This window comes from Thermosyntropha tengcongensis (assembly GCF_055381335.1).
This window is the reverse complement of the sequence record NZ_AP042437.1, coordinates 1,817,917-1,874,767: the sequence shown is the minus strand read 5'-3', so window position 1 is coordinate 1,874,767 and position 56,851 is coordinate 1,817,917. Positions and strand designations below refer to the sequence as shown.

Sequence of the window (56,851 nt, the reverse complement as noted above, 5' to 3'; positions counted from 1 at the left end):
AAGTAGCAATTTTAAAGGAAGAATTTTTGCGCAACAAAGAAAAATTGTATTTTTTAGATTTAGTTTTAAAAGATGAACAAGGAAATTTATATAGCATTAGTGGGACAGATTTGCTTCATGCCTATGAGGTTAACTTAAAAAAAATGCCTGCAGACAGTAATTATATTTCCAGCAGCTTGGTTAGTAAGAGGGGAGATGTGGTATTTGTTTATTCAGTTCCCATTTATGCCAAAGAGAACGGTCAAAAAATAGGCGCACTTATGGGGCTTGTTGATGGCAAAAAACTTTCTGAAATGATAAGTTCAATTTCTTATGGCCAAACAGGGTATGCTTTTGCTGTTGATGAGAAAGGCAAGACTATTGCACACCAAAAATTAGAAAAGGTTATAGATGAAGAGAATATACCGGAAATGGCCAAACAAAATGCGGATTTAAGTGAAATTGCGGAACTGATAAAAGAAATGGTTTCCGGAAGGTCAAAAGTAGCTGTTTATAGTTATCGTGGAGAAAAAAAATTGATGGCTTTTGAAAAAGTACCAGGCACTAATTGGAGTTTGGCTTTGACAACTCCTGTGAAAGAGGTCTTACAGCCTGTCAGTATGCTTAAACAGAAGATGCTTATCATTTCATTTTTGATACTGTTTTTTATGCTGATTATACTATACTTAGTGATTGGTCATATGACAGGCATGATAAGAAATGTTGCAGAATATGCCTTTAACATGGCGGAAGGAGATTTTAAAGGAGATAGTTGGGAAAAATATAGCGGTAGAAGTGATGAAATAGGGATTTTAGCCAGGGCTTTTAGGGATATAAAAAATCACCTGGGAGGAGTTTTAAAACAGGTTACAGATGCTGTGAACAATAATAGGCATACGGCAGAAGTTTTGACAGGTTCTGTACGTGACATGACGCAAAGGGGAAAAGAAATAGGGGATGCTCTTGGTTATATTGCTGCTGGAATGGAAGAAGCCAGTGCTTCTATAATGGAGATAAATGCGGTAATGGGCAATATAAATACAAAAGCTCAATTTTTAAAAGAAGAAGCTCTGTCGGGTTTTGAAAAGGTTAAAGAATTGGAGAAAAGTGCAGAGAACATGCGCTTGAATGCTGTTGAAGCTCAGGAAAGAGCATGCCGTATTTATAAGGAAAAACAGGATTTAATAAGTCAGGCAGTGGCTTCAGCACAGGTAGTTGAGGAAATATCAACGATGGCGAACAGTATAACTGATATTGCCGCGCAAACTAATTTATTGGCCTTAAATGCTGCTATTGAGGCAGCCCGAGCTGGGGAACATGGTAAGGGATTTGCAGTAGTGGCAGCAGAAGTGCGTAAGCTGGCCGAACATGCTGCCAACACTGCTGAATCTATTCAGCATGTAGTTTCTGATGTAAATATAGCGGTCAAAAATCTTACAGAAAATATAGGAGAAGTTTTAGATTTTGTGGAGAATAATGTAATCAATGATTATTCAGGAATGGTAGAAGCAGGGGAAAAGTATGCAGAAAATATGAAAGTTGTTGAAAATATAACCTCACGTTTTGTTGCTTCTATGCAGGAAGTTGCCAGTATGCTGGAAATTGCTAATAAGAATATCGAAGGCATAACAGCGGCTGTACAGGAAACTACCGCTTCTACAACTACGGTAAACCAGCATATTGATGAAGTTATAAGAATATTGAATAACATAGAGGAAATGTCAGAAAAACAGCTGTATGTGGCTGATGAAATGGTAAAAAGTACTCAGTTTTTCAAGTTGTAGATTAGATTTTGATAATATGCTTGCTAGGATCAGCTGGTCAGTAGGAATCCTAGCAAGCTTTTGTTTTATTCCGGCAAGGTGCTTTTCCAGGCTTTAAATACCATTTCCCGGCTTTTTTCTCTTATAACCGGGTCGTTTAAGGCGATTTGATAAGCTTCTTCTTCTGTTTCAGTGTGATAGATAATAAGTCCGCCGCTGTGGTCCATAAAGGGACCTTTGGCAAATATCTTGCCTTCTTTTATATACTTGTCAAGATATGCTTTGTGTTCAGCAAGGACAGCGGCATCTTTTTCCGGGTCGACTGTGGTGAGAAAAGCGACGAAATAAGGCATAACTGTTCCCCCTTCTTTTGTTTTGGCATGTATATATTAGCATAACAAAAGGCGAATGCCAAAGGCTATTTATAGAAAAAGAGAATGATCCTAACCGGACCTGGTTTTAAATTTAACGGTTGATTAAATGGAAGATATATATTATTATAAAAACATCAAAGGGGACTAATTTAATCCACAATAAAGGGGTAGCAAAATTGCAGATAACGCGGCAGAGTGAATATGCTATTCGTACTATGCTGGAACTGGCCAAGGCTCCGCCGGGGGAACTGGTATCTACCCGGGTTATTTCGGAAAGGCAGGATATACCGGAAGATTTTTTAAAAAAGACGGTAAAGCTTCTGGTGCTGGCTGATCTGGTAGTAACCCAGCGGGGAAACAGCGGAGGCATAAGGCTGGCCAGGCCGGCAGACAGGATAACTATTGCAGATATAATAACAGCAGTGGAAGGGCCTATTGCTCTTAATGTATGCCTGCTTCCCGGCTATAAGTGCCCAAATCAGCCGGAATGTGTAGTTTCAAGGGAACTTAAGCGGGCCCAGGAAGCTATGCTTAAAGAACTAAGCCGGCATACTCTGGCAGACTTGCTTAAGTAAATTTTTTTAGCCCCAAAATAGACTAAAAAGGTAAAAATAATCAAAAAAGTCCCCTGCCTTAAAATATTAGAAATAAACGGGAGGATGATGGAATGTACTGCAATCAGTGTGAACAGACCTCAAAAGGAGCAGCCTGTACTTCAGTAGGGGTGTGCGGCAAGAAGGAAGAGGTGGCTTTGCTTCAGGACCTGCTGACATATGCTCTGTCAGGAATGGCAGAAGTTGCCCTGGAAGCGAGGCAAAAGGGAATAAAAGATGTAAAAGCAGATGCTCTTTTTCTGGAGGCTATGTTTTCTACCCTTACCAATGTCAATTTTGACCCGGAGAGGATAAAGGATTATATAATAAAGGTTGCTGCGGCAAGGGATGAACTTAAGCTTAAAATAAGTGATTTTATAAGTGATGAAATAGCAGATGGTTTTAAACCTGTTGATGACATGGATGTTCTTTTGGCGGAAGCATCTAAAATAGGACTTATAACCGACCATCCTGATACAAACATAAAATCCCTCAAGGAAACCTTGCTTTACAGCCTGCGCGGAATTGCTGCCTATGCTTATCATGCCAGGGTGTTAGGCGAAGAGGATGAAAAGGTTTTTTCTTTTCTCTATGAAGCTTTATCTGCTATCCGCAGGGAGGAAATGAGCATCGATGAATGGCTGGGGCTGCTTTTAAAATCAGGAGAGATAAACCTGCTTGTTATGGAACTTTTGGATAAAGGCCATACGGAAACTTTTGGCCATCCAGTACCGACTGCAGTGCCTCTGGGACATAAAAAAGGCAAATGTATACTGGTCTCCGGGCATGACCTGTATGATTTGAAAATGCTTCTGGAAGCTACTCGGGATAAAGGGATATATGTTTATACCCATGGAGAAATGCTGCCAGCTCACGGCTCTCCTGAGCTTAAGAAATACCCCCATTTATATGGCCATTATGGAACTGCCTGGCAGAACCAGAGAAAAGAGTTTGAGGGTTTCCCGGGCCCTATATTGATGACCACCAACTGCCTGCAGGAGCCAAAAGAAGCATATAAAGCCAGCATATTTACTTCAGGGCCGGTAGGCTGGCCGGGGGTAAAACATATCGAAAACCACGATTATGATGAACTTATTGCTAAAGCTCTGGAAATGCCGGGGTTTGAGGAAGACCTGGATGCAGGAGAGGTTATGACCGGGTTTGCCCGGCAGGCGGTTTTAAGTGTGGCAGATAAAGTGATAGAAGGGGTAAAAACCGGTGCCATCAAGCATTTCCTGCTGGTAGGCGGCTGTGATGGAGCCAAGCCGGGAAGAAGCTACTATACTGAAATAGTAGAAAAGGCCCCCCAGGATACAGTTATTTTGACTTTGGGATGCGGAAAATTCCGCTTCTTTGACAGGAAACTGGGGGCGATCGGTGAGATACCGAGGCTTCTGGATGTAGGACAGTGCAATGATGCTTATTCAGCGGTTAGGATTGCACTGGCTTTGGCAGATGCGTTTGACTGCAGTGTAAATGAACTTCCGCTATCCCTGGTGCTCTCCTGGTTTGAACAGAAGGCGGTATCTATCCTGCTTACCCTGCTGTATCTGGGAATTCGGGATATAAGGATAGGGCCAAGCCTGCCAGCTTTTATATCTCCTGATGTATTGTCTGTGCTGGCAGATAAGTTCGGCCTTAAGCCTATAAGCACTCCCGAAGAAGACTTAAGGGCTATATTAGGATAAAGCATATTTTTCTATAAAGCCGGCATGGGGATATATTCTCCGGGTGCCGGCTTTATGTTTCTGGTGTTTACAGTATATAATGTAAAAAATGGGATGCAGGTATTTGGGGGATAGTTTAAGGAAAGGAGGATTTTATGTCCTATCCTCGTCCGCAAGAAAAGAAAAAATTCTCTTATCGCGATTATCTGCGCTGGGATACAGAGGAAAGATATGAGCTTATAGATGGAACTCCTTATCTTTTAGCTCCCGGGCCAGGCAGGGAACACCAGCGTATATCCGGGCTGCTTTTTGCCGAATTTTTTAATTATCTAAAAGACAAACCGTGTGAAGTTTATGCAGCTCCTCTGGATGTACGTTTGCCGGAAAAAGGACAGGATCCTGATGAGGCTGTCAATGTACTGCAGCCTGACATAATGGTGGTATGTGATATGTCTAAGCTGGATGACAGGGGGGTTATTGGAGCTCCTGACCTGGTGGTGGAGGTGATTTCTCCCGCTACGGCCAAGCGGGATTTGCACGAAAAGTTTCTTCTGTATGAAAAACATGGGGTAAAAGAGTACTGGGTGGTATTCCCCATGGAAAAGGTTATAGATGTTTATAAACCGAATGAGGAAGGGAAATATGAAAAAAGCGGCACTTATTATAAAGGTGACAAGCTTATGGTAGGCATTTTTCCGGATTTGGTGATTGACCTGGGGGAGGTTTTTGGCAGGTAAATTTAACTTTATTAAGCTGCTTTAGTTTTTGTTGGCTAAAGCAGTTTTTTTTATTTAGAAGAATTATTGATAAATTTTATAAATAATGATATATATAACAATGGATTAACCAAAAAATAATTTATTATTATAGGGAAGGAGAAAGATAATGTCAAAAAGCTGGAAGTTAAGCGAAATTGTAGTTGGGGCTATGATCGCAGCTGTTATGGGAGTAGTTTTTGTATTTTGGAGCAACCTTTATATTCCCCTGCAATCTCTTTTGGGTCCTATAGGGGTAGAAATAATGTATGGAATGTATTTTGTCCCCGGCATACTTATTATGTATATAATGCGCAAACCGGGAGCAGCTGTAGTAGGCTCTACCCTGGCTGCTTTTATATCGACCTTGGCAGGAGATCCTTTTGGATTTGTAAATGTAATGGTTGCTGGTTTTATACAGGGCTTAGCCCCGGAGCTTGTATTCTTTCTTACAGGATATAAACGATTTTCAGCAGGTACCCTGATTATTGCAGGGGTAGTTACAGCTTGTGCCATATTTGTAAGGGATTATTTTGTGTTTGGTTATGCAGCCATTCCGGGTAAGGTTTTATTCGGTATGATTATAGTGCGTATGATAAGCGGGGCTTTGATAGGTGGGCTTTTAAGCAAGCTGGTTGCAGATGGCTTGGCGAAAACCGGTGTTTTGTCTAATTATGCCATTGCCCGGCAGGGATAGGGAGGTAAATCCTTGCAAGATTTGCTGGAGATCAAAGATTTATCAGTAAAATATGAAGATGCAGATGAACCCATTTTGTATGGTTTGAATTTAAAAATAAAGAAAAATACTATAACTCTGGTTTCCGGGCCAAGTGGGGGCGGAAAAAGCAGCCTGGCTTATGTTTTAACAGGGCTTATTCCTTTTTCTATAAGGGCAGACGTAAATGGTCAGGTAATATATAAGAATACAAATATTTTAGGCAAAAAGCCGGAACATCTTTGTCATGAATTAGGGCTGGTTATGCAGGATCCAGAAATGAGTTTTTGTACTACTACGGTAGAAGATGAAATTGCTTTTGGACTGGAAAACCTGGCAGTAGCTCCAGCGAAAATCGATAATATAATTGATGAAACACTGGGCTTGCTGAATATAAAAGATTTACGTTATCGGCAGCTGCATCAACTTTCGGGAGGAGAAAAACAAAAAGTAGCTCTGGCATGTATTTTGGCCATGCAGCCGGAGATTTTGATTTTAGATGAACCCAGTGCCAATCTAGATCCTGCATCTGCCCGGGAACTTAGAGATTTGCTTGTATCTTTGAGGGATAAACATAATAAAACCATAATTTTAATAGAGCACAGGCTTAACTTTTTTTTGGCCATAGCTGATGAGTGGGTAACAATCGATAAAGGTAGAGCCTGGGCAAAAGACTTAAAGCCAGTTAGGCAAGCAGCCAAGATAACTGGCTTACGAGGTTTAAAAAATAATTTAGACCTTTTAAAATCAGAACCAAACCAGGGAGCAGAGTTTCCTCTTATTGAGATTAGAAATCTCTTTTTTGCTTATACAGGTGGCAGAGAAGTTTTAAGGAATATAAATCTAAAAATTAATAGAGGCGAGTTTGTTGGATTGGTTGGACGGAATGGTTCCGGGAAATCTACTCTGGCCAAACTGGTTTTGGGTCTTTTTAATAACTACAAGGGAGATATAGTTGTTAAAGGGAAAAACTTGCGCAGGATGAAGAGAAGGGAAATTATGCAGGCTTTAGGGATGGTTTTCCAGAATCCTGAACATCAGTTTGTTTCTTTCCGCACTTATGACGAACTTTTTTATACTTTAAAAGTGCTAGGCTGTGAGGCTAAACAGGCAGAACTGAAAGTGAAATCTTGTCTGGAAAAGTTCAGGTTATTGGAAAAGGCAGAACTAAGTCCTTATAAACTGAGCCAGGGTGAAAAACGGAGACTTAGTGTGGCATCTATGCTTATTGCTGGCCAGGAAGTGCTTATTTTGGATGAACCTACTTATGGGCAGGACAGGCATAATACCATGGAATTGATGCAGTATATGAAAATGCTCAATGAAGAAGGTATGACTATAATTATGATTACGCACGATATGGAAATTTTAAATGCTTACTGCCAAAGAGCGGTTGTTTTAAACCAGGGAGAGATAATTTTTGATGGTACTCCTTATGAACTTTTTCAAAGAGAGGAGATATTGCAAACAGCGGGATTGGAAAAACCAGGGCTTTTAGAAGAAAGTTGTGAAGTTATCAGCAGTTAAAAAATGAGTTCATTAAATTTATATATAAATGGAGAGAAGCAGATTGTTTAATCAGGCGATAGCTGGAGAGATGGTGGAACAAAATTTTTTAAACAGCATAAATCCCTTGATAAAAATTATTGCCTTAATTGTGGTCACAGTTTTAATAACTTTTGACTATAAGCCTTATTTACCGGCTATGATTATTGTGACCTGTTTTATTGCGGTATGGATTTTGGCTTCGAATATATGCTTACAGTTTTTGAAAGCGGTATATCCATTTTTATTTCTTGCTTGCGGATTTATATTGTTTACCATGATTACCCGCGGGATTAAAGGGGAGATGGGGGAATATACTTTTTGGCTTTTTAGCTGGACAGAGTATGATTTGACTTTGGCCTTGGCTTTAGGTTTGCGCATATTAGCGATAATTGTTTCTTCCATATGCTTTATTATGACTACCAATCCTGTAGACTTAACTGTAGCCTTGATTAAATATTTTAGATTGCCACCTGCCCTGGCCTATTCAGCCTTGGCGGCCTACCGATTTTTGCCTACTATTAGGGAAGAGATTGAAAGTATAAGGTTTGCCCATGAAATAAGAGGGGTAAATAGCTCCGGCAGTATGCTGGAAAAGATAAGGTTTTTAAAGGTTTATCCTATTCCACTGCTGGCAGCTGCTGTGAGGAGGGGAGAAAGGGTGGCTTTGGCTATGGAGGCGCGTGCCTTTAGCTCGCGGCGGGAGAGAACTTATTACCGAAGCTTGCAGTTTACCAAAAAAGATATAGGGTTTTTGGTAGTGTTTTTGGTTTATATTATTACGGTTGTGGTATTATTTCATAAGTTGGGCATAAGCTATTTCAGTCTGGGGTTTGATATTTAAATATTTTTACAAGGAAGTGATAGGAATGCCTTATAAACATCCTAAAATAACTTATGGCCTGCCTGGTGACCCTCTAGATAGGGAACTTATTAGTGAATATGTGGAAGATTTAACCATGGCTTTAGGGTTGGAAAGGGTGCCCGTGGGAGTAAAGCTGGTTTTTTCGGAAGAAGAATACAAAAGTTTTGATGTTGAAGAGATTAGGGGAAAAATGAGCTATTGCTGCATGGTGGAGAGGGCTACCCGCGGTTATGGAAATAAATCGCTCCTTGTCCATCATAATTGTGATGGGGGAACAACTGCCCTGGCATTGGAGGAAAGTACAGAGCACATAGAATCAGGACAGGAATATTTTTCATATAATCTATATGCTACTCCAGCTGCAGCCAGGCGCACCCGTGAGGGAGTGCCAGGTTTGTATCGCCTGGGGGTTAAGACGTACGGGGTTATAGTACAGCCTCTAGTTGATTTTACAGTAATGCCAGATGTAATTATATTTATTGTAAATCCTTATCAGGCCATGCGTTTGCAGCAGGGGTATATTTATCATAAAGGGGGAAGGCTTACTATAACAGGGGCTTCCATGCAGGCTATCTGTGCAGAGGTCACGGTGGAGCCTTATCTATCTGGAAGATTAAATTTGAGTCCTTTATGTCCTTCTACAAGGCTTCTAGCTCGCTGGAAAGATGAGGAGATGGCGGTAGGCATACCGGCAGAAAATTTTGTTTCCCTTGCTGAGGGAGTGATTGCCACTATAAATACTACAGATATAGTGAAACGCAAAAAAGAAATTGTGGAAAGATTCAGGGCTAAAGGCAAAGAACTGCCTTTGGACTTGAAAGAAAAGGAAATATAAAATTAAAGCAGGGTGTAAAACCCTTGCTTTTTATTTTGGCGTAAATTAATATTTTTGATATAAAATGCTTTTGTAGAAAAATAGAAAATAAAGAAGAAGGAGGGAAATGGTCCTATAGCAATAAACAATTCGGTTTTGTATATAAGATTAAATGAAAATTAAATAAATATTAGAAGGTAAGGGGAGAGGAGTTTTGAAAAGCATAAGGGCAAAAATAATTGCTGGAATTCTGGCTCTGGTGGTGCTGGCTTCTTTAACTACCGGTTTGCTGGCTACCGGAGGAGCTAAAAAGGCGGTTCTGGAGCAAGCCCAGATTGGGCTTAAGACAGCAGCCAAAGAAGATGCCAAGACGGTTGCCAGCCGCATTCAGGGGAATTTAAGGCAGATGCAGGTACTGGCTGACTATGATGAAATAAGGAGTATGGATTTAAAACGGCAGCTTCCCGTGTTAAAAGAGGCTAAAGAGGAGTATGGTTTTTTGGCGATAGCGGTGGTTTATCCTGACGGCAGGGCTTATTATGATGACGGAACGACTGCTGATCTGGAGGACCGGGATTATGTAAAGAAAGCGTTTGAAGGTACCCCTAATGTGTCAGATGTTATTATCAGCAAGGTCACCGGACAGCCGGTAGTCATGTTTGCTGCTCCGATAAAGGTGGACGGGAAGGTGGCTGGAGTCCTGGTAGGCAGGCGTGATGGCAATGCCTTGAGCGAAATGGTTGATGACATGGGGTTTGGAGAGACTGGATATGCATACATAATTAATGAAAAAGGGACAGTTATTGCCCATCATGATCGGCAGAAGGTTATCGATCAGCTTAATCCAATAGAAAAGGCTAAACAGGATAAAAGCATGGAATCGGTAGCCAGGGCTTTTGAAAAAATGCTGAGGGAGAAACAGGGGATTTCTCGTTATTTCTTCAATAATAGATGGATATATAATGCATTTATGCCGATAGAGGGGACTACATGGATATTGGCGGTTACTGCTCCTGAGAATGAGTTTTTGCGGGAAGTCAGCAAGGTGCAGAAGCAAAATATACTGGTTACATTACTGGTGATTGTTATCGGGTTTTTTGTAAGCTATATTCTGGGGCGGATGCTGGCCGAACCTATTATTCAGGTCGTAAAAAATACCGAGCGCATAGCCGAGCTTGACCTTACCGGCGATATGGATGAGAAGCTTATGAAGCGCAAGGATGAAATCGGGCATCTATCAAGGATATTCAAGCATATGCAGGATTCCCTGCGCATGGTTATGGGTGATATAAAGGCCAAAGCTGATGAAGTGGCAGGAAATGCGGAATCACTGGCTGCGGTATCGGAAGAGATGGCAGCATCTTCCCAGGAGGTAGCTACCACCATGCAGCAGGTAGCGGAAGGGGCTACCAACCAGGCTCAGGATCTCATGGATATATCAGAAGCCATGCAGGGAGTTATAGACAGTATAGAATGTGTTTATAATGCTTTGCAGGAGCTTAAGGATGAGACAGACAATACAGCACGTAAAGCCGATGCCGGTAAAGTGGAACTTGGCAAGCTTACCCGCTCGATTGAAGATGTCAGCAGAGCTTTTGAACTGGTGGTGGCTAAAGTAGAAAACCTTACTTCATCAGTACAGGAGATAAGCAGTATCACTGATATAATATCCGGCATATCGGAGCAGACTAATCTTCTGGCTCTTAATGCAGCTATTGAGGCAGCCAGGGCAGGAGAGGCAGGGCGAGGCTTTGCTGTAGTTGCCGATGAGGTAAGAAAGCTGGCGGAAGAATCCCGGCTTTCCACGCAAAAGATAGCGGAGCTGGTGGCTTCTATTACCGGGGATGCGGGAGAAGTTACCAGAACAGCCAGAGAAGTGGGAGAGCTGGTGGAAAAACAGGTGGAAGTTTTGACCAACAGTGTAAAGGCTTTTGATGAAATAATAGGTTCTGTTGAAAAGGTGCCGGTGTATCTTGATGAAACTTATAGACAGATGCAGGGCATAGTAAATTCCAAGGATGTAGTAGTTGAGAAGGTGGCCAGTGCCAGTGCGGTAGCTGAGGAAAATTCAGCAGCTACTGAAGAAGTGGCTGCTTCTTCAGAAGAGATGACTGCTTCTTCCGAAGAAGTAGCAGCTACTGCGCAGAACCTTAACCAGATTGTAATGGGGCTTAAGGAAAGTATAGACAGGTTTAAAATATAAAAAGCCTGAGCAAGCTAGCGAGGGACTCCGGCAGGAGTCCCTTTTGTTGTGCCATGATGAGGAGAGGTTAACCTTTTTACCTTATCGTGCTTTATTTGAGTTATAAGTATGTTTTATAGCTTCCCTGGTTTGGCATATTGCATTTTTAAAAGGGCATATTAATATATAAGTATATACTAATATATTTAAAAAGTTCCGGAACAGATAAAGATAGATTAAGGGGGAAGGCCAAGGTGTATGAAGAGGTTTTTAAGGCCCTGGGGGAACCTACCCGGCTCAGGATAGTAAGATTGCTTGCAGAAAAAGAACTTTGTGTATGCGATCTGGAGGAGATAATGGATATCAGCCAGCCCCGGATTTCCCAGCATTTAAAGGTGCTAAAACAGGCCGGCCTGGTAAATGAAAGAAGAGAGGGGCCAAAAAGGATATGTTCCTTTAACCGGGAATTTTTCGATAGGTTTATGCAGGAATTTTCGCTTTTTATGAATCGCCCTTTACAGGAAATAGAGGGATTTGAAAAGGAAGTAAAGCGTATGGAAGGATTAGATTATGATACCTGCGCGATAAGGAGAAAAAATACAGCTAAAACCAGGAAAAAGATGATGCTTTAGGAGGAGAGTAAAATGGATTTTTTGCTTGCTATGCTTAAAGGCGGTTTTAATGAACTGTTAAACTACCTGTCTTTTCATGTTATAACCTGTCTGGTGCCGGCCTTCTTTATTGCCGGGGCCATGGCGGTGCTGGTAACCAAAGGCGCGGTCATAAAATATTTTGGAGCCGAAGCTAAAAGATGGGTAGCCTACGGGGTAGCTTCTGTATCCGGCCTTTTGCTGGCGGTATGCTCATGTACGGTGCTTCCCCTTTTTGCTGGTATATACAGCCTGGGGGCAGGAATAGGTCCGGCTACTACCTTTCTCTATTCGGGACCGGCTATTAATATTCTGGCTATTGCCCTTACCGGGGCTGCTATCGGCTGGCATATGGGAGCAGCCAGAGGGGCAGGGGCTATACTGTTTTCCATAATCATCGGGGTTATAATGTCTTTGCTTTTTAGAAAATCAGAAAGGGAGAGATTGGGGGAAATTGAAAGCCTGCCCGGGGAAACCAGTGAAAAATCAGGCAAGTTTCTGGTTGTATTTTTTGGAGTGCTGGTAGCCATACTTATCGTAAGTACCAGCAAGCTGGGGACCTGGATAAAAATTGCCGTAGATATTGGCCTTATAAACTCTATTGCTATCATGGTACATCACTATTTTGCAGAAGGCGAATTTAATTCCTGGATGGAAGAAACCTGGAGCCTGGTTAAGATGGTAGTTCCCACCCTTCTGGTAGGGGTTTTCCTGGTAGGCATGGTTACAGCAGTGCTCCCTCCACAGTGGATAGCAAGGTATGTGGGGGAAAATACTCTGGGAGCCAATTTTGCAGCTTCCCTGGTAGGGGCTCTGTTCTATTTCTCAACTTTGACCGAAGTTCCGATTGTGAAGGGACTTATCAATCTGGGCATGAACCAGGGGCCAGCCCTGGCACTGCTTCTGGCAGGACCAGCAGTAAGCATCCCCAACCTTTTGGTAGTAAATAGGATTATGGGCTTTAAACGTACTCTGTCTTATTTTGTGCTGGTAGTAGTTATGGCGACCTTGACTGGATGGCTTTATGGGCATTTCTTTGGCTAAAAATTTTTTAATACCAAAAAGGAGGATGATAGGATGAAAATTGAAGTTCTGGGAACCGGGTGTGCGAAATGCAAGAAGCTGGAGGAAGAGGTGCGCAATGTTCTGGCGGAAATGGATGTAGCGGCTGATATTGAAAAAGTAGGGGATATAAAAAAAATCATGAGCTATAAGGTTATGATGACTCCGGCTCTGGTGGTTAACGGCAAAGTTAAGTCATCAGGCAAGGTTTTAAAGAGGGAAGAGATAAAGAAGTTTATCCAGGAAGAAATGCAGTAATTACGGAATAAAAAAGTTTTATTTTGCCGGCAGGCTATTAAAAATGAGGCTGCCGGCTGCCTGAACATTTATAGGGATAAGGAAAGGAGAAGGTATGGATAAAAATAGAAAAATTATTTTATTGATACTGTTGCTAATCGCAGCGGGTGTCTTTTATTTTGGCAGCCGTTATCAAGAAAAAAAAGATATTTCCCCTTCCGGGAAAAGCCCAGCTTCCCAAATAGAAGAAGCTAAACAGAAGGGGAAGCCGATGTGGATTCTTTTTAGTTCTACTTCCTGTCCAGCCTGTGTGGAGATGAAAAAGGTTTTTGACAGGATAGAACCGGAATATGAAGGAAAGGTTCGCTTCATAACTGTAGATGTTGATGCAGAGAGCAATTATGACCTTTTACGTGAATATGAGATAAAGTATATACCTGCTACCTATATCATTGATGATAAAGGGGAGATAAGCTACCATAATATAGGGCTTGTACCGGAAGATACCCTGCGGGAGGAACTTGACAAGGTGGTGAAGTAAAGCTGGAACAGTGGCTAAACCAGGTACTTCCTCAAATTCTGGAGAGTTTTTCTCTTTATGGTTATTTGCTGGTTTTCCTGGCCGGGATTATAACCAGTATCGGCCCCTGCAACCTCAGCATGGTTCCTGTAATTGTAGGATATATAGGAGGGCAGGATGCGAGCCGCAGGAAGGGTTTTGTTATTTCCCTCCTTTTTACGCTGGGTACAGCTACTACTTTTATGCTGTTAGGGCTTTTTATAGCGGTAGCGGGAGGCATTTTCGGCGTAAAAAAGATGGTTATTTATTATCTGGTAGCTGGCGTATGTATTATTTTAGGCCTGAATCTTATGGGGATATTAAAGTTTAATATCAATTATGGAAGTAGTCTTTTACGCTATGCCGATAATGCTAAAGGGCTTTCAGGCAGTTATTTTCTAGGGCTTGTCATGGGGCTGGTTGGTTCGCAGTGTGGAACCCCGGTGCTCCTTGTTATACTTTCGCTGGCTCTGGCCAGCGGCAGGTGGTTTTATGGTGCCACCCTCCTTTTTGTGTATGCTTTGGGACGGGGAGTGCCGATTATAGCGGCAGGAACTTTTACCGGGCTTTTGACCCGCATGGATGCATTTGCCAGGTGGAATAATATTTTAGAAAAAGCAGCTGGGCTTATAATAGTAATTATGGGAGGATATTTTGCATGGCTGGCTTAGATGAAATAATGATTATAGACCTTGAAGGAAAAAAGTGTCCCTGGTGCAGCAATACTGGAAAGAAGGTTCCCAGGAAAACGGTGGCAAGTTTGTGCCCTTATGTTGAATTAAATAATGAAAACTATTATCTTTGCACTTCTCCGCAGTGTGAAGCTGGCTATTATACCCCTTCCGGAGAAGTTATTCCTAAAGATAAACTTGCTGTTCCAATATGGTTTAAAGAGGAATCGCCGGTTCCTGTATGCTACTGTGCTGATGTAACTGATGAAGAGATATGGCGGCATGTTGCAGTGGATAAATGCTGCAGCACTCTGGAAGATATACAGAATCATACAGGAGCCAATACTGGATGCCGCTGTGTGGAAGCCAATCCAGCGGGTACATGATGCCGAACGGTAGTGCAATCGGTGATTGCTGAAGCATTAAAAGCCAGAAAAAACTGATAGAAAGGAGAATTATGCATGGAAAATTCAGTAAGCTCTAGGCTTTCTTTTTTGGATCGCTACCTTACTTTGTGGATATTTTTAGCCATGTTTGTAGGAGTAGGCCTGGGTTTTATTTTTCCCGGTTTTGCTGACTGGCTTAACAGCCTTTCCGTAGGTACTACTTCCATACCTATCGCTATTGGGCTTATTGTTATGATGTATCCTCCGCTGGCCAGGGTACGTTATGAAGAGATGGGAAATGTATTCAAAAACCGCAGGGTGTTGGGCTTATCCCTTTTACAGAACTGGATAATAGGACCTGTATTGATGTTTGTTTTGGCTGTCCTTATTTTGCCTGCTTATCCTGAATATATGGTGGGAGTAATCCTTATTGGACTTGCCAGGTGTATAGCCATGGTTATAGTATGGAACAGCCTGGCAGACGGCGACAATGAATACGCAGCAGCTTTAGTGGCATTTAATTCTATTTTCCAGGTAATATTCTATTCGGTATATGCTTATGTTTTCATAACTGTACTCCCTGCCTGGATAGGATTGGAAAGCATGGAAGTAAAGGTGTCCATGGGAGAAGTGGCCAGGAGTGTCCTTATCTATCTTGGCATACCTTTTGCCGGCGGCTTTTTGACCCGCTATTTCCTGCGTCCGGCTAAAGGGGCTGAATGGTATGACAGGGTTTTTGTGCCCCAAATTAGTCCGATAGCTCTTTATGCCCTTCTTTTCACCATAGTGGTCATGTTTTCGCTTAAGGGAGAATATATAGTTACCCTTCCCCTGGATGTTTTGCGTATTGCAATCCCTCTTTTGCTCTATTTTGTTTTGATGTTTACGATTTCTTTTTTCATTTCTCGCAAACTGGGGATAAATTATGGACAGACAGCCTCGCTTTCTTTTACTGCAGCCAGCAATAATTTTGAACTGGCCATTGCCGTAGCTGTAGCGGTATTTGGCATCAATTCCGGACAGGCTTTTGCAGCGGTAGTAGGGCCGTTAATTGAAGTTCCGGTTATGATCTGGCTGGTTAATGTGGCATTAAGGTGGAGAAAAAAATATTTTGGCGAGGAAAAAGGGGTTGCCTTATAAAGGGGAGCCCCTTTAGCTTAAGTATGATTTTTACAAAAGTGCTGCTTTATGTTTACAAACTAAAGCTATAATTTAAATAATTTTAAATAAAGGGGGAAAATAGATGGTAGCCGAAAAAAAGAGGATAATTTTTGTATGTACCCAGAATTCAGCCCGTTCCCAGATGGCGGAAGGGCTTATGCGGGCGATGTACGGGGATAAATTTGAAGTTTTCAGTGCCGGGACCAGACCGTTTCGGGTTAATCCGTATGCCATAAGAGCTATGCAGGAAATAGGGATTGACATCAGCAGCCATCGTTCCAAGAGTATAGATGAGTTTGCCGGTATGGAATTTGATTATGTAGTTACCGTTTGTGACAATGCTAAAGAGGAATGCCCTTATATTACAGGAGGAAAGGAATACCTGCACCATAGCTTCCCTGATCCTGCTAAAGCTAACGGAAGTGATGAGGAAATAATTTCTGTTTTTGCCCATGTCAGGGATGAAATAAGGGATTGGCTCAAGGCGCAGTTTGGTGAGTAGAGATTTTTTATAACTGGATTGTTTTTTCGGGGCTGTTTGCTTAATATATGAGGTGAACAGCCTTTTTTGTTTTTTATATATGTCAAGATATAAGGCCGGTATATGCTGTATTGATGGAGGTGAAATTCATGCTGCCATTCCTGTTAGTTGCTGCTGGAGGAATATTGGGGGCACTGGCCAGATATATGACGGTTACCGCCGCCAGTTCACGCTGGGGGACTTTTTTTCCTTATGGGACCCTTATTGTGAATGTAGCAGGATGTTTTATGGTAGGTTATCTTATAATTAAAAGCATAGAAGGCGGTTTATCGCCTAATCTGCGGCTTTTTCTGGTGGTAGGCTTTGGCGGGGCTTTTACCACTTTTTCTTCTTTTTCGGCGGAAACTCTGCTTCTTCTGCGGGATGGCCTTTATATTTCCGCTCTTTTAAATGTGGGACTTAACCTTTTCTTATGCCTGGCTGCCACTTTTATGGGTTTCATGATGGCCAGAGCTTTATAATGGAGGTGAAACTTTTTGAGCACTTTTAAGTTTTCCGGGCCGGCCAAGAGACTGCGGATATTTGTGGGTGAGGGGCACCGCTATAAGAATATGCCTCTTTATCATGCTCTGGTTTTAAAGGCCAAACAGCTTGATATGGCAGGAGCCACCGTGACTAAAGGGATAGAAGGCTTTGGAGCCCACAGCCGCATTGTGACCAGCCGTATTGTAGATATATCTTCCGATTTGCCTGTCGTGGTAGAAATTGTAGACAGCGTGGAGTATATAGAAAAATATCTGCAGGAGATTGACGGCATGATTAAAGAAGGGCTTATTACCCTGGATGATGTGGAAATAATAAAGTATTCCAGCCTGGAAGGAGAAAGGCTTATAAGGATCAAAAAAGATAAGGAAGCAGAAGAAAAGTAAAGTGACTGAAGAATGTTGTATACTCTAATTGAGGGCTGGACGAAGAAAGATATTCATTATATGCTTAAATTAGAGGAGAACTTCTCATAAGGTTTAAGCTTTAGAGCTTAAACTGGAAAGAGAGGGGATGGCCATGAGATATGAGGATCTTTAAAGCGGGCAGATATCTTTTAAAGATATTGCCCGCTTTTGGTTTAAGGCGGTATCTTGGGTTTTGGGGCAAAGGAAGGTGAAGGCAGATGATGTTCCGGAATATGCTTAAACAGTTTATGGCATTCTGGCAGGGGTATTTTGATGATAATGTTTGGAATCAGACGAACTATAAAGAATTTGTGGACTGGATGTACTGTCATGGCGTGGATGTAGAACATTATCTCCCTTACTGGAAATAAATCAAATAAGTTAAAAAGGCGGGCTGCCCGCCTTTTTATGGTTTTATAGCAGGGTTTGCAGTATGGCGAAGAGGAATTCCAGGGCAATAAGGGCAATTATAATCCATTCCAGAAAGTTGGAATGCTGTACATTAACTTCATTGCTTAAGAGAGAGTAGTTTTGGTAGATAACATTGGTCATGCGGCTCAGGCTTTCTGACCACTGGTAGGTTCTGAGAACGCGCAGGGTAGTTTCATAAACCCGGGCATAATAGATGTCTTCCGTTATTTTTATAAAGTTTTTTATTTTTTCGGTTACTTCTGTTATGTCAGCTATTATTTCCATAAGTTCTGCCATTATCTGGCGATAAAGCTTTAAACGGGCATAACGCGAAAGGTTTTCAGCTTCTTCTATGTCATCATACATTTTTTCCATATGTTTGTTTAAAATGGCGTCATAGTAGCGCAGCTCTAAAAGCTGCACATTGGCAAACTCGATTAAATCCCGCAGATCTTCCGGATCTTCCGGATCGCAGAGCAGGGCGGTATCCCAGCTTATTATGGCAAAATCGTCTTTGCTGTAAGACAGGGTGTTGTTCATTATCTGCTGGCGCATTGCCGTGCTGAAGTCAGTTTTTTCCCCCATTAAAACAGGCATGGGGTCAGGTGCTTCTTCTGGTTTGGTAATGCGGTAGATAGTGTAATCTTCATAAAAATCGGGGTCGATTTTTGTTTCTCCCAGATAAGGGGATAAAGTATGGCTGAGTATGTCTATGTAAAGGGAAAAAGCCTCTTCCAGGCCTTTCTGGCCGGCAAAGGAGAGGGCGAAATCTGTCAAACCTGATGGTGAGTTGGCATTATTTTCATAAATAAGGCAGATACTTACCGCTCCTATGTCATATATGCGGGCTTTAGCCTGCAGAAATATTTTATGCTGCTGATAGGTAATGGCGGAACTTCCAAGATTTATAAGGAGAGGGGGGACATCAAGCTGTATAGAGCTGGGTTTAACCCTTGAGAAACGGCGGCGGCTTATATTATGGTCATCGGCCATTTCCTTTTCCAGTTTATCAAGGTTAATCTCTTTGCCTGTTTCGTATATGCGGTAAAAATAAGCGGCAAACATCAAAAAATCCTCCTGTTTTGCTGGCTTCAATTTATTTTAATATTTTTTCGATTTCTTATCAAATTAGATACTTTTTTAATTTGTATTTATTTTCCGAATATATTATTTTAAATTGAAATACTTTACCTTGCCAATATTAAGTAATAAAATAAAGCTAGACTTAAAAACGGGGGGTATAATAATGGCAGCGACTAATTTTTTGTATGACCTGAGGGATGCCAAATTTATTCTGAAAGAATGGCTGGATTTAGAGAAGCTTTTAAGCTATCCTGCGTTTAAGGATTATTATTCGGTGGATGATGTGGATTCTTTCCTGGATGTTGCCTACAAGATAGCCCGCGATGTAGTAGCGCCTGCCAATGAAGATGCTGACAAGATAGGGGCCCAGTTTATTGATGGCAAGGTAGTCACTCCCGATTCTTTTAAGGAAGTTTACAAAACCTGCATGGAAGCCGAATTGGGTCCGCAGATTGCCGACCGTGAAGTGGAAGGGCATCTTCCCTGGACTATATATGCACCTATGGGAGAGATGATTATTGCCGCTTCAGCAGCTATTCCCACTTACTGGGGACTTACTGCCGGCGCAGCTGGCGTCATCCAGAAATATGCCTCTGAAGAACTTAAAAAACGTTTTCTCCCCAAGATGTTTTCCGGGGAATGGGGCGGAACCATGAACCTTACCGAACCAGGAGCCGGCTCTGATGTGGGAGCTGTTACTACCAAGGCTTATCCTACCGATACCCCGGGCCTTTATAAGATTAAAGGCACCAAGATGTTTATAACCGCCGGTGATCATGATATAGCTGAAAACTTTATCCATCTGGTGCTGGCCAGGATAGAGGGAGCCCGGGAAGGCACCGCCGGTTTGTCGCTTTTTATCGTTCCCAAGATATGGGTGAATGAAGATGGAAGCCTGGGCGAGTGGAATGATGTAACTACTGTCGGAATAGAGCACAAGATGGGGCTTAAAGGCTCAGCTACCTGTACCCTGGCTTACGGGGAAAATGACCGCTGCTACGGATGGCTTATCGGGGATCCTCCGGGAGAAGACGGCAAAGGGCAGGGCATGAAGCAGATGTTTACCATGATGAATGAAGAACGCTTGAATACTGGCCTTTTGGCTCAGGGGGTTATGGCAGCTGCCTGCTATAATGCTATTGCCTACAGTAAAGAAAGGGTGCAGGGTACCAAGCTTACTAATCCCAAGGGCCCCAGGGTTAGAATTATCGAGCATGAAGATGTAAGGAGAATGCTGCTTTTACAGAAATCGGTAGTTGAAGCCTGCCGGGCGCTTCTTTTCAAAACCTATTACTATGTTGACCTGGCCCATGAAAGTCCGGATCCGGAAGAAAGGGAATATGCCTACAATATGTTTATGCTGAATAATCCTCTGTGCAAGGCTTATACTTCTGACATGGCCTGGCTGATGTGTGGAGAAGCTATCCAAACCTATGGAGGATATGGTTTTATCGAAGAATATCCCGTAGCCCAGCTGGCAAGGGATGTCAAGATATTCTCCATCTGGGAAGGGACTAACTATATTCAGGCTCTGGACCTGGTAGCCCGCAAATTTACCATGGGCGGCGGCAAGTACCTGATGGCCTGGATGAAGGAAATAAGCAGCTTTATTGAAGAAAACAAGGGTACCCCCGGATTTGAAAAAGAATTCCAGATGCTGGCTGACTGTTATGCGGACTATCAGGCTATCCTGGGACAGCTTAACAAATTCTTCAGTGAAGGTAAAATAGCTATGATGCCTCTGTATGCTACCCGCATTTTACATGCCACAGCCATGATCTATTGCGGAAAGCTGATGCTGGAACAGGGGCTTCTGGCCAACAGGAAGCTTAAAGAGTTAGGCGAAGACCATTATGATGCCAGTTTCTACAAAGGGAAAATTGCCACTTCTAAATTCTATGTCATGAATGTAGTTCCGCAGATTTTCGCTATAAGAAGGATAATTGAAGCAGGAGATGCCACGGCCATTGAAATTCCGGAAGAGGCGCTGGGCAATTTCTAAAAATCAAAACTGGCATAAAAACGCTCCCTGGAAAAAGCAGGGGGCGTTTTTTATTAGCATTTTTTTTGGTAAAACAGGCATAGATTTTTATAGATGATTATAACTTATTTTTATTTTTAATATAATATGGTTTGTGTTATATTGATTTTAGTAAAAAAGGGGAGGAGATTTTAAATGACGGATATTGATATTAAAGATTTTGCAAGCATCAGAGAAGTCAACCTCATGCGCATAAAGGAAGCCAGGGAAAAAGGCACGAAAGTCGTGGGGATTTACTGCACCTACTGCCCCCAGGAGCTTATCCTGGCTGCAGGAGCTATTCCGGTAGGGCTTTGCGGAACTAAAGAAGATCCGATTGCAGCGGCTGAGGAAGTTTTGCCCCGCAATCTCTGCCCGCTTATAAAATCTTCCTATGGTTTTGCGGCAACTGATACCTGTCCTTTTTTCCATTTTTCCGATGTGATTATCGGGGAGACTACCTGTGACGGCAAAAAGAAGATGTTTGAAATCATGAATGAAATTAAGCCGGTACATGTCATGCAGCTTCCCCATCTTAAAGACAGCTCAGCCGGCTTTGCCTTATGGGTGGAGGAATTAAGGAGGCTTAAAGCCTTTCTGGAAGAAATGCTGGAGGTTGAGATAAAAGACGAAGCTATATGGCAGGCTATAGACAGGATAAATGAAGAAACAAAAGCGGCCAAATCCTTATGCGACCTTAACCAGATGGATATTCCCCCTTTAAGCGGGCTTGAACTTTTGACGGTTACCTGGTCGCGCAGTTTTGTAGCTGACAAGGGAGAGGTAACCGAAATGATGGAAAGTTTTAAGAACCGGCTTTTGCAGGATGAGGAGAGAGTGAAAAAAGGAAAACCCCGGGCGCGGGTGCTTCTTACCGGATGTCCGGTAGGTTTGGGAACAGAAAAGGTTATTCGAATTGCGGAAGAGCTGGGAGCAGCAGTGGTGGCTATGGAAAACTGTACGGGGTATAAAACCCTGGAACTGCTTGCTGACCGGGAATATGATGACCCCATAGTAGCTCTGGCGCATAAATATATAAAAATCCCGTGTTCCTGCATGAGTCCCAACCGGTACCGCATGGAATTAATATCCCGCATGATAGATGATTTCAGGGCCGATGCGGTTATTGACCTTACCTGGCAGGCCTGTCATACTTATAATATTGAGGCTTATGAAGTAGAAAAACTGGTAAAAGGAAAAGGGCTGCCTTACCTGCACCTGGAAAGCGATTATTCTAATTCGGATTTGGAAACCATAAAGGTAAGAGTGGAAGCCATGCTGGAGATGATAGGGAAATGATAAGCATAGGACTTGATATAGGTTCGGTAGCAGCTAAAGGTGTAATGCTGGCGGGAAACCAAAAATTTCAGGTGGTAGTGCCTACTGGATGGAGCCCCCGGGAAGCGGGGAAAAATATCGTGAAAAATTTGCTTGAGATTTCCGGTTTCAGCCAGAGCGATATTGACCGCATAGTTGTTACCGGCTATGGGCGTATCGCGCTTAATGAAGCGCATAAGGCAGTGACGGAGATAACCTGCCATGCCCGGGGGATAGCAGAGCTTTATCCGGAAGTAAGGACTATTATTGATATTGGCGGGCAGGACAGCAAAGTAATAAGGATAAATGAAAAAGGGCGGGTAATCGATTTTGCCATGAATGACAAATGTGCTGCCGGAACGGGAAGGTTTTTGCAGGTAATGGCCAACACCCTGGGATTAGAAGTGGGCGAACTGGCTGAGCATGAAAATGTTGAAGAGATAGTGCCTATAAACAGCATGTGTACCGTTTTTGCGGAATCGGAAATTGTAAGCCTCATGGCGCGGGGCGTTCCCAAGGGAGGGATAATTGCTGGCATTCACCAGTCGGTGGCCAGAAGGGTAGCTGGCATGGCCAAAAGAGTGGGTTTGAAGGAAAAGGTGGCTTTTACCGGCGGAGTTGCCCTTAATGCAGGAATAAAAAATGCGCTTATGCGTGAACTTGGAGTTGATATAATAGTGCCTGAAATATGCCAGTTTACAGGAGCTCTGGGAGCAGCACTCTTAGCCAGAGAAGCATCATAAGTCAAAAAAGGAGGTTTTTTTGTGCTTGATAAAGAAATGCTGGTTGTAGATATCGTGGAAAAATTTCCCGCTGCGGAAAAGGTATTTAAACAGTATGAGGAGAAAACAGGCAGCTGTATAATGTGCTCCCATCTTTTTAATACCCTGGAGGCAGTAAGTAAAGATTATAATCTAAACCTGGATGAATTGTTAAATGAATTAAAAAAGGCTGTGGAAAACAGCGAAAACTAGATTTTACAGGAGGTTTTGCAGGTGGAAAGGATAGTTGATGCCCGCAATCTTAACTGTCCCCAGCCGGTTATCCTGACCAAGAAGGTTATGGATGAAGATGATGGGAATTTAGAGATAATAACTATAGTGAACCAGCAGGCGGCGCTGGAGAATGTAAGCAAACTGGCAGCCCGGCAGGGTTATCAGTATAAAGTGGAAGAAAAGGATGGCGATTTTTATATATATATGAAAAAGATGGCCCAGGATGATGAAAAAGCAGAGGAAAAGAAGGATATTGCTGTTCTTATAAAAAGCCGTCTGTTTGGAGAAGGGGATGAACAGCTGGGGGAAGTGCTCATGAAGAGCTTCCTTTATACCCTGACGGAACTGAAGGGAGAAATAAAACATATAATTTTTATGAACAGTGGGGTGTTTTTAACCTGTGAAGGTTCCCCGGTGCTTGAGCATCTCAAGGCTCTGGAAGCTGATGGGGTAGAAATACTTTCCTGCGGCACCTGCCTTGATTTTTATAACTTGAAAGATAAACTGCAGGCAGGCGGTATCACCAACATGTACTCAGCAGTGGAGATTTTAACTTCAGCAGGCAAGAGCCTTGTCATATAGGTATAAATATAAGGGAGAGATGCTTACCTTGGATATAATTTATATGGATAATGCGGCTACCACTTATCCCAAGCCGGAAAGTGTGTACCAGGCAATAGATTATTTCAACCGTTTCCTGGGGGCTAACCCTGGAAGGGGAAGTAATCAAAAGGCCCTGAAAGCAGGTTCTGTTCTTCTGGAGGCCAGGGAAAAGCTGGCTTCCCTTTTTAATATAGAAGATAGTTCAAGGATAGCTTTTACCCTCAACATAACCGATGCCTTAAATATGGGGCTTAAAGGGATTTTAAAACCTGGGGACCATGTAATAACTACCAGTATGGAACATAATGCCGTAGCCAGGCCTGTTTTCAGCCTTACCAGACAGGGTGTAGAATGGACGGCCGTCAGCTGCGATTCTGATGGGAGCCTGGATCCTGACAGTATAAGGAAGGCTATAAAGCCCAATACCCGTATTATATGTATCCTGCATGCTTCCAATTTGACAGGGACTATTATGCCGGTTGCGGAAGTAGGCAGGATTGCCCGTGAGAATGGAATTATATTTATGGTAGATACCGCACAGACGGCGGGAGTTTTGCCGGTAGATGCAAAAGGGCAGCATATAGATATTCTTACATTTACCGGACACAAGGGGCTTTTGGGGCCGCAGGGAGCAGGTGGCATATATGTAAGGCCAGGTATAGAAATAAAGCCTATGCGTGAAGGGGGAACCGGTTCACTTTCGGAATATCTGGAGCAGCCTGATATAATGCCGGATCTTCTGGAAAGCGGTACCCCTAATACCCCGGGGATAGCCGGGCTTTTAGCCGGAGTTCAGTTTATAATGGATACCGGGCTTGATAATATAAGGAAACATGAACAGAAGCTTATGGACATTCTTATAGCTGGATTTAAAGAAATACCTGGAATTGAGATGTATGGCCCCCTTGATGTGCAAAGGCAGACAGCGGTTTTGGCTTTTAATATCAAGGATATGGACTGTGGGGATATAGCCTTAAGCCTTGATTATGAATATGGCATCATAACCAGGGCAGGTCTCCACTGTGCCCCTCTGGCTCATAAGACTATTGGCACTTTTGAAAGGGGAGCCTGCCGTTTAAGCCCGGGATATTTTACTACCGAAGAAGAGATAGAAAAAGTGATAAAGGCAGTATATGAGATAGCAAAGCGCTAGATAAATGCTGGCGCTTTTTTATTTTTAAAGAAAGGCCTAAAAATTTTTTATTACGTTAATATTCCTCCTTGCCCTATACCCCCATAAGGTATATAATGAAATTGAAAATAGATAATTAAATAATGAACAGGAGGAGTTTGCAATGCGGGATAAAGGGAGCATAATAAAAGAATTTTCCCCGGCCTGGTTTGCAGCTGTAATGGGGACCGGAGGGTTGGCCAATGTAGTTTTCCTGTGGGGCCATAAATGGCCGATAGCTTATAAGATAGGTTTGCTTCTGGCCTATTTTAACCTGGCCTTTTTTGTGGTGCTTTTTATCCCCTGGCTTGTGCGCTGGTTTGTTTACCGGGAAGAAGTGCAGAAAGATTTAAACCATCCGGTTTTGCGCAATTTTTTTATGACTTTTCCTATTGCGGTAATGGTTATTGGCATTAATATAAATATTATGTCTTTAAAAGGGTATTTTTCTCCCGGTTTTACTTTTAACACTTTGTTGCTGACCTGGCTGATTGGCATCATAGGAGCGGTAATTTTTGGAGTGTGGGCAACTTTTATCATGATGAGAGAAGAGAATATTTCTCCCCAGATGATGAATTTTGTCTGGTTTATTCCTCCCGTGGGAAGTGTTCTGGTACCTCTGGTAGGAAATCCCCTGGTAGCTATCCTGCATGAAAAAGGGTCTATATGGGTGCAGGATGTATTTTTGCTGAATGTTACATTTTTAGGAATAGGCCTTTTTCTTTTCTTTTTCATAGGGGCAGTTATTTTTAACCGTATGGTTCAGCATCCCCTTCCTCCTGCTGGAATGGCACCAAGCTTCTGGATTCTTATAGGGCCTATTGGTGCAGGAGCGGTGGCCCTTATATCTACAGCAGAGACAGCTGTTAGGTTAGGAATTATAAGCAATACTGGCACGGTATGCGTACTGGGAATTGTTTTGTGGGGATTGGGATTTTGGGCTCTGCTGCAGAATATTGTAATAACAAGGCATTACCTGAGACAGGGACCTATACCTTTCAGCCTTTCCTGGTGGGCTTTTGTGTTTCCGGTAGCTATATATACCATGGCTACTATCCGCATAAGCCATTATGTAAATTCGGTATTAATCCATTATTATGCAGGATTACTGACTTTACTGCTTATCTTCTTCTGGCTTATTTCTTTTGTTCGCACGATAAAGGGAGTTATGGACAGGAGCATATTTACTGCCCATGCCCCTTCTCCTCCTGAGAATACTTAAAATGCTGCTGTTTTATTTTCATAAATTAAAAAATTAAAGGGTCAAATAGGGTGGATAGGAATATAAGACAATAAAATAAAGTTTTCAGGTTTGATTTTTATATAAAATTTTGACGGGGTTTAAATATTGTTTTTTATTTTCTGTTTTGTTTTTGCAAAATTATGGTTTCGCTTTGATTATCTGTTGTTATAATTAAAACTGCCTGTTCTATTTTTTTGAATCTTAATATTCCTTGCGAAGAATTGGTTTCAATAGTTATTGTTTTTTCTGGTTCACGAAATCCGCTTCCCCCTATTTCGCCTATGCGGTAACTATATTTTAACAACTTTGTGGAAGTTAAAGAGGGGTATGGTTTTATATTATCAATTTTTATTTTTATATTGTAAGGAGTATAATAATAATTGCGGTCGTTTTTGTGAGTTATTTTTACTTTGCCATTAATATCTATTCGGGCCTGCCAATGTTTGCTTTTGCCAGTGTAAACGAATTGTAGCTCCTGGTTTGTGTTTTTAAAGTTATGGATTATAAAAAGAAATACAGCCAGAATTATTATGATTATGGTATATAAGGTGATTTTAATTTTTTTATTATACATAAATTATTCCTTCCCAAGGTGTTTTTATACAGATTTGATAAAATTGTTATATCCAATCTCCATATGATGTACCCAGTTTCCATTCTGCATAATTATAATCGGTATATCCTGAGCCGTTTCTTTTAATATAAATATAGGTTCTTGCTGATATACCGCTAAAACCGTCTTCTGTTACATAGTAGTAATTATTGGGAAAGCCAGAGGTAGAATAGGTAGTTCCAACTGCAGGGTTTTGTTTTATATATTTTTGTAGGTTTTTTGTTACTTTATTTCCTTTAGGAGGTTGTGCGTTAGGATAGTATTCTCCATGGCCTTCACAGCCTAATGTTAATTTGGTTACTATTATTTGTGGATCAGTTTTTCTAATTATTCCTCCCTTTACTCCAGTAATTTTATAACAGTATCTTATATGAGGGTCTGGGCATGATTGTTTATCATATACTGCTGTTACAAAAAAAGTGACATCACAAAAAATTTCTTGGTGGGTGTCTTCGAGAGTTGTGCGGATTTCTTGCGTTTCAATAATTGTTGCTTTATATGTGGTAGAAGATATTTTTCTTATATCTACTATTACTGATTTTGGTTTTAAGGAATTGGTGTTTTGCTTACATATTATATCAGTAATTTTTAAGTCTGGATCTTCCAGTTGGGGCATAACTTTCCCGGTAAATATGTCCATGGCAAATTGTGATTCTTTGTCTAGTTTCGGAATATCTGAATTCTGGGCTGTAACGGGTTCTATTTGCGTTAGAATAAGGGGTAGAGTTAAAAAAGCTATTAAAAATAAATTTAATTTTTTCATAAAAGATTTTTTCATAACATGCCTCCTAATTAAATTAAAAACGTATTATTTCTTTATTGATATTTTTAAAATCATTATACAAAAAATAACATATGTATCAAAAAAAAGCAAGATGAAACAGGGGGACGGTTCTCTGTTTCAGTTTATACGGAGGAGAGCTGTTTGGACAGGTATTTTGATTTGACGGGAAAAATTGCATTAATTACCGGAAGCAGCCGGGGAATTGGTGCCGGCATAGCAGAAGAACTGGCCAAAGCAGGGGCCAGGGTAGCCATAAATTATAATGCTTCCCGGGAGAGAGCGTTTGAACTGGCAGATAGGATAGAAAAAGCAGGTGGAAAAGCGCTGGTTGTCAAGGCTGATGTAGGAGATGCAGAAGAAGTAGATTTTATGTTTGGCGAAGTAGAAAGATTATGGGGAGAAGTTGATATACTGGTGAATAATGCCGGGATTTCCCTGCGCAGGCTAGTTACTGATACCAGTGAAGAAGAGTGGGACAAGGTTATTAATACCAACCTTAAAGGGGTTTTCCTCTGCTGCCGGAGAGCCTTGCCGGCCATGATAAGAAAGAGGTATGGGCGCATAATTAATATTTCTTCTATCTGGGGGATTGCTGGCGCTTCTATGGAGGCAGCTTATGCTGCTTCCAAAGGAGGGGTTATAGCTTTTACAAAATCTCTGGCTAAAGAAGCAGGATATTCAGGTATTACCGTTAATGCCATAGCACCCGGGGTTATAAAGACAGATATGCTGGAAGAAGAATTAACAGCAGAGGAAATAGAAGATTTAAAAGGAGAAATACCTTCCTTAAGGCTGGGAACTCCTGAGGATATTGCCTGTCTTTGCCTTTTTCTGGCATCTGACAGGGCTTCTTATATAAATGGCCAGGTTATTACCGTAGATGGAGGATTTTTAACTGTATAACCCTTAATTAAGGAAGGATTTTGTATACGGGAAGCGAATAGTGAAGGTAAGAATTTGTGCCGGGGGGCTTTTTATGCGCAGGGTACTGGTTATTAATGATTCCCGGCTGGAAAGGTATATCTTGAAAGACCAGCTGGCCAGGCTTGATTTTCAGGTAGAGGCGGTAGACGAGTATTATTGCCTGCAAAATATAAAAAATTTTTCTCCCGAAGCGGTTATTGTAAACCTGACTATGCGCAATATAAGCGGAGATGAGCTTATAAAACTGATAAAAGAAGAATGGCCGGGTATAAAGTGTTATCTTTCCTCCTGCAATCACCTGAATCTGGATGACTATCGAGCTAAAGGAGTAGATGGGGTATTGAAAACCCCAGCCACCCTGGAACAGTTGAAGATGCTTCTTGCCGAAGAAAAGATAAGTTTTCGCTTTTGCCCCTATTGCGGACAGGATTTGACCAGGGAAGGAAAGAGTTATTTCTTCTGTCCTTTTTGTGGGGCCAGGTTGTAACAAAATTTTGTTTGCTGATAATTTATTTTAAAGAAGGAATTTTTAAATAGGAAATAGAATACCTCCTTAAGAATAAAAATAGGAGGTATTTTTTTATGAAAATAGCTGCTGTTTATGGTTCGCCGCGCAGGGGAAAAATATCCAAGACTTACTGGCTTTTAGATGCTTTTCTTAATGGCTGCCGGGAAGAAGGAGCGGAGGTTGAACTTATTAACCTTAATGAATATGATATAAAATTCTGCACCGGCTGCTATACCTGCTGGACAAAAACCCCTGGGAAATGTGCGCTTAAGGATGACATGCCCAAGATTATCGAAATCCTTAAAGAAGCGGATCTGGAAGTATGGGCTTTTCCCATGTACTTTTTTGGGCCTACCGCTTTATTTAAGAATTTTTTAGACCGGACCATGATTTTTGCCGAACCCTTCTTTGAACTTAAAGATGGCATATGTACCCATCCTTTGCGTTATGGGGAAAAAAGCAAAGACAAGATTATAATATCGGTATGCGGATTCCCGGAAATGGAGCATTTCAAACCTATTCATGAATGGCTGAAATTTATGGAAGGCCGGGGATTTATGAATATAAAAGCGGAAATATACAGGCCAGCAGCTGAGTTTCTGGTAGCTCCTCCTTTTAAGGCGAAAAAAGAAGAGATACTGGCAGCTATGCGGGAGGCAGGAGCGCAGTATGTAAGAGAGGGAGCTATAAAAGAAGAAACTATGAAGGTTATCCAGCAGGATTTTATAGACCAGGAAACTTTTATAAGAGAAGGCAATAAATACTGGCAGTGGGAAATTGACCGGTGGAAGGAAAAGAGAGAAGTAGAGTAAAACCAAATAAATATGGTATATTAGCTGTATAGAAGGGATACCTTCTATACTTTTTTATTGCCTTGAAAATGGAGGACCAGTATATGCCAAGATATGAAAATATATTATTTGACCTGGATGGCACTTTAACTGACCCCAGGCTGGGAATAACCAGATCGGTACAGTATGCCCTAAATAAAATGGGGATAAAGGAGAATGATTTGGACAAACTAACCAGATTCATAGGGCCTCCTTTAGCCTATTCTTTTCAGGATTTTTACGGTTTTGACGAAAAAGAGGCCTGGCAGGCGGTAGAGTTTTACCGGGAGTATTTTGCGGTAAAAGGTATTTTTGAAAACAGGGTTTATGAAGGGATACCTGAGCTTTTACAGGAGTTGTATGACTGCGGTTTGACTCTGGCAGTGGCCACTTCCAAACCGACTGTTTTTGCGGAAAAAATACTGAGGCACTTTGCAATAGATAAATATTTTGCAGCAGTGGTAGGCAGCCACCTGGATGGCAGCCGGGTGGATAAAGGGGAAGTGATAGAGGAAACCTTGAAGGTCCTGGGAATAGACGATGCAGGCAAAGCGGTCATGGTAGGGGACCGCAAACATGATATTATAGGGGCTCACCGCAATAATGTAAAAGCAGTAGCAGTAGGCTACGGCTACGGATGTGAAGAGGAGTTCAGGCAGGCAGGTGCTGATTATGTGGTATGGACGGTAGAAGAACTCAAAATATTTTTACTGGGAAATGAAATAAAGGCAGGGTTTTAGCCTGCCTTTGTGCAAGATAAGGGCAGCTCTTTATATGCAATTTTCGCCTGGCTTATTAGCTGCTGCTTAAAACTATCCCCGTTCTTTTCTTGGGTAGCCGCATCAAGCTGTTTCTCCATTTTTCCTGTTCTTTTTCCCCTGACTGATGCAGGTTAGCCAGAGCCAATCCTTTTAATCATATTGATATTTTACTTCCTTTGCAGCTCAAAATTTTCTTCCTTTCCCTTCCACTCGATTCTAAGGTTTATATGGTCTTCAAAATTGCTGGGCATAAATCCTCCCTGGCTTGACGTATATGAAGTGATACTTTTAGTCGCTCTGTCCAGGTGGCGTCTGCCACTGACGCTGTTTCCAGGCATTTGATAGCTGAAAAAAACTTCTCCTATGTCCTCTGGATTTGAACCGAGGTATATTATCTCCAGAAATTCTGATACTTCATCTTCTTTGATAGTCATTACTAACTGGGCTTCCCATTTTTGTCCTTTACCAGTAAAAAATATCTTTTTATTATCATTATGGTATGTATAAACACTATATATAGTTAGGATAAGGATAGATATAACTGTTAGCAGCCATAAAAAAGCCTGTTTTTTCATTAGTTTTTTTAGCCTCCATAACTCCAGTCCTGCAAACCATACTCTTGTATTCTGATTTCCAAAGTCCAAGGATTAGAAGACCCACGCTTTATTTTAATATATGTTCCACCCATTTGTCCCATAATAGGGGTTTGAGCAATATACTCGTTGCTCCAGTAGGGACTTAATGTATACCATTGCCCAGTATTATCAATATTTCTAGCAGCAAAAGCAGTACTAAAAGGAGAGTTGCCTATCGTAGTGCCGTTATAAGTTTCACCAAAAGCTCTAGCATATACTTTTGTAGTAATATATGTTACAGTATTATCTAACCTATCATATCTACCTTCCCATTTAGATATTCTGTTGAATGTAACTCCATTTCTAGTCTGACTTCCTGTAAAATATGCTCTTACATAGGCACGGGTTGTTATAGCAGGATCAGTTCGATTTTTTTCATCTGTATATGAGTCAGTAGCTAAGACTGTGATTAGATAAATATTTTCTATTTGATTAGTTTGGAGGTTTAAAATATCTCTAAATTTTTCCTTAATAATATAACAATTAATTCTTTGTCCATTTACAAAAGCAGATATCTTTTCGCCTGTTGGTAACTCATCAGATATTTGGGGATATTTTAATATGTTATTTAAATTATTATCATGTTGGTACTCTTTTAATATAATTTTTTTATCAGAATCATACAAATTTTTTTCTAATCCGAAGGCTGAACAAGGATTAGAATAAATAGCTAAAAAAACTATCAAAAATACCGTTACTAATTTTCTCATTTACCTATCACCGCCCCTTTTATACAAATTAATTAATTTTAAAAATAAGCAATCTGCTCTCTCCTTTATTTGTTAAATTTAGAAAAATTATAAAATATTTTCCTTCCCAAAACAGGTTTATAAGAGTGTTTGGTTGAAATTTGGGATTGAATTGTATACTTTACGAAATAGTTATGAGGAAAGATTCTGCGCTAGTACCTAGCTTGGACAGAAAAACTAAAAGTCAATAAATATTTTGAGGAATATTTATTGAGCTCAGGAAAGACTTAAATGCCAAAGAAATGTTTTTAGTTAATCTGGTGGGGAATTATTTATAAAAATTAAAGGGGGATATAAATTTTATCTAATGGGGATAGAGAAAAATTAAATTACATATATATAAATCATCAAAAAATGGCATAAACTCCCCAGCAGGATGAAAATGTGGAAAATCTCATGAAAACCCCATATTTTCGAACTTATATGAGGCCATTTAAAAGCATATATTATTCCCCCGATGGTATAAAAAAGCCCTCCCAAAAGGAGAAAAGCCATGCCTTTTATGCCCAGCACGTTAGATAAAGGAACTAGTGCTATGATGGCCAGCCAGCCCATGATTATATAGAGCAGGGTGGAGAAAATGCGTGGCATATTAAAAAAGAAAAGTTTAAGCATTATGCCGATCAGGGCAAAGGACCATATGGCTATAAGCAAGCCTTTCCCCCACCATCCAGGCAGGGCTAAAAGGCACAAAGGGGTATAGGTGCCGGCAATAAGCACATATATCATCATGTGGTCAATGCGGCGCAGAACCGCAATAATTTGGGGAGCATGGTTATACATATGGTAGACCCCGCTGGCAGTATAAAGCAGAATAAGGCTTATGCCAAAAACCAGAGCAGATATAAGGTATTTGTTGCTGCCGACAGGTAAACTTTTTTTCAGCAGGAAATATAATCCCACCACAGACAGTAGTGCTCCTATAAAGTGGGATATACTGCTTACCGGGTCGCGGAAAGTTTTATATATAAAGCTATGGGCCGGTATGATGGCAGAACTGCTGGTCTGGGAATTAGAAGCTGTCATGGTTTTTCTTCCTTTCTGTATCATAAGTTTAAAATTAACGGCTGCTGCTGTTTAATTATAAACTATTGCCAAAATAATGCAACAGCAGGCAAAGTGATTTTGCCAGCAGATAGTGGAGGATTTTATATGGCAGAATATGAAGTTATACTTTTTGACCTGAATGGCACTTTAACTGACCCTAAGCTGGGGATAACCAGATCGGTACAGTATGCCTTAAGTAAAATGGGGATAGAAGAAAATGATTTAGAAAAGCTCACCAAATTTATAGGGCCTTCTTTTCTCCATTTTTCCTGTTCTTTTTCCCCTGACTGATGCAGGTTAGCCAGAGCCAATCCTTTTAATCATATTGATATTTTACTTCCTTTGCAGCTCAAAATTTTCTTCCTTTCCCTTCCACTCGATTCTAAGGTTTATATGGTCTTCAAAATTGCTGGGCATAAATCCTCCCTGGCTTGACGTATATGAAGTGATACTTTTAGTCGCTCTGTCCAGGTGGCGTCTGCCACTGACGCTGTTTCCAGGCATTTGATAGCTGAAAAAAACTTCTCCTATGTCCGTATTACTCAAAGGTGGCAAAATCACGGGATGATGAAAAAGGCAGGTTTTAACCCGCCTTTATTTAACGAAGAATGGATTAATTTATATATTCGATTTTAGCCTGCTTAATGAGTTTTTGTTTAAAATCATTCCAGTTCTGTTCTCGGGCTGCTGCATTTATCTGCTCTCCGCTTTTTTCTTCCTGTTCTTTTTCAATTGTACTGCGCAGGTTAGCTAAAGCCAGGCCTTTTTGGTAACCTTCGATATTTTGGGAGAAAAATTCATCGATAGTAAGCCCCTGGCCTTTTATATATTCAAGTATAAGGTCAGCATTTTCCGGTTTAGGGTGGGAAGTAAGCATCTGTTTTTGCTGCTGGGCAAATGCTTCTGCTTCTTTAAGGTCAGGAACCAGATGGCGTTTTTTGGCTTCTTGATAAAGCACCTGGGTTTCGATAAGCTTATTTATTATTTCTTCATCGGTTGCCTTTATTCCCCCGGCTTCCAGCAGTATTTTCTGAATATTAAAATCTTTACGGGTAATTGGCTCACCATTGACGAGGAGTATTACCTGTTCGTTTTCTTTATGGTTTTTCTCCCAGGCTATTTTTTCCCCCAGCTGGAAGAAGGGGGATATGGCTGTAAGCTTGCCAGATGCCAGGGAAAAGGTTATGCCAGCTACCAGGACAGGAATGATTATTAATAGGCTTTGCTTTGCTTTCATCTTATATTCATACTCTCCTTTCTTAACTGTTAACTCAGCCTGAGGAGGGATTATAGAAGATGTGTGTATAATTAGGATATGAATTTGAAGGAAAAGTCTCGGATGAATGCCACCATGAGTTAACGATTGTTTTGCATGTATAGTTTGAATTAAACCACTTGTTGCAATTGTTTTTTTCACCGTAGTTATCCCACCTTTGCCAGTTGGAAGATATTAAAATGGGAAAGTAAGATAAACTTGTTTGAGGGTAAGTTATAACTTTAGTATTTCCTGAATACAGGTCGCTGTTTGTATGCGTTTGATTCATTCTAAAAAAATAACTTCCAGCATTGACAATTGCACCAGATACGGAAAATTTGTCTAATCTCAGTTCATTATCAAATGCTATTCCATCTATACTGACCCAACTTATAGTTTGAACAGAGTAAGGAAGTCCGTTTACATTCCAGATAACAGAGACTACTCTGGTAACTGATGTATAAGAATTTGCTGCTATTGCAAAAGTGGGAAATAAAAAAATTAAATAAAATACCATAGAAAATATAAAATTATAGAAAAAAATGTTTTTTAGAAAATATCATCATATGTCGCCTCCTTTTCAGTAAGATCAATAGATTATTTTTGGTTTATTATTAATATAAGAACAATTCATACCACTCCTTTTCTTGCTAAATTATAGAAAAATTATAAAATAAAGCAAAAAAAAACAAGTATAAAGTAATTACCGGGATATGATTCTATGAATTTTTACTACTTATTTTTTTGTCAATAGAGTTTTTATACGGTTGAGAGTGCAACAAGATGTAGTAGCTATATTAATTTCAAAAAATGAGGAGGTTAGAATGCAAGATAAACTTTTAAATCGGGTGGCCGCAGAGACAGGCATTAATAAAAAGCAGGTAGAAAATACAGTAAAGCTTTTGGATGCTGACAATACAGTCCCTTTTATTGCCCGCTACCGCAAGGAGGTTACCGGGGGGTTAAATGAAGTAGAGATAAGGAAGATTGCGGAACTTTTGAGGCTTTACCGCAACCTGGAAGCCAGAAAGGAAGAAGTTATCCGGCTTATAGGAGAACAGGGAAAGCTTACTCCGGAGCTGGAAGAGAAGATTATCAATGCTCCCAATGTAACTGCTGTGGAAGATATATACCGTCCGTTCAGGCCGAAAAAGAGGACCCGGGCTATGATAGCCCGGGAAAAGGGCCTGGAGGGGCTGGCTCTTTTTCTGGTTAAAGGCCAGGGAAGCCCGGAGAAGGAAGCACAAAAATACCTGTCTGAACAGGTAGAAACAGTAAGTGATGCGCTTAAAGGGGCTATGGATATAATTGCCGAGGAAATAGCAGATGATGCTGAAATAAGAGCCTGGGTGCGCAATTTTATAAGGCGTACCGGAATTATAGTATGCAGGGCAGAAGATCCCGAAAAAGAGTCGGTGTATCAGATGTACTATGATTACCGGGAACCGGTGGCTAAAATGCCATCCCATCGGATACTGGCAATAAACCGGGGGGAAAGGGAAGGATATATCAAGGTAGATGTGGAAGCAGAGCGGGAAAAGGTATATGAACATATAGCTTTATATTATAAGGCTTTTAATCCCGATGCTGAGGATTATATAAAAAAAGCGGCAGAAGATGCCTATAAGAGGCTTATAGAGCCTTCGGTAATCAGGGAGATAAGAAATGAACTTACAGAAAAGGCGGAAGTTCATGCAGTGGAGATTTTTGCCGCCAATCTGAGAAACCTTTTGCTCACCCCACCGGTTAAAAAACGGATAGTGCTGGGAGTAGATCCGGCTTACCGCACCGGATGCAAATGGGCAGTAGTGGATGAAACCGGAAAGCTTCTGGAAACCGGGGTAGTTTACCCTACCCCACCCCAGAAGAAGATAGAAGAAGCCAAACAGGTATTTGACCGGCTGGTAAGGCAGTATAACATTGATATAATTGCCATCGGAAATGGAACTGCCTCCCGGGAAACCGAGCAGTTTGTAGCTGAATTTATAAGAGAACATGAGGGATATAACCTTTCTTATATTATCGTAAATGAAGCAGGCGCCAGTGTCTATTCGGCTTCTGAGCTGGGTATAAAAGAATTTCCCGAACTTGATGTGGCAGAGAGGAGCGCGGTATCTATTGCCAGGAGGCTGCAGGATCCCCTGGCAGAGCTGGTTAAAATTGAACCTAGATCCATCGGGGTGGGTCAGTACCAGCATGATGTGAACCCTAAAATGCTTGATGAAAAGCTTTCCTGGGTGGTGGAATCGGTTGTCAACTATGTAGGAGTTGATGTTAATACGGCTTCCTCCTCTCTTTTGAGCTATGTAGCAGGCATCAACAGTACGGTGGCTGCCAATATTGTAAAATACCGGGAAGAGAACGGCAAGTTTAAAAACCGCCGGGACCTGTTAAAGGTGCCGCGACTGGGAGCCAAAGCTTTTGAACAATGTGCCGGATTTTTAAGGATAGATGATGGTGATGAACCTCTGGATGCGACTGCTATTCATCCGGAATCTTATCCTGCAGCCTATAAGCTTTTATCCCTTCTAGCTCTTAAAGCGGAAGAAATCGGGACTGCCCGCGCAAAAGAGGTATTATCGGGCATATCTCTTAAAGAGATGGCAGAAAAGCTTGCTATAGGGCTTCCTACCCTGGAAGACATGGTGGAAAGCCTGGTGCATAAAAGAAGAGACCCCCGGGAAGAGCTGCCACCCCCGGTATTCAGGCAGGATGTTCTTACCATGGATGATTTAAAACCGGGCATGAGGCTTAAAGGAACTGTCACCAATGTTGTTGATTTTGGAGCTTTTGTAGATATCGGGGTAAAAAACAGCGGGCTTGTCCATATTTCTGAACTTGCTTCAGGATATGTAAAACATCCTTTGGAAGTGGTGGGGGTTGGACAAATTGTGGAAGTGGAAGTGCTGTCAGTAGATAAGGAGAGGGGAAGGATTGCCCTTACCATGAAATTTTAGGCCAAAAGGGGCTACTTAAAAGCCCCTTTTTTCTATTCTTCAGGAATGGAAGAATTATTGTTTACCCCGTTTTTAAAAAGTTTGCGTTCGATGAAAAAACGGTCAGACAAAGGGTCATATTTGACTATATCGCAGGCCAGAAGTTTTTCGCCAGGCTTTATATAAAGAATTACTGCGGAATAGGGTACTCCTTTTTCGGCATATAATCCTCTAAGTCCGGCTGCTCCTGCAGTTCCCGGATTTATTCTTATATTGCCGCTTTCTTCTGCTATCTCCAGGCGGTGGCTGTGTCCGTGTATCACCAGAGGAAATGTTTTGACAAGCTCCAAAGCTGCTTTGTGATGGTGGATTACTGCTATGTCAGGTTTTTCCTCTTTTTGGTCTAAAAGTTCGGGAACTTTTTTAAGCACCGTTTTTTCCCATTCTTTTTCATCCGTTATGACGACTTCCTGGCTTTCGGACAGGGGATCCCCGGTTCCCAGAATTTTAAGGCCGGAAACCTCAACGGTTGTTCCCTTAAGGATTATGCCTTTTTTTAGACTTTTTATGAATGCAGAGGTTTCCGGGGTATCATGGTTCCCGGAAGCAAAAACGTAAGGTATATCAAGGTCTTTCAGCTTTTCTACGGCCTGGATTTCTGCTTCGGAACCAAAATCGGTAAGATCGCCGGCATCGATAATGAGATCTACCTTGAAGCTTTGTGCCAGGGAAGTTATGAATTCTATCCCTACTGGGTTAGAGTGCAGGTCGCTTACGACCAGCACTTTTTTTACTTCGGAACTTTCCGCAGGATTGCCGACCAGTGAAAAATTTTCGGCATGGGCGAAAAGCACTTTAATATTGGATACTGCCCGGCGCGTTTGTTTCTGCACTTCATCCAGCTGGGAAAGCAGTTTATCCGGTTCTGGTATAAGATTGGGAGCTACCGCAATGACCCCGCTGTATTCAGGTTCTTTAAATGCCCTTATATCATAGGTGGCAAAGGTTTGCCACAATACCAGGCATAAGAGGATTATGGCAGCAATTGACGACAATGAAGTTTGTTTAAAAGAAGAACGCCATATAAGGTAAGTCATGACAAAGGCACTGGCCAGTGCCAGGATTATCTGTTTGAATATAAAAAACGGAATAAGGCCGGGAATGTGAATGCGCAGCTGTTCGATAAAGCTGGATGGCTGATGAGATTTTAAAAGCTCACGTGCCAGATCAGTCCCTATATAGAGAAGCTCGATATTCAATTGTAATGGCGAATTATGTGTAAAAGCGGATATGCTGCCAAAAGGAGGCAGTTTGATTACCGTTTGCCCGTTGCATGAGGGAACCAGGGAAAATTTGAGGGTTAATCCCTCTATGTTATAGGTAGACGGGCCCAGAAGATAAACACCTGCCAGGGCAAAAAATATGCTGGTAAGGAGTAAAACCGCTGCCTTTAAAATCTTGTGGTTCCTGCATCTTGAGGTTTTGCGTTTTATGTGCTGCATAGTTTTCACCTTATTATGCTTTTTGGCTGGTTATTATTTTACACCAGGTTTTATATTAAGGCGATAGAAGATTATTCCGGGAAAACCAAAAAGGGTGGCATAATGCCACCCTTTTACAAGTATATGCCGATTTATTTGGGCTGCATGCGGATTGCGCCGTCCAGGCGGATAGTTTCGCCGTTCATGTAGCCGTTTACTACAATCTGTTCTACGAGCATTGCAAACTCATCGGGATTACCGAGTCTCTGCGGGAAGGGAACTTGCTGAGCCAGGGACTGGCGAGCAGGTTCAGGCAGAGCTTTCATCATCGGGGTATCAAATATACCAGGAGCTATGGTGCATACACGGATGCAGTGTCTGGCCAGGTCGCGGGCGATAGGAAGAGTCATGCCAACTACGCCGGCTTTGGAAGCAGAGTAAGCAGCCTGTCCGATCTGTCCGTCGAAAGCAGCAACGGAGGAAACATTGATGATAACGCCTTTTTCACCGCTTTCATCCGGCTCATTCTTGTCCATTTCAAATGCAGCATGAGCGAGCATATTGAAAGCACCGATAAGGTTGATTTCGATAACCATTTTGAACCAGTCAATGTTGTAGGGGCCATCCTTGCTGATGGTGCGGCCTGCTGCACCTATTCCAGCGTTATTGACCAGGATGTGGATAGCTCCGAATTTTTCCTTGGCTACAGCGCAAACATTTTTAATGTCGTCAGTTGAGACCATGTTGGCTTTTACGAAAACAGCTCTTTCCCCTAATTTTTCAGCCAGGGCTTTCCCGTTTTCTTCGTTGAGGTCAGCGATTACTACATTGGCACCTGCGTTGTGCAGACGGATAACTGCAGCTTCTCCCAATCCGGAAGCTCCACCAGTAACGATAGCAGTTTTGCCAGCGATCTTCATTACATTCCCACTCCTTTTTGTTTTTTAGATAAAAGGGCAGCCTTAAAAGCTTCACCACCCCTTTGGCCATGAACAGGATTTTAATTCCTGTCATGTTAAATTAATAATAACATAAAAATTTAAATTGGTGGAGAAAAATTTCACATTCAGAAAATTCTTTTTATTGAAATTAGGCAAAAGGTCTTTCCCGCCCTTTGCTCAGGTTATGCATAATCATCAAGGTCTGGTTGCGGTCTTCCATTTTAAGGGCTGCCTCCAGGCCTGCGCAGTCCAGGTTTTGGTTTATGGCTTCTTTGGTAAGCCTTATAGCAAGCGGGTCTTTGGCCACTATTTCTTTAGCCAGTTCCAGAGCAGTTGGGAGGAGTTTTTCCCGGGGAACACAGCGGGAGACAAAACCCAGGCTGACGGCTTCTTCAGCCGTCATAAAACGGCCAGTTAAAAGGAATTCATAGGCTCTGCCAGCTCCTATAAGGCGGGGGAGAAAATAGCTGGAACCCATATCGGCTCCCCCTAATCCTACATTTATATAGAAAGCGGAGAATCTGGCATCAGGTGAGATTATCCTTATATCAGAAGCCATGGCAAAACTGAAACCTGCCCCGGCAGCTGCCCCATGAATTACAGCGATTATAGGCTGGGGTATTTGCCGCATGGCTAACTGCAGGTAGCCCAGCTGGGTTTGATACTGGTAAAATCCTGGGGTAGTTAAAAGATCAGGTGCTACCTCTTCCTTTACATCTACTCCGCCGCAAAAGCCTTTTTCCCCTTCTCCTTTAAGAATTACTACCCGTGTGGCCAGGTCTTCCTTAAGCCTTTTCCATATATCGGTGAGTTCATCTGCCATTTTGCGATTTACGGCGTTAAGTTTTTGGGGACGGTTAAGGGAAAGGAGCATGATGTTGTTTTCCAGCATTTCGATTTTCAGGGTTTCATACTGAGGATAAGACATTATTTTCACTCCTGATATTTAATATTTAATTATCCCTAATACTATATAAGGACATTAAAATCCTGCTTTAAATTAATCTGTTCACATATATTAATGAGCAGAATAAATATATATAAAATTTACCTATATCCTAAAATAAAAAATATTGATAATTCAAAATAAAAATAATATTCAGAAAAATAAAGGAATTTTTTAGTCTTAATTGAAATATTATTAAAAAGAGTTTGATATATTTTTAAAAAACAAATTCTGGGAAAGGGGTAGGTGATGCTGGTGCAGTTAAATGCGGGGGTTATTACTGATGATGTTAAGAAGTGTGTTGATGAAATTATCAATTATATAGGAAAAGACATAACTTTTGCCATGACCTTGGCTTTAGGAAAGCCTGCCCGTCTGGTTAATGAACTTTACCGGCGGGCGAAAGAGGATCCGGAAATAAAGCTAAAGATAGTAACTGCTCTTTCCCTGGAAAAACCGCGCGGCCATTCCGAACTTGAGCGCAGATTTTTAAAGCCTATAGCTGATAGAGTATTTGCAGGAGTGCCTGATTTTGATTATATAATAGATTACCGTGAAGGCAGATTGCCTCCCAATGTAGAAATTTACGAATTTTTCTGCAAAGCTGGCGCCAATCTCCATTCCCCCGAACTCCAGCAAAATCATCTAGGTTCTAACTATACTCATGTTCCCCGGGATGCGGTTGATTTTGGCACTAATGTCATAGGCATACTTTTGGCTGTCAAGGAGATTGATGGCAAAGTTATGTATTCTACTGCCTGCAACCCGGATGTTACTCTGGAAGCCGTGGAATTGCTGCTTGAGAAGAGGAAAAATGGCGAAAAGGTAGCTATCATAGGGGAAGTTAATGAAAATATGCCTTTTATGTATGGGGATGCGATTATTGAGGCTGAAAAATTTGATATTATCCTGCGCGGCCCCTATTATAACTATGCGCTTTTTGCTCCTCCCAAAGATGCGGTGGCTTTATCTGATTATTCTATAGGGCTTCATGCCAGTACCTTGGTAAAGGATGGAGGGACTATCCAGGTAGGTATAGGGGCTTTAGGAGATGCTATCGTTTACGGCCTTATAATGCGCAATGACCATAATGATGTCTATAAAGAAATTATAGAGAAAATGGGCATCGATAAAAAATATGGAAAGCTTATCGAAAGGGTGGGGGGATTAGAGCCTTTAGAAAAGGGGCTTTATGGCTCCTCAGAAATGTTTATTGACGCTTTTATGCAGATGTACAAGAGCGGGATTCTTAAACGCAGGGTTTATGACAGTATTCCGCTTATGAAACTTATAAATGCGGGCGAACTTGATGAAAATAATATCCGGGAAGATATAATAGATGTGCTGCTGGAAATGAAGGCAATAAGCTCCCGGCTTACAGAAGAGGATTTCAGGTTTCTTACCTATTTTGGGATTCTGAAAGCAGGGTTGAAGTTTTCATCTTCAGAAGGAGTTATTCTAGATGGCGATATTCCATATTCAATTGATATGAATGATGAGAAAGCGCGAAGAGAGATAAGAAATATACTGGGTAAAAAGCTTTTGAATGGATATGTTATGCTGGGTGCTTTCTTTATCGGGCCTAAATCTTTTTATGATGCCTTAAATAATATGAGTGAAGAAGAGAGAAAGCTTTTCCAGATGTCGGGAGTCGACCGGGTTAATCAGCTTTATGGAGGGGAAGAACTAAGAAGGCTGCAGCGCAAAGATGCCCGGTTTATCAATACGGGCATGATAGCAACCCTTTTGGGGGCAGTAGCTTCCGACCAGCTGGAAGACGGCCGGGTGGTAAGCGGCATAGGAGGACAGTATAATTTTGTATCAATGGCTCATGCTCTGCCTGATGCGAGAGCAATAATCCTTATAAAGAGTGTCAAGGGAACTGGCAGGACTTTGAAATCAAATATAAGATTCAGCTATGGCCACTGCTCTGTTCCCAAGCACCTGCGGGATATTATTATAACCGAATATGGGATTGCCGATATAAGAGGGAAGCCTGATAAAGAAGTAATTATGGAAATGATTAAGGTGGCTGATTCGAGATTTCAGGATCAACTGCTGGAAGAAGCCAAAAAAGCCAGGAAAATACCTAAAGATTGGGATATTCCTTCTGAATACCGCAACAACACACCGGAGAAAATTGCCTCTATTTTAGCTCCCTATCAGCAGAAAGGCTATTTTAAACCTCATCCCTACGGCACAGATCTTACCCAGGACGAAATAATACTGGGAGGTTCGCTTAAAGCCTTAAAAGCGCTTTCTACCGGTTATCCTTTAAAACTGGCAGGTGGACTTTTCCTGGAATTATTCAGACCGGTACCCAGGACAGCTCATCGCTATTTGGAACTGGTAGACCTGGCGCAGCCTAAAGGAGTAAAAGAGAGAATGCTTAGAAAAATGGTAGTTTTTGCTTTAAGGAACAGCAAACGAATTTAAAAAATAATAAAAAATATAAATAAAGGATATAAAATAAGGGAGTATTACTCCCTTATTATTTTTAGTTTTGTAAGTTTTAAAACCTGCAGGGTTGTATAAAGCTGCATAAAGTAATAGAATTTTAGTTAGTATAAATTATAGCCGAAAAATGGAAAAACTAAATTGGGAGGAAAAATTTATGGGAAATATAAGGCTATATGCGGATAATGCCTGTGATCTGGACCGGGAAGTATTAGAAAGCCTGGGAGTAAGAATGTTTCACATGCCGGTAACTATAGAAGGCAAAACTTATCGCGATCGGCTTGATATAACCCCTGCTGAGTTTTATCGGCTTATTTCTAAACCAGGCGTTGTTCCTACTACTGCCCAGATAAATCCAGCTGAGTTTCAGCAGGAATTTGAAAAGGTTATGAAGGAAACAGATGATGAAATAATTTATATTGCTTTTTCGTCAGGATTAAGCGGTACCTACCAGTCGGCCTGCATAGCCAGGGATTTGGTCAATCCGGAAAGGATAACGGTTATTGATTCCAAGAGTGCCTCTGTAGGATATGCGCTTACTGTTATAAGGGCAGCCAGAGCTATCAAGGATGGCAAGAGCAAGGAAGAGGTTATTGCTGAAATCGAGGATAATGTAAGAAGAATTGAACATATATTTGTTGTAGGCAATTTTGAAATGCTTAAAAGAGGAGGAAGAGTAAGCGCGACTTCAGCAGTTTTGGGAAATCTTTTAAATATAAAGCTTATACTGCATTTTGTTGATGGCAAAATAGTTCCCCTGGAGAAGGTAAAGGGGCTTAAAAAAGCTAAGAAGAGAATGCTTGAAATTATGGAAGAGAGGGCAGCTGATGATTTGCCTTCCCAGCTTATTGGCATTAACCATTCAGCTGACTATGAAGGGGCTCTGGAAATAAAGGAAATGATTGAACAAAGATTTGGCTGCAAGGATTTTATTATTTCTGAAATTGGAGCGGCTATTGGTTCCCATGTGGGAGCTGGAACTTACTCGGTGTTTTTCCTCAACAAAGGATAATACAGGGCAAAGGCAGGGCTAAAAAGCCTTGCCTGTATTTTTGTTGAGTATTTTTTCATAAATTTTAATATAATCTTCTACCATTCTTTCCTGGCTAAACCTTTCTGCTACCCACCTTCGGCAGTCAGCACGCTTTATATCCGGGATATTTTTAATTCTGGCGGCCGCCTCTTCTATATTATTTACTAAAAAGCCGGTTACCCCATCTTTTATAACTTCCGGCATAGATCCGCGGTTAAAGGCTATAACCGGTGTGCCGCAGGCCATGGCCTCTACAACACTTAAGCCGAAAGGTTCGTTAAAGTTTATGGGATGCAGAAGGGCATAAGCGCCTCCAAGAAGTATATTGCGCGCATAAGGTTCTACTGATCCTATATAAATTATATTCTGGTTATCAATATGAGGTTTGACACAGGTTTTAAAATAGTTTTGATCCTGAATTATGCCGGCTATATATAGCTTGCGGCCGGCTTTTTTGGCAATCTGTATGGCTTCTTTGGTACCTTTGTCTTCATGAATACGGCCTAAATATACCAGGTAATCGCTGCTTTTTTCCTGAAAGGTGAATTCGCTTAAGTCTATTCCGTGGTAAACGGTAGCAATATAATCAAGTTCGGGCCTTCTGTCAGCATTGCTTATTGAGACATAATAGGTGTTCTGGTTGTATTTCTTATATACAGGCAGTATTTTCTCTGATGAAAAGCCGTGTATAGTTGTCAGGACTGGAGTTTTAACCAGACGGCTGTAGGTTAAAGGAAGAAAATCGTAATGATTATGGATAAGATCGAAATTTTCTGCCTGCTCAAATAAATGTGATATATGCAGTGCTTCCCAGACCTTGGGGTCTATATCCCTGTTTTCTTCATAAGGATAAGGACAGATAAAAGAAAGTTTACCGGAAGTAACAGAATTTCCGGTAGCAAAAAGGGTCACATCTATGTTTTTTTTAACCAGCCCTTCAGCAAGAAGTGATACAACCCTTTCCCAGGGACCATAGTGGCTGGGAGGGGTACGCCAGGCAATTGGTGATAAAAGAGCTATTCTCATTTTTAAACCCCTTCTTTATTCGTATTCTGCTATGGCGGTTATTACATATTTATCTATTACCTGAACCAGGATTTGTATGGGGCGGTTCAGAGTATTGCGAAATTTAAAGTCCTGGATGCCGAAGGAAACAGTGGCATCTCTTTTGTCCGGGACATAGGCTACTTTCATGCTGTGGGGATGCCTTTCCACCACTTTGAGATTGCAGGCCAGGACGGCATTGTAAAGGGTGCTTGATACCTGACAAACTCCTCCCCCTATTCCAGGCACTACTTTTTTGCCGGCAAATACAGGAGCCTCCAGGAATCCTGCTTCTTTTGTCCGTTTTCCTACGGTTTGATTAAAAGAAAAGGTTTGATTTGGATATAAAACCTTGCCATTTATTTTTTGACAGGCTAATTTTACATTGTTGGTGCGGTTTGCTGAATTATTGAGCAGTGTAGTGTAGTATCCCCCTATAATCTTATGTTCAGGATAAAGCTGATATAAGTCAGGAACTTCTTTAAATGTACCCCAGAGGGGAAGATTTTTTGGAATATTTGCTTCCTGGCTGCTGCTGAAATTTGCACTCATAAGATAGAGAGTCTTTTTTTCGATATTATAATTTAAGGAATAACCACCTATCTCAGCTATAAAGCGCAGAGGAATAAAAAAGATATCGTTGATTATGACGGGGGCGGCGTAAAGCTCTATTATTTCATCATTTTTTATGGCATATATGTCATAGGCTCTAAGAGAAATACTGGTATTTGCATTTGTAAGCCATATTTGATTGTTATCTGTTTTATCCAGTACCAGGTTGAATATACAGGCGGCATCATCAGCTGATATCATGATGCGGCTTTCCTGGTTTATAAACAGAGGATACCTGGTAGTCACAGGTTTTCCATCCAAAAAGGTGTTTATTTTATATTGAAAAATATCTTCTGCCGATGTATCTGTATTGTTGACTATTTCCGTTTCCCCCGTTTTATTATTTTCTTCAGGAGAGAGATTTTCTGTTATGTAATTATCATTTGCTATCTGGTCCCCTTCCATAGCCCAAAAAGGAGCTGGGTAAAAAAGAATGGTGCCTGATATAAGGCAGGTTATGAGGATAATAGATAAGGAATATAAATAGGTCCTTTTCTTCATCAAATCCCTCCACATTTTTTTATAAAATAGCTATGACATTTATGGATAAATATTCCATAATAATAGGCTCACAATAAATTATTTGCCTTTAGCAAATGTTTTATACCCAGGGATACTGGAATTACTGGCTGAGAAAAGATAAGTATGATATAGTTATAAAGATATGAAGCTTTAAGATACCCCAAAGGAGGAAAAGTTTTTTGGAAATCAAAAGTTTTAGCGATATGGGTTTAAAAAAAGAACTGCTTGCTATGATAGAGGCTAAGGGTTTTGTGCATCCTACTCCCATACAGATGGAGGCTATACCCTGGGCTCTGCTGGGGGAAGACATAATGGGACAGGCGCAGACGGGAACCGGCAAAACGGCTGCGTTTGGGCTTCCCATACTTAACAGGGTTGAAAAAGGACAGGGCCTGCAGGGGCTTATTTTATGCCCCACGCGGGAACTGGCTGTTCAGGTAATGAAGGAAATATCATTTTTAGGAAGCCGGCTTGATATTAATGTTTTGGCTGTATATGGCGGGCAATCAATGGAAAGACAAATTCACGCTCTTAAGCAGAAGCCGGAAATCGTGGTGGGAACTCCCGGCAGGCTTCTTGACCATTTGCAGAGGAAGACTATTTCGCTTAGAGAAGTTAAATTTTTGGTGCTGGATGAAGCGGATGAGATGTTGGATATGGGATTTTTGCCTGATATTGAAAAGATTATAAGCTTTTGTCCAAGGGCAAGGCAGACTTTTCTTTTTTCAGCTACCCTGGATGAAAAGGTAAGAAGGCTGGCAACTAAATATATGCGCAATCCCAGGCTTATTGTTATCCCTTCCCCGGAACGTACAGTACCGGTAATTGAACAGAAGTATTATGTAGTAAAACCAGGGCTTAAAGCGGAGTTTTTATGCTGCCTTTTGGAAAGCCTGCCTGTTTCATCTGCTCTTATTTTTTGCCGCACCAAAAGAGGTGCTTCTGAATTAGCCTGTGTTTTACAGAAAAAAGGTTATACTGCCAACTGCCTGCATGGAGATATGTCACAGCGGGAAAGGGATTATGTAATGAATGCTTTCCGCAGGCGCAGCATAAGGCTGCTTACGGCAACAGACCTGGCAGCGCGCGGTCTTGATATAAAACATGTATCCCATGTGATAAATTATGACATACCGGAAGATCCCGAAATTTATGTGCACCGTATTGGCAGAACCGGCAGGGCAGGAAGAAGGGGGACGGCCATAACTTTGGTAGAGCCGGAGCAGATGAGGTGGCTAAAATCTATTGAAAGGTATATAGGAAGAAAGATAGAAAAAGACTTTTTGCCTTTAAATGAAGCGTTAAGAGAAAAACAGATTTTACAGATGGAAGAAATGATAAAAGCCAGGATGAGGGGGAAAACATCACCCTGGTGTGAGGAACTGGCTTTTAAGCTTATGAAAAATAATAGCCCTGAAGAGCTGGTAAAAACGCTTCTTGATATAATATGGAAAGAATATTATGGTGAAACTGAAGGGCAGGAATCTGAACCTGAAGAAATGGTAAATGTTGAAATTCCCTGGGGAAGAAAGCACGGGATAGATGTGAGGTTTATCAATCAATTCCTGACAGATAACGCAGGCCTGTCCTTATCCCAGATTGGCGAGATTGAACTTGGGGAAGAAGAATCTTATGTGGAAGTGCCTCTTGATTATGTAGATGCCGTATATAGGGCAATAGACAGTTTCCATTTTAAGAAAGAAAGAAAAAGGATAGCCAGATGGGCAGAGCACTAGATGAAGGGGGAAAGAGCGATGGAGAGATTTTTCTGCTTTACAGAGCTTACTTACTGTTTAGGCAGCCGGGAAAGGGCAGTTAAAGTAAGTGGGGAATTAAAGGCAGGGCATATTCTGGTAGTTAAAGGGCCTTCCGGAAGCGGCAAGTCTACTTTGCTTAAGGTTATGGCCCGGCTGGTTAAGGCGGAAGAGGGAGAAATTATATACCGGGACAAAAACTGGCGTGTATACAGCCCGTATGAATGGAGGGTCAATATTCAGTATGTTCCCCAGAGGCCGGTGGTATTTAGAGGAACAGTCAGGGAAAATTTAGAAAAGCCTTTTATGCTTAATATAATGTCAAAAGACAAAAAGTTTGATGAACCAAAAGCCAGAAAGTACCTCAAGGATTTTGCCCTGCCGGAGGAGATTTTGGATCAGGAGGCTAAAACCCTGTCTGGAGGGGAAGCAGCCCGTATATCTCTTATAAGGGCTCTTCTTGTTGAACCTTCGATAATTTTGCTGGATGAACCTACTGCTTATCTGGATAATGATAACCGCATCAGGGTTTTGCATTTTTTAAACCAGTGGATAAAAGAAGAAGCGGGAAGAGGTATAGTGCTGGTATCCCATCAGGAAAGCGATATAGATGAACTTAAAAATACGAGCTTTATAGATATAGGAGGTTAGGGGGGAGAAGGATGGGGAATGCTGCTTACAGCTATATTGAAATTTCCTACTGGCACCTTTTTTTAAGCATATTTCTGGTCTTGATAACCGGAATAATATCTGCACTGCTGCGGCTGGGGCTTGTCAGACCGCTTGTTTGGGGAACTATCAGGGCTTTTGTCCAGCTTACCCTTATTGGCTATGTTCTAAGCTTTGTTTTTAAACTTAATAATCTGGCGGTTATTTTGCTTATTATACTTTTAATGTGTTATATAGCCAGCAGGGAAGCGAGCAGGAGGATAAAAAAACCGGTGGTCAAGCCTGACTTTATGTCTTTTCTGGCTTTAACAGCCAGCACTTTCCTGGTGGGGCTAATAGTGGTTGTGCTTATAATATCCCCTGATCCCTGGTATACCCCGCAGGTTATAATACCTATGTTTGGCATGATCCTGGGCAACTCCATGAATGGGATTGCCCTGTCTCTTGACCGCATGTATGGGGAAATTTACGGCCACCTTGATGAGGTGGAACAGCTTTTAGCTCTGGGGGCTACCCCTTTTGAAGCTGTGCGGGATTATGTTAAAGAAGCGGTGGCAGCTGGCATGACCCCTACCATAAATTCGCTTATGGTGGTAGGGCTGGTGAGCTTGCCGGGCATGATGACCGGCCAGATACTGGCGGGTATGGATCCTTCGGTAGCAGTAAGGTATCAGTTTGTAGTCATGGTGATGATTGCAGCTGCAGTAGCTATAGGCTGTCTTATAATTGTGGGGCTTTCTTACCGCAGTATATTTAATGAAGATATGGCTTTACATGAAAAGGTATATAAAAACTAGGAAGGGATATTCCCCTTCCTAGCTTTTTATAGATTCTTTAATTTTTCCGCGTCTCCTCTTAATTTTTCTGCCATCTGGTTTATATTCTGCACGGCATTAAATATTTCTTCTACTACCCTCAGCTGCTCATTGGTTACCGCTGTAACTTCCTGGACGGCTGCTGCCAGCTGCTGGGCTCCGGTTGATATATGCTGGATGCTCTGGTCTATTTCATCACTGGAGGCGATAAGTTCTTCGACAGTGGCAGAAATGTTATGCACAGCATTATCTATTATGGAAGAATGTTTGTCTATCTGGTTGAAGAGCTTGTGCCCTTCATTTACCGCCTCTATCTGTTCGGAAAGTGCCTGATTGGATTCTTCAATTTTAGCTGCGGTATGAGCAGTATTTAACTGCACTTCCCGTATTATTTCCTGGATGTTGCCAGCAGCGGCAGATGCTTCATCAGCCAGTTTGCGCACTTCTTCTGCCACTACCGCGAAACCTCTTCCGGCTTCTCCCGCTCTGGCCGCTTCTATAGCTGCATTAAGGGCCAAAAGGCTGGTTTGGTCAGCGATGTTTGATATGGTAAGCACAATTTTGCCGATTTCTTCTGACTGTTTGTTCAGGGCTTGTACCGCTGAAGTAGTTTCCCTGCTTATTTCGGCAGTCTTTGCAAGGGTTTGGGATTGATTTTCGATAGTATTGCGCCCGGCGTTTACAATTTCTACGAAATCATGCGAAAGCTCGCTTATGCGTTCAATTTCTCTTCCTATATCCTGCATGGCTTTTACCATCTGGCTGATAGTCCGGGAAGTTTTTTCAATCTGTACTGCCTGTTCAGAACTGGTGGAAGCGATATCTTCTACTCCCCGGTTTATCTGGCGGAAAGATTCCTGGCTCAGTTTGGCAGCCTTAAACAAAGTATTTGAATTGTCAGCCAGTTTTTGGGAGCTCATATTTATATTTTCCGCTTCCTGTTTTAGCAAGTTGTTGTAGCTGCAAACTTTTTCTTCCCGGTCACAGGCCAGGATAAGGAGGTTTTGGGTGGCTTTTCCCCCTAAAACAGAGGCCGCGGTGGCAATAATAAAAGAGGTATAGCGTATAGCCAGTACATTCGGAGCTGGCCGCAGATGGGGCATGGCATTCATGAGCAGCATGTCGCTTATAATGATGAGCGCACCTGCAAAGATAGAGATGCGGGCGTCAAAATACAGCAGTGAAAAAATAAGCACGATATACATAAGGTTAACCGTTTCATAGACAGGAGACAATATGCGGCATGTAAACAGGAGGACGAACTGCACTATTATTACCAGCCAGCTGCTCCAGCTGGCGGTGGCATATCTTTTAAGGATTAAAAAGGTAAGGGAGGTGAGTATGACATAATTGAGAACGTAAAAAACCATGATGCGGGGAGTTATAGTAGAACTTGCTTTATCGGCCAGATAGACACCTATAGTTCCCAGTGAAGTCAATAAACCGGTCAGAATGACGATTTTCAGGGCGCGATAGTGGTTCTGGATCATATTTTGTTTCAGGATTTGATTTTCCATTTTTGAAAACCTCCCGGGGATTTTTTACGTTTTATTAAAAAAGTATAGCATATTTTAAAAATTTATTGGTATATATAATGAAAAATTATAAAAAAATATAAAAATAGGCAAAAGTAATTTTGCCTATCAAAATATACGCAATTTTTGAAAAATAAACTGTGTCATGTCTTCATAAAATTAACCGATTTTTATCTGTATATTTTGGTTTTCAGCATTTAAGCCTAATAAGCCAGATTTTACTGGATGTTCCCCGGGGTATTTAATCTTCTTGCTAGTTTGCGTTTTTGAGAGCTTGAGCTTATTTTCATTTTGCTCCCCTCATATATGATGTTAAGTTCTTTTTGCACAAAACGCTGGGAGGCTACTAAATCAGCATTGGCATCTTTGCTCCAGACGCTTACCAGTGCGCGCTGGGGGTTTTTTACCTGTATCTGCACTTCATATTCTACTATACTGGTTATATCAAAAACAGCAAAATCAGAAGCAGATGGAGGGACAGTAAAAGAGGCGCTGTCGATTTCGGTTTTTTTTCCGTTGAGCCTGAAAAGTTTCACTTCCACATCTACTTTGTATTTGGAACTTATGTTTAATACCTTAATCCATACACTGGTAGCCGCGTTGCCGGCGGCATTTTCTACCGGGCCAGTCGAATAAATCCTGAACAAGATTTTTCACCCTTTGTGCTTTTTATACTTTTTTATGCACAGATAATATTTTTGGTGCCTGTTAAATTTATTGCCTGTTCAAAAAATCTAAAAATGAATATAATTGATTAATGTAGCAAATCAACAGGGATAGGGGAATAAAAAGAAAAAATGTACAGTATTCTGTCTACTGTTTTACCGATATTTATAGTCCTGTTTTCAGGATGGTTTTTGAAAAACATAAAGCTCGTTGATGAGGATTTTATAGAGGCTTCCAACCGGGTTATATTTTATTTTTTTCTGCCGGTTTTGCTTTTTTACAAGATATCCGCGTCCTCTTTCTCAGAGGTTTTTAATCTGAAAAATATTGTCCTTATGTATATTGTGGTTGCTGTAACCATCATGCTGTCCTATTTTACCGGTTTCTTGCTGAAATTAAGACGGCCGGAAAAAGCGACTTTTGTGATGACAGGCTTTCGGGGAAATGTGGCTTACATAGGCCTTCCTGTTTGCTATTATGCCTGGGGGGATACTGCTTTAGCCCTGGCCAGCATCTATATGGCTTTTTATACTCCTTTAGTGAATATCCTTAGTGTTTTTATAATGAATGGGAGAAAGGCTGATGGCCGGCTTTTGGTGCGGGAGATTCTCTTAAACCCCCTTATCATCAGCGCGGTTTTGGGAATAATTTTTTCTTTTCTGCATTTAAAGGTACCTGTTTTTATAAAGAACAGTCTGGATATAATGAGTGGGGTAACCATGCCCCTGTCGCTGGTAGCCATAGGTGCCACTATTGATTTCAGGCGCCTCCTGGCAAGCAGGGGGATTCTGGTTATTAACAGCATTATAAAGCTTATGGCTATGCCTTTTTTAGTTTTTGCGTACTGTGTTTTAAGCAGGGGAGCATTGCTTCTGGCAGATAAAGTTTTACTTATATTTATGGCCTGTCCGACGGCTGTAGTTACTTATATTGTGGCAGCAGGCATGGATGGAGATGAGAATTTGGCCAGTGGGGCTATAATAATAAGCACGGTTTTGTCTTTCTTTACCTTTATGTTGTGGCTTGCAATCCTGGGATAAAAGTTTTTATAAAAAATTAACGTTATTTTTTACGAAATTCCAGGAATTTTTTACCATGACTTAACATTTAACCATTTAGTATTTGTTTTATATAAAAGTTAAGGTATGGAAGGGTGACAGATGTCAAATCTTAGGAGGGGTTATCTGGAAAAAGGGCTGGCTCTTATTTTGGTATGCTTTTTTATCTTAAGTTTTTGTCTGCCCCGGAAGGCTGCTGATTACAAGCTTTATGGCAAGGCCAAGAATGTGATTGTCCTGGTAGGGGACGGCATGGGCTCAACTCATACTGCTCTGGCACGCTGGTATAAAGGTGGTGCTTCGCTGGCGCTTGATGAGATAGCAAGTGGAGCTATAGGGATTTATTCCGCAGAGTCTTTGATTACTGATTCAGCTCCGGCTGCTACTGCTTTCGCGACCGGCTATAAATCAAACGATAAATTTGTGGGCATAGCCGCAGAAAAAGTTATTGTTCCGGGAGCGTGCGATTTTGACGCTTCTGAGCCGTTCAGGCCTCTGGCGACTATTCTGGAAGGGGCGAAATCGCAGGGAAAAGCTACGGGGACTATCGCGACTTCCAACCTGCAGCATGCTACTCCTGCGGGTTTTTCCGCTCACTGGCACAGCCAGGGCAATTATGAAGAAATAGGAAAACAGCAGGTTTATCAGCACTTGAATGTGGCTTTTGGTGGAGGCAAAAAATATCTCTTGCCCAGGGGAAAAGGGGGGATTCTTTTTGGGGACGGATTTAATGCTTATGGATGGGATTAAATATAGATTGCCGGGGCTTATTGTATATAGTGAAAAGAGGAGTGATGTTTACCTTCCCAGGCAGGGGAGATTTTTACAAATTACTGATTTTGAATGAGCTTACTGGTTGCAAAAGCCGGGTTTTTGCCCGCTTTTAAAATTTTCTGGCAAGGGAGAGCGGTTATTTAAATATCTTGCAGGGTTAGACAATGCAGGAATCATTATCTCATTCTTGATCTTGATGCGCGGATGGTGAGGCAGGTCTTTTAAAAAAGCCAAGTTTCTTGAAACAATTAAAGATAGTGTTGGGGAAAATAAGCTAAAGCCTGAAGAGTAAGGAATGAAAAAGGGGAAATATTTATAAAATTAAAGGGTTTCTTGGTCATAAAAAGTTTTTTAAGCAGGCAGTTTGTTAAATGTGGTATGGGTGTTATAAAATAAAATATAGCGCAAGCTAAAAAGCTTATTTGCAGCAGGTAAATCCGGAGGATTTTTTATGAATGCAAAGATGATGCTGGGAGTCTTTTTTTCTTCCATGCTGCCGGTTCTTGAACTGAGGGGTGCTATACCTCTGGGCGTAGCTTTGGGATTAAGTTACTGGGAAGCGGCTTTTTTGAGTATTGCTGGCAGTACCCTGATTTGTCCGCTGGTTTTTTTTGCGGCAAGACCGGTTTTTAATTTCCTGCTCAGCCGCAATCTGTTCACCAGCCGTATAAACAGCCTGGTAAATCGCACTTTGCGCAAAAGTGCCAGAGTTCAAAAATATGGCTTCTGGGGTTTAATTTTATTTGTAGGCATACCTTTGCCGGGAACCGGTGCCTGGACGGGGACTTTGCTGGCAGTATTGCTGGATATAAGGTTTAAGTCAACTTTTCTGGCTGTTTTGCTGGGGAATATTTTGGCCAGCCTTATAATACTCCTTCTTACCCACTCATCGCTTATATTGATAACCGGAGAAGTTTAAGGGGGAGATGCCTTTTTAAACTTTTTTAATATTTATGTTATCATAATTTTGCGAATTCATAAGTTTGATATACCATGCGTTCTTTGCCATCTTTGTCCTTATATATTACATAGAAAATTAAAGTTGATGTTCTGTATGTTAAACCTCCTCCAGTGTATGATGATATTGGTGTGCTTATATCGGCATTTGATGGTCTTACTTCTCTGTTGTAGGTTGATTTCCATGTCCATTTGATATGGTCTAGTTGGGAAGTGCAGGGGTCTTGTCCTGTGAATTTTGATTCGTATTCGTTTAATTTTGATGGGGGGACTATTTTCTCCCATACTCTGGTGTCAGTTGTGTAGTAATACAAATACTTTCCTCCATTTAATTTCACAATCTCTGTTGCCAACTTGGAAAAACCTGATGCTTCTGATGCTTCAACTTTATAAACTGGAAATAACGAAAATACAAATGCAAATAAAATTACAAAATAGATAAATTTTTGACTGTTTCTAAACCTTCTCAACTGAACTACCTCCTGTCTAATTTATTACTCTTGCATGAAATTTGCTGTCTCTGTTAAATCACCTGCGAGCTGAGCCTTCATTACATATCCACGGTCACTAGATGTTAGGTAAACATCTAATGCGACCACATGATTGTTTCTTGTGTCGATGCCATATAATACTTCCTGTCTTCCTGTAGGAAAAGGAATAGTGCCTAATAAACTCCTATCAAACTTAACATAAGGGTATTCTTTTTTGATATATTGAGCGACCTCATTGTAGCGTTCATCGCTGAATACTGAAGGGTCAGGAGTAAACTGAACATACTCATTCGCCGGTGCTACCCGTTTCAGCCTGGCTATTTCACTTTTCACATATGCTATCTCCTGGGGGGTGAGGGTTGAGGGAGCGGGGTTGTTCTTTTTGTTGATTAGGTCGATGATGTCGTTGATGTCGGGTTTTTCCATTCCTTCAGGGTATGCGATGACAAGTTTGTGATTGCTGTCCCAGTCAACCTTGAACCCAAGACCTTCTGCTACATATCTTGCAGGTAGCATAGTGCGACCTGGCTTTTCGATGAAGGGTGCTACATCCATAGTTAAACCTTCCTGCTGGGAGTCTGGTTTGGTTACCTGCATTGTCTTACTGCCGATTTTGAGTTTGAGGGTATTTTTGCCCTTGAGGGTTGCGGTTTGCTGTTGCGCGTTCCAGTTGATATTGTCGTTGTCTACTCCAAGAGCATTGGCTAAAAATCTGACAGGAACAAAAGTTCTATTGCTTACTACCTTGGGAGCTGCGTCCATCCTTGTCGCTTCAATATACCCACTGTCCACATCCTTCACATAATAATTGAAATCCCCCATCCTGAAAACAATCACCTTATTATACCCAGCATATAAAACCTCATCCCGGGAAAAACCATCCCCTATATACTCATAACCAGCTGTAGCAGGAGGAGAAAAAACCAGAGAAAAAACAGCTAAAGAAAACAAAAACCTTCTAAAAAACGAAAAAGGAGAAAAAGCCATAAAAAACCATCCTTTCCTAAAAAATATTAAAGCAGCCAGAGAAAAAATTCCTCATAAAAAAAGAAAATCCTTTCGTAAGGAATAAAAAATAACAAAAAAACTCTTTAAATCTTTATCCTGAAAATTAAAAAATAGATTTTAAAACTTAATTTTCTAAGAACAAAAAATGATTTTAGGTTTTAAAATTTAATTTTTATTAAAAATTTAAATTACATTTAAAATCCAATTGAGAAAGAACAGATGTTTGAGGATTAAACATAAAACTCCTTGTCTAAAGCCATTTAATTCCATATAATCTAAACAAAAAAGGAGAAAGCCTTAATGAGCGACATAGCAAACCTCCACGACAGATACTTCAAAGAATACCTGGAAAACCCCGGGATAGCGGAAAAATTCCTTAATGAAATCCTTCCCGAGGGAATAAAAAACATAGCTGACCTGAAAACCCTTACCTTCCAGAAAGAAAGCTTCATAAGCCAGGAACTGAAAGAAGCCTATTCCGACCTCCTTTTCAAAGGCAGGCTAAAGAGCGGGAGGGATATATACATATACTTCCTGATAGAACACAAAAGCTACCTGTATGAACTGACCCCCTTCCAGCTCTTAAAATACATGGTAAACATCTGGGAAAGGGAGATAAACAAAGAGAAAAAGAAAAACTGACCCCCATAATCCCGGTAGTCTTCTACCACGGGGAAGAGAAGTGGAGGTCCTCTTGCGAATTCACAGAGCTTATAGAAGGGGAAAGGGAAAAAGGGGAGCTAGAAGAATACCTTCCCCGCTTCAGGCATATATTATATGAGCTGGGGGAAAAA

At 41.3% G+C, this 56,851-nt stretch carries 60 protein-coding genes and 2 pseudogenes (2 of these 62 running past the window's edge); 44 read left to right on the top strand and 18 right to left on the bottom strand.

The features are described from left to right. Positions 1-1,763: the 3' portion of a methyl-accepting chemotaxis protein gene (locus tag ACZ42E_RS09085; RefSeq protein ID WP_464892013.1), read on the top strand. 277 nt of this gene lie to the left of the window's left edge; 1,763 of the gene's 2,040 nt are visible here — the last part of the coding sequence; its start codon lies off the left edge, out of view; its stop codon occupies positions 1,761-1,763. Between the two features lie 65 nt (positions 1,764-1,828). Here the strand turns inward: ACZ42E_RS09085 and ACZ42E_RS09080 are convergent, their stop codons facing one another. Continuing rightward, complete coding sequence (locus ACZ42E_RS09080; protein ID WP_464892012.1) at positions 1,829-2,095, bottom strand: YciI family protein; 267 nt, start codon at positions 2,093-2,095, stop codon at positions 1,829-1,831. 197 nt (positions 2,096-2,292) lie between these two features. Here ACZ42E_RS09080 and ACZ42E_RS09075 point away from each other — a divergent pair, with 197 nt between their 5' ends. The 19 genes and pseudogenes from ACZ42E_RS09075 (at position 2,293) to ACZ42E_RS08985 (ending at position 17,780) form a co-directional block, all read left to right on the top strand. Beyond that, the gene (locus ACZ42E_RS09075; protein ID WP_464892011.1) at positions 2,293-2,691 is read left to right on the top strand and encodes an RrF2 family transcriptional regulator; all 399 of its coding nucleotides are present in this window, start codon (positions 2,293-2,295) and stop codon (positions 2,689-2,691) included. A 92-nt stretch (positions 2,692-2,783) separates the two neighbouring features. Next, positions 2,784-4,397, top strand: coding sequence for a hydroxylamine reductase (hcp, locus tag ACZ42E_RS09070; RefSeq protein WP_464892010.1), 1,614 nt, complete (start codon positions 2,784-2,786; stop codon positions 4,395-4,397). Between the two features lie 134 nt (positions 4,398-4,531). Beyond that, positions 4,532-5,113, top strand: coding sequence for a Uma2 family endonuclease (locus tag ACZ42E_RS09065; RefSeq protein WP_464892009.1), 582 nt, complete (start codon positions 4,532-4,534; stop codon positions 5,111-5,113). A 148-nt stretch (positions 5,114-5,261) separates the two neighbouring features. Then, positions 5,262-5,828 (top strand): ECF transporter S component, encoded by a 567-nt coding sequence (locus ACZ42E_RS09060; RefSeq protein WP_464892008.1) that lies wholly within the window; start codon positions 5,262-5,264, stop codon positions 5,826-5,828. Between the two features lie 12 nt (positions 5,829-5,840). Then, positions 5,841-7,373 (top strand): ABC transporter ATP-binding protein, encoded by a 1,533-nt coding sequence (locus ACZ42E_RS09055; RefSeq protein WP_464892007.1) that lies wholly within the window; start codon positions 5,841-5,843, stop codon positions 7,371-7,373. Positions 7,374-7,401: 28 nt separating this feature from the next. Then, positions 7,402-8,235, top strand: a complete 834-nt coding sequence (locus tag ACZ42E_RS09050) for an energy-coupling factor transporter transmembrane component T (RefSeq protein ID WP_464892006.1) — start codon at positions 7,402-7,404, stop codon at positions 8,233-8,235. 25 nt (positions 8,236-8,260) lie between these two features. Then, a complete protein-coding gene (locus ACZ42E_RS09045; RefSeq protein WP_464892005.1) occupies positions 8,261-9,091 on the top strand; it encodes a DUF169 domain-containing protein in 831 nt (276 codons plus the stop codon). 193 nt (positions 9,092-9,284) lie between these two features. Beyond that, positions 9,285-11,273 (top strand): methyl-accepting chemotaxis protein, encoded by a 1,989-nt coding sequence (locus ACZ42E_RS09040; protein ID WP_464892004.1) that lies wholly within the window; start codon positions 9,285-9,287, stop codon positions 11,271-11,273. 233 nt (positions 11,274-11,506) lie between these two features. Beyond that, a complete protein-coding gene (locus ACZ42E_RS09035) occupies positions 11,507-11,884 on the top strand; it encodes an ArsR/SmtB family transcription factor (protein WP_464892003.1) in 378 nt (125 codons plus the stop codon). Between the two features lie 12 nt (positions 11,885-11,896). Continuing rightward, positions 11,897-12,946 (top strand): permease, encoded by a 1,050-nt coding sequence (locus tag ACZ42E_RS09030; protein ID WP_464892002.1) that lies wholly within the window; start codon positions 11,897-11,899, stop codon positions 12,944-12,946. A gap of 33 nt (positions 12,947-12,979) precedes the next feature. Continuing rightward, entirely contained in the window at positions 12,980-13,222 is a 243-nt protein-coding gene (locus ACZ42E_RS09025; RefSeq protein WP_464892001.1) for a thioredoxin family protein, read from the top strand. 94 nt (positions 13,223-13,316) lie between these two features. Further along, on the top strand, positions 13,317-13,742 hold the full coding sequence (locus ACZ42E_RS09020) for a thioredoxin family protein (protein WP_464892000.1): 426 nt from the start codon (positions 13,317-13,319) through the stop codon (positions 13,740-13,742). A gap of 65 nt (positions 13,743-13,807) precedes the next feature. Beyond that, complete coding sequence (locus ACZ42E_RS09015) at positions 13,808-14,431, top strand: cytochrome c biogenesis CcdA family protein (protein WP_464891999.1); 624 nt, start codon at positions 13,808-13,810, stop codon at positions 14,429-14,431. Between the two features lie 8 nt (positions 14,432-14,439). Continuing rightward, positions 14,440-14,814, top strand: a pseudogene (locus tag ACZ42E_RS09010) ((2Fe-2S)-binding protein); the annotation flags it as partial. 78 nt (positions 14,815-14,892) lie between these two features. Beyond that, the gene (arsB, locus tag ACZ42E_RS09005) at positions 14,893-15,957 is read left to right on the top strand and encodes an ACR3 family arsenite efflux transporter (protein ID WP_464891998.1); all 1,065 of its coding nucleotides are present in this window, start codon (positions 14,893-14,895) and stop codon (positions 15,955-15,957) included. A gap of 103 nt (positions 15,958-16,060) precedes the next feature. Next, positions 16,061-16,480, top strand: coding sequence for an arsenate reductase ArsC (locus ACZ42E_RS09000; protein WP_464891997.1), 420 nt, complete (start codon positions 16,061-16,063; stop codon positions 16,478-16,480). 128 nt (positions 16,481-16,608) lie between these two features. Beyond that, the gene (gene crcB / locus ACZ42E_RS08995) at positions 16,609-16,980 is read left to right on the top strand and encodes a fluoride efflux transporter CrcB (RefSeq protein ID WP_464891996.1); all 372 of its coding nucleotides are present in this window, start codon (positions 16,609-16,611) and stop codon (positions 16,978-16,980) included. 15 nt (positions 16,981-16,995) lie between these two features. Continuing rightward, on the top strand, positions 16,996-17,388 hold the full coding sequence (locus ACZ42E_RS08990) for a DUF190 domain-containing protein (protein WP_464891995.1): 393 nt from the start codon (positions 16,996-16,998) through the stop codon (positions 17,386-17,388). Between the two features lie 239 nt (positions 17,389-17,627). Next, positions 17,628-17,780 (top strand): hypothetical protein, encoded by a 153-nt coding sequence (locus ACZ42E_RS08985; protein WP_464891994.1) that lies wholly within the window; start codon positions 17,628-17,630, stop codon positions 17,778-17,780. 43 nt (positions 17,781-17,823) lie between these two features. Here the strand turns inward: ACZ42E_RS08985 and ACZ42E_RS08980 are convergent, their stop codons facing one another. Further along, on the bottom strand, positions 17,824-18,885 hold the full coding sequence (locus tag ACZ42E_RS08980) for an RMD1 family protein (protein ID WP_464891993.1): 1,062 nt from the start codon (positions 18,883-18,885) through the stop codon (positions 17,824-17,826). A 181-nt stretch (positions 18,886-19,066) separates the two neighbouring features. Between ACZ42E_RS08980 and ACZ42E_RS08975 the strand changes: the two genes are divergently transcribed. The 7 genes from ACZ42E_RS08975 to ACZ42E_RS08945 all read left to right on the top strand — a co-directional run bounded on the left by ACZ42E_RS08975 (position 19,067) and on the right by ACZ42E_RS08945 (position 26,231). Then, a complete protein-coding gene (locus ACZ42E_RS08975) occupies positions 19,067-20,905 on the top strand; it encodes an acyl-CoA dehydrogenase (protein WP_464891992.1) in 1,839 nt (612 codons plus the stop codon). A gap of 174 nt (positions 20,906-21,079) precedes the next feature. Next, positions 21,080-22,222, top strand: a complete 1,143-nt coding sequence (locus ACZ42E_RS08970; RefSeq protein ID WP_464891991.1) for a double-cubane-cluster-containing anaerobic reductase — start codon at positions 21,080-21,082, stop codon at positions 22,220-22,222. Then, positions 22,219-22,983 (top strand): acyl-CoA dehydratase activase, encoded by a 765-nt coding sequence (locus tag ACZ42E_RS08965; protein ID WP_464891990.1) that lies wholly within the window; start codon positions 22,219-22,221, stop codon positions 22,981-22,983. The genes ACZ42E_RS08970 and ACZ42E_RS08965 overlap by 4 nt, the downstream gene beginning before the upstream one ends. A 21-nt stretch (positions 22,984-23,004) precedes the next feature. Next, positions 23,005-23,214, top strand: a complete 210-nt coding sequence (locus ACZ42E_RS08960) for a hypothetical protein (protein ID WP_464891989.1) — start codon at positions 23,005-23,007, stop codon at positions 23,212-23,214. A 21-nt stretch (positions 23,215-23,235) separates the two neighbouring features. After that, positions 23,236-23,817 (top strand): sulfurtransferase-like selenium metabolism protein YedF, encoded by a 582-nt coding sequence (gene yedF / locus ACZ42E_RS08955; RefSeq protein WP_464891988.1) that lies wholly within the window; start codon positions 23,236-23,238, stop codon positions 23,815-23,817. Between the two features lie 19 nt (positions 23,818-23,836). Next, complete coding sequence (locus tag ACZ42E_RS08950) at positions 23,837-24,991, top strand: aminotransferase class V-fold PLP-dependent enzyme (RefSeq protein ID WP_464891987.1); 1,155 nt, start codon at positions 23,837-23,839, stop codon at positions 24,989-24,991. Positions 24,992-25,133: 142 nt separating this feature from the next. Next, positions 25,134-26,231, top strand: coding sequence for a TDT family transporter (locus ACZ42E_RS08945; RefSeq protein ID WP_464891986.1), 1,098 nt, complete (start codon positions 25,134-25,136; stop codon positions 26,229-26,231). 133 nt (positions 26,232-26,364) lie between these two features. Here ACZ42E_RS08945 and ACZ42E_RS08940 read toward each other — a convergent pair whose 3' ends face one another. Beyond that, a complete protein-coding gene (locus ACZ42E_RS08940) occupies positions 26,365-26,826 on the bottom strand; it encodes a hypothetical protein (RefSeq protein WP_464891985.1) in 462 nt (153 codons plus the stop codon). A 46-nt stretch (positions 26,827-26,872) separates the two neighbouring features. Then, positions 26,873-27,643 carry a hypothetical protein gene (locus tag ACZ42E_RS08935; RefSeq protein WP_464891984.1) on the bottom strand — a complete coding sequence of 257 codons (771 nt, stop codon included), beginning with the start codon at positions 27,641-27,643 and terminating at the stop codon, positions 26,873-26,875. A 147-nt stretch (positions 27,644-27,790) separates the two neighbouring features. Here ACZ42E_RS08935 and ymfI point away from each other — a divergent pair, with 147 nt between their 5' ends. The 4 genes from ymfI to ACZ42E_RS08915 all read left to right on the top strand — a co-directional run bounded on the left by ymfI (position 27,791) and on the right by ACZ42E_RS08915 (position 30,651). After that, a complete protein-coding gene (gene ymfI, locus ACZ42E_RS08930; protein WP_464891983.1) occupies positions 27,791-28,552 on the top strand; it encodes an elongation factor P 5-aminopentanone reductase in 762 nt (253 codons plus the stop codon). A 40-nt stretch (positions 28,553-28,592) separates the two neighbouring features. Then, on the top strand, positions 28,593-29,060 hold the full coding sequence (locus tag ACZ42E_RS08925; protein ID WP_464891982.1) for a response regulator: 468 nt from the start codon (positions 28,593-28,595) through the stop codon (positions 29,058-29,060). A gap of 95 nt (positions 29,061-29,155) precedes the next feature. Then, on the top strand, positions 29,156-29,893 hold the full coding sequence (locus ACZ42E_RS08920) for a flavodoxin family protein (protein ID WP_464891981.1): 738 nt from the start codon (positions 29,156-29,158) through the stop codon (positions 29,891-29,893). Between the two features lie 83 nt (positions 29,894-29,976). Then, entirely contained in the window at positions 29,977-30,651 is a 675-nt protein-coding gene (locus ACZ42E_RS08915) for an HAD family hydrolase (protein WP_464891980.1), read from the top strand. A gap of 188 nt (positions 30,652-30,839) precedes the next feature. On the opposite strand, the gene ACZ42E_RS08910 is transcribed toward ACZ42E_RS08915, so the two are convergent. The 3 genes from ACZ42E_RS08910 to trhA all read right to left on the bottom strand — a co-directional run bounded on the left by ACZ42E_RS08910 (position 30,840) and on the right by trhA (position 33,025). After that, complete coding sequence (locus ACZ42E_RS08910; RefSeq protein ID WP_464891979.1) at positions 30,840-31,247, bottom strand: hypothetical protein; 408 nt, start codon at positions 31,245-31,247, stop codon at positions 30,840-30,842. An 8-nt stretch (positions 31,248-31,255) separates the two neighbouring features. Then, positions 31,256-32,017, bottom strand: a complete 762-nt coding sequence (locus tag ACZ42E_RS08905) for a hypothetical protein (protein WP_464891978.1) — start codon at positions 32,015-32,017, stop codon at positions 31,256-31,258. Between the two features lie 363 nt (positions 32,018-32,380). Beyond that, on the bottom strand, positions 32,381-33,025 hold the full coding sequence (gene trhA / locus ACZ42E_RS08900) for a PAQR family membrane homeostasis protein TrhA (RefSeq protein ID WP_464893520.1): 645 nt from the start codon (positions 33,023-33,025) through the stop codon (positions 32,381-32,383). Between the two features lie 183 nt (positions 33,026-33,208). Between trhA and ACZ42E_RS08895 the strand changes: the two are divergent. Next, positions 33,209-33,355 (top strand): annotated as a pseudogene (locus ACZ42E_RS08895) (HAD hydrolase-like protein); the annotation flags it as partial. An 81-nt stretch (positions 33,356-33,436) separates the two neighbouring features. Here ACZ42E_RS08895 and ACZ42E_RS08890 read toward each other — a convergent pair. Together ACZ42E_RS08890 and ACZ42E_RS08885 are read right to left on the bottom strand one after the other, a co-directional pair. Further along, positions 33,437-33,658 (bottom strand): hypothetical protein, encoded by a 222-nt coding sequence (locus ACZ42E_RS08890; protein WP_464891977.1) that lies wholly within the window; start codon positions 33,656-33,658, stop codon positions 33,437-33,439. A gap of 58 nt (positions 33,659-33,716) precedes the next feature. Then, positions 33,717-34,340, bottom strand: coding sequence for a hypothetical protein (locus tag ACZ42E_RS08885; RefSeq protein ID WP_464891976.1), 624 nt, complete (start codon positions 34,338-34,340; stop codon positions 33,717-33,719). An 842-nt stretch (positions 34,341-35,182) separates the two neighbouring features. Here ACZ42E_RS08885 and ACZ42E_RS08880 point away from each other — a divergent pair. Further along, positions 35,183-37,315: a Tex family protein gene (locus ACZ42E_RS08880; RefSeq protein WP_464891975.1), complete on the top strand. Its 2,133-nt coding sequence runs from the start codon at positions 35,183-35,185 to the stop codon at positions 37,313-37,315. A gap of 32 nt (positions 37,316-37,347) precedes the next feature. Here ACZ42E_RS08880 and ACZ42E_RS08875 read toward each other — a convergent pair whose 3' ends face one another. The 3 genes from ACZ42E_RS08875 to ACZ42E_RS08865 form a co-directional block, all read right to left on the bottom strand. Continuing rightward, positions 37,348-38,796 carry a metallophosphoesterase family protein gene (locus ACZ42E_RS08875; protein ID WP_464891974.1) on the bottom strand — a complete coding sequence of 483 codons (1,449 nt, stop codon included), beginning with the start codon at positions 38,794-38,796 and terminating at the stop codon, positions 37,348-37,350. A gap of 131 nt (positions 38,797-38,927) precedes the next feature. Beyond that, positions 38,928-39,695, bottom strand: a complete 768-nt coding sequence (locus tag ACZ42E_RS08870; protein WP_464891973.1) for a 3-hydroxyacyl-CoA dehydrogenase — start codon at positions 39,693-39,695, stop codon at positions 38,928-38,930. A 169-nt stretch (positions 39,696-39,864) separates the two neighbouring features. After that, positions 39,865-40,644: an enoyl-CoA hydratase/isomerase family protein gene (locus ACZ42E_RS08865; RefSeq protein ID WP_464891972.1), complete on the bottom strand. Its 780-nt coding sequence runs from the start codon at positions 40,642-40,644 to the stop codon at positions 39,865-39,867. 267 nt (positions 40,645-40,911) lie between these two features. Between ACZ42E_RS08865 and ACZ42E_RS08860 the strand changes: the two genes are divergently transcribed. Together ACZ42E_RS08860 and ACZ42E_RS08855 are read left to right on the top strand one after the other, a co-directional pair. Beyond that, the gene (locus ACZ42E_RS08860; protein WP_464893519.1) at positions 40,912-43,098 is read left to right on the top strand and encodes an acetyl-CoA hydrolase/transferase C-terminal domain-containing protein; all 2,187 of its coding nucleotides are present in this window, start codon (positions 40,912-40,914) and stop codon (positions 43,096-43,098) included. A gap of 178 nt (positions 43,099-43,276) precedes the next feature. After that, positions 43,277-44,131 carry a DegV family protein gene (locus ACZ42E_RS08855; protein ID WP_464891971.1) on the top strand — a complete coding sequence of 285 codons (855 nt, stop codon included), beginning with the start codon at positions 43,277-43,279 and terminating at the stop codon, positions 44,129-44,131. 18 nt (positions 44,132-44,149) lie between these two features. Here ACZ42E_RS08855 and ACZ42E_RS08850 read toward each other — a convergent pair whose 3' ends face one another. Both ACZ42E_RS08850 and ACZ42E_RS08845 read right to left on the bottom strand, forming a co-directional pair. Then, complete coding sequence (locus ACZ42E_RS08850) at positions 44,150-45,178, bottom strand: glycosyltransferase family 4 protein (RefSeq protein WP_464891970.1); 1,029 nt, start codon at positions 45,176-45,178, stop codon at positions 44,150-44,152. A 15-nt stretch (positions 45,179-45,193) separates the two neighbouring features. Continuing rightward, positions 45,194-46,309, bottom strand: coding sequence for a VanW family protein (locus tag ACZ42E_RS08845; protein ID WP_464891969.1), 1,116 nt, complete (start codon positions 46,307-46,309; stop codon positions 45,194-45,196). Positions 46,310-46,509: 200 nt separating this feature from the next. Here ACZ42E_RS08845 and ACZ42E_RS08840 point away from each other — a divergent pair, with 200 nt between their 5' ends. From ACZ42E_RS08840 to ACZ42E_RS08830, 3 genes are read left to right on the top strand one after another with little or no spacing between them, the layout of a single operon-like run. After that, positions 46,510-48,066, top strand: a complete 1,557-nt coding sequence (locus ACZ42E_RS08840; RefSeq protein ID WP_464891968.1) for a DEAD/DEAH box helicase — start codon at positions 46,510-46,512, stop codon at positions 48,064-48,066. Positions 48,067-48,084: 18 nt separating this feature from the next. Beyond that, on the top strand, positions 48,085-48,735 hold the full coding sequence (locus ACZ42E_RS08835) for an ABC transporter ATP-binding protein (RefSeq protein WP_464891967.1): 651 nt from the start codon (positions 48,085-48,087) through the stop codon (positions 48,733-48,735). A gap of 11 nt (positions 48,736-48,746) precedes the next feature. After that, positions 48,747-49,550 (top strand): ABC transporter permease, encoded by an 804-nt coding sequence (locus ACZ42E_RS08830; protein WP_464891966.1) that lies wholly within the window; start codon positions 48,747-48,749, stop codon positions 49,548-49,550. 26 nt (positions 49,551-49,576) lie between these two features. On the opposite strand, the gene ACZ42E_RS08825 is transcribed toward ACZ42E_RS08830, so the two are convergent. Together ACZ42E_RS08825 and ACZ42E_RS08820 are read right to left on the bottom strand one after the other, a co-directional pair. Beyond that, complete coding sequence (locus ACZ42E_RS08825) at positions 49,577-51,085, bottom strand: methyl-accepting chemotaxis protein (RefSeq protein WP_464891965.1); 1,509 nt, start codon at positions 51,083-51,085, stop codon at positions 49,577-49,579. A gap of 236 nt (positions 51,086-51,321) precedes the next feature. Continuing rightward, positions 51,322-51,750, bottom strand: coding sequence for a hypothetical protein (locus ACZ42E_RS08820; RefSeq protein ID WP_464891964.1), 429 nt, complete (start codon positions 51,748-51,750; stop codon positions 51,322-51,324). Positions 51,751-51,900: 150 nt separating this feature from the next. Here ACZ42E_RS08820 and ACZ42E_RS08815 point away from each other — a divergent pair, with 150 nt between their 5' ends. The 4 genes from ACZ42E_RS08815 (at position 51,901) to ACZ42E_RS08800 (ending at position 54,520) form a co-directional block, all read left to right on the top strand. After that, on the top strand, positions 51,901-52,809 hold the full coding sequence (locus ACZ42E_RS08815) for an AEC family transporter (RefSeq protein WP_464891963.1): 909 nt from the start codon (positions 51,901-51,903) through the stop codon (positions 52,807-52,809). A gap of 120 nt (positions 52,810-52,929) precedes the next feature. Continuing rightward, complete coding sequence (locus tag ACZ42E_RS08810) at positions 52,930-53,577, top strand: alkaline phosphatase (RefSeq protein ID WP_464891962.1); 648 nt, start codon at positions 52,930-52,932, stop codon at positions 53,575-53,577. Beyond that, on the top strand, positions 53,543-53,674 hold the full coding sequence (locus ACZ42E_RS08805) for a hypothetical protein (RefSeq protein WP_464891961.1): 132 nt from the start codon (positions 53,543-53,545) through the stop codon (positions 53,672-53,674). The genes ACZ42E_RS08810 and ACZ42E_RS08805 overlap by 35 nt, the downstream gene beginning before the upstream one ends. Before the next feature lie 378 nt (positions 53,675-54,052). Further along, positions 54,053-54,520 (top strand): COG2426 family protein, encoded by a 468-nt coding sequence (locus ACZ42E_RS08800; protein ID WP_464891960.1) that lies wholly within the window; start codon positions 54,053-54,055, stop codon positions 54,518-54,520. A gap of 40 nt (positions 54,521-54,560) precedes the next feature. Here the strand turns inward: ACZ42E_RS08800 and ACZ42E_RS08795 are convergent, their stop codons facing one another. Then, positions 54,561-55,028 carry a hypothetical protein gene (locus ACZ42E_RS08795; RefSeq protein ID WP_464891959.1) on the bottom strand — a complete coding sequence of 156 codons (468 nt, stop codon included), beginning with the start codon at positions 55,026-55,028 and terminating at the stop codon, positions 54,561-54,563. A 24-nt stretch (positions 55,029-55,052) separates the two neighbouring features. After that, positions 55,053-56,036, bottom strand: a complete 984-nt coding sequence (locus tag ACZ42E_RS08790; RefSeq protein WP_464891958.1) for a copper amine oxidase N-terminal domain-containing protein — start codon at positions 56,034-56,036, stop codon at positions 55,053-55,055. Between the two features lie 321 nt (positions 56,037-56,357). On the opposite strand from ACZ42E_RS08790, the gene ACZ42E_RS08785 reads away from it, so the two are divergent. Further along, positions 56,358-56,699 (top strand): Rpn family recombination-promoting nuclease/putative transposase, encoded by a 342-nt coding sequence (locus ACZ42E_RS08785; RefSeq protein WP_464891957.1) that lies wholly within the window; start codon positions 56,358-56,360, stop codon positions 56,697-56,699. Beyond that, positions 56,645-56,851, top strand: partial view of an Rpn family recombination-promoting nuclease/putative transposase gene (locus tag ACZ42E_RS08780; RefSeq protein WP_464893518.1) — the 5' portion only. It continues 438 nt past the right edge of the window; 207 of the gene's 645 nt are visible here — the first part of the coding sequence; the start codon lies at positions 56,645-56,647; its stop codon lies off the right edge, out of view. Before ACZ42E_RS08785 ends, ACZ42E_RS08780 begins: the two co-directional genes overlap by 55 nt.

What these genes read in the sequence shown, in the direction of transcription:
- ACZ42E_RS08825 (WP_464891965.1), bottom strand. Translation starts at nt 51,085, where the DNA reads ATGGAAAATCAAATCCTGAAACAAAATATGATCCAGAACCACTATCGC.
- ACZ42E_RS08950 (WP_464891987.1), top strand. Translation starts at nt 23,837, where the DNA reads ATGCTTACCTTGGATATAATTTATATGGATAATGCGGCTACCACTTAT.
- ACZ42E_RS08870 (WP_464891973.1), bottom strand. Translation starts at nt 39,695, where the DNA reads ATGAAGATCGCTGGCAAAACTGCTATCGTTACTGGTGGAGCTTCCGGA.
- ACZ42E_RS08850 (WP_464891970.1), bottom strand. Translation starts at nt 45,178, where the DNA reads ATGAGAATAGCTCTTTTATCACCAATTGCCTGGCGTACCCCTCCCAGC.
- ACZ42E_RS09065 (WP_464892009.1), top strand. Translation starts at nt 4,532, where the DNA reads ATGTCCTATCCTCGTCCGCAAGAAAAGAAAAAATTCTCTTATCGCGAT.
- ACZ42E_RS08935 (WP_464891984.1), bottom strand. Translation starts at nt 27,643, where the DNA reads ATGAAAAAATCTTTTATGAAAAAATTAAATTTATTTTTAATAGCTTTT.
- ACZ42E_RS08785 (WP_464891957.1), top strand. Translation starts at nt 56,358, where the DNA reads ATGAGCGACATAGCAAACCTCCACGACAGATACTTCAAAGAATACCTG.
- ACZ42E_RS09000 (WP_464891997.1), top strand. Translation starts at nt 16,061, where the DNA reads ATGGTAGCCGAAAAAAAGAGGATAATTTTTGTATGTACCCAGAATTCA.
- ACZ42E_RS09050 (WP_464892006.1), top strand. Translation starts at nt 7,402, where the DNA reads ATGGAGAGAAGCAGATTGTTTAATCAGGCGATAGCTGGAGAGATGGTG.
- ACZ42E_RS08845 (WP_464891969.1), bottom strand. Translation starts at nt 46,309, where the DNA reads ATGAAGAAAAGGACCTATTTATATTCCTTATCTATTATCCTCATAACC.
- ACZ42E_RS08835 (WP_464891967.1), top strand. Translation starts at nt 48,085, where the DNA reads ATGGAGAGATTTTTCTGCTTTACAGAGCTTACTTACTGTTTAGGCAGC.
- ACZ42E_RS08940 (WP_464891985.1), bottom strand. Translation starts at nt 26,826, where the DNA reads ATGTATAATAAAAAAATTAAAATCACCTTATATACCATAATCATAATA.
- ACZ42E_RS08880 (WP_464891975.1), top strand. Translation starts at nt 35,183, where the DNA reads ATGCAAGATAAACTTTTAAATCGGGTGGCCGCAGAGACAGGCATTAAT.
- hcp (WP_464892010.1), top strand. Translation starts at nt 2,784, where the DNA reads ATGTACTGCAATCAGTGTGAACAGACCTCAAAAGGAGCAGCCTGTACT.
- ACZ42E_RS08945 (WP_464891986.1), top strand. Translation starts at nt 25,134, where the DNA reads ATGCGGGATAAAGGGAGCATAATAAAAGAATTTTCCCCGGCCTGGTTT.
- ACZ42E_RS09080 (WP_464892012.1), bottom strand. Translation starts at nt 2,095, where the DNA reads ATGCCTTATTTCGTCGCTTTTCTCACCACAGTCGACCCGGAAAAAGAT.
- ACZ42E_RS08790 (WP_464891958.1), bottom strand. Translation starts at nt 56,036, where the DNA reads ATGGCTTTTTCTCCTTTTTCGTTTTTTAGAAGGTTTTTGTTTTCTTTA.
- ACZ42E_RS08910 (WP_464891979.1), bottom strand. Translation starts at nt 31,247, where the DNA reads ATGAAAAAACAGGCTTTTTTATGGCTGCTAACAGTTATATCTATCCTT.
- ACZ42E_RS09025 (WP_464892001.1), top strand. Translation starts at nt 12,980, where the DNA reads ATGAAAATTGAAGTTCTGGGAACCGGGTGTGCGAAATGCAAGAAGCTG.
- ACZ42E_RS09020 (WP_464892000.1), top strand. Translation starts at nt 13,317, where the DNA reads ATGGATAAAAATAGAAAAATTATTTTATTGATACTGTTGCTAATCGCA.
- ACZ42E_RS08815 (WP_464891963.1), top strand. Translation starts at nt 51,901, where the DNA reads ATGTACAGTATTCTGTCTACTGTTTTACCGATATTTATAGTCCTGTTT.
- ACZ42E_RS08980 (WP_464891993.1), bottom strand. Translation starts at nt 18,885, where the DNA reads ATGTTTGCCGCTTATTTTTACCGCATATACGAAACAGGCAAAGAGATT.
- ACZ42E_RS08965 (WP_464891990.1), top strand. Translation starts at nt 22,219, where the DNA reads ATGATAAGCATAGGACTTGATATAGGTTCGGTAGCAGCTAAAGGTGTA.
- ACZ42E_RS08860 (WP_464893519.1), top strand. Translation starts at nt 40,912, where the DNA reads ATGCTGGTGCAGTTAAATGCGGGGGTTATTACTGATGATGTTAAGAAG.
- ACZ42E_RS08875 (WP_464891974.1), bottom strand. Translation starts at nt 38,796, where the DNA reads ATGCAGCACATAAAACGCAAAACCTCAAGATGCAGGAACCACAAGATT.
- ACZ42E_RS08975 (WP_464891992.1), top strand. Translation starts at nt 19,067, where the DNA reads ATGGCAGCGACTAATTTTTTGTATGACCTGAGGGATGCCAAATTTATT.
- ACZ42E_RS08865 (WP_464891972.1), bottom strand. Translation starts at nt 40,644, where the DNA reads ATGTCTTATCCTCAGTATGAAACCCTGAAAATCGAAATGCTGGAAAAC.
- ACZ42E_RS08810 (WP_464891962.1), top strand. Translation starts at nt 52,930, where the DNA reads ATGTCAAATCTTAGGAGGGGTTATCTGGAAAAAGGGCTGGCTCTTATT.
- ACZ42E_RS09060 (WP_464892008.1), top strand. Translation starts at nt 5,262, where the DNA reads ATGTCAAAAAGCTGGAAGTTAAGCGAAATTGTAGTTGGGGCTATGATC.
- ACZ42E_RS08855 (WP_464891971.1), top strand. Translation starts at nt 43,277, where the DNA reads ATGGGAAATATAAGGCTATATGCGGATAATGCCTGTGATCTGGACCGG.
- ACZ42E_RS08985 (WP_464891994.1), top strand. Translation starts at nt 17,628, where the DNA reads ATGATGTTCCGGAATATGCTTAAACAGTTTATGGCATTCTGGCAGGGG.
- ACZ42E_RS08915 (WP_464891980.1), top strand. Translation starts at nt 29,977, where the DNA reads ATGCCAAGATATGAAAATATATTATTTGACCTGGATGGCACTTTAACT.
- ACZ42E_RS08920 (WP_464891981.1), top strand. Translation starts at nt 29,156, where the DNA reads ATGAAAATAGCTGCTGTTTATGGTTCGCCGCGCAGGGGAAAAATATCC.
- ACZ42E_RS09045 (WP_464892005.1), top strand. Translation starts at nt 8,261, where the DNA reads ATGCCTTATAAACATCCTAAAATAACTTATGGCCTGCCTGGTGACCCT.
- ACZ42E_RS08830 (WP_464891966.1), top strand. Translation starts at nt 48,747, where the DNA reads ATGGGGAATGCTGCTTACAGCTATATTGAAATTTCCTACTGGCACCTT.
- ACZ42E_RS08905 (WP_464891978.1), bottom strand. Translation starts at nt 32,017, where the DNA reads ATGAGAAAATTAGTAACGGTATTTTTGATAGTTTTTTTAGCTATTTAT.
- ACZ42E_RS09030 (WP_464892002.1), top strand. Translation starts at nt 11,897, where the DNA reads ATGGATTTTTTGCTTGCTATGCTTAAAGGCGGTTTTAATGAACTGTTA.
- arsB (WP_464891998.1), top strand. Translation starts at nt 14,893, where the DNA reads ATGGAAAATTCAGTAAGCTCTAGGCTTTCTTTTTTGGATCGCTACCTT.
- ACZ42E_RS08885 (WP_464891976.1), bottom strand. Translation starts at nt 34,340, where the DNA reads ATGAAAGCAAAGCAAAGCCTATTAATAATCATTCCTGTCCTGGTAGCT.
- ACZ42E_RS08800 (WP_464891960.1), top strand. Translation starts at nt 54,053, where the DNA reads ATGAATGCAAAGATGATGCTGGGAGTCTTTTTTTCTTCCATGCTGCCG.
- crcB (WP_464891996.1), top strand. Translation starts at nt 16,609, where the DNA reads ATGCTGCCATTCCTGTTAGTTGCTGCTGGAGGAATATTGGGGGCACTG.
- ACZ42E_RS08970 (WP_464891991.1), top strand. Translation starts at nt 21,080, where the DNA reads ATGACGGATATTGATATTAAAGATTTTGCAAGCATCAGAGAAGTCAAC.